50 protein-coding genes and 1 pseudogene (2 of these 51 running past the window's edge) are annotated in these 57671 nt (G+C 42.9%); 35 read left to right on the top strand and 16 right to left on the bottom strand.

Going from position 1 to position 57671, the window contains the following annotated elements:
- The 7 genes from infB to HGG78_RS00510 form a co-directional block, all read left to right on the top strand.
- Positions 1 to 636: the final stretch of a translation initiation factor IF-2 gene (gene infB / locus HGG78_RS00480; RefSeq protein WP_053311264.1), read on the top strand. The gene continues 2076 nt to the left of window position 1, outside the view; only the last 636 of its 2712 coding nucleotides appear in the window; its start codon lies off the left edge, out of view; it ends in the stop codon at positions 634 to 636.
- Positions 637 to 741: 105 nt separating this feature from the next.
- The gene (gene rbfA / locus HGG78_RS00485) at positions 742 to 1158 is read left to right on the top strand and encodes a 30S ribosome-binding factor RbfA (protein ID WP_053311263.1); all 417 of its coding nucleotides are present in this window, start codon (positions 742 to 744) and stop codon (positions 1156 to 1158) included.
- Positions 1159 to 2109: a tRNA pseudouridine(55) synthase TruB gene (truB, locus tag HGG78_RS00490; RefSeq protein WP_053311262.1), complete on the top strand. Its 951-nt coding sequence runs from the start codon at positions 1159 to 1161 to the stop codon at positions 2107 to 2109. It begins immediately after the preceding gene.
- A 109-nt stretch (positions 2110 to 2218) separates the two neighbouring features.
- The gene (rpsO, locus tag HGG78_RS00495) at positions 2219 to 2488 is read left to right on the top strand and encodes a 30S ribosomal protein S15 (RefSeq protein ID WP_053311261.1); all 270 of its coding nucleotides are present in this window, start codon (positions 2219 to 2221) and stop codon (positions 2486 to 2488) included.
- Positions 2489 to 2804: 316 nt separating this feature from the next.
- The gene (gene pnp, locus HGG78_RS00500) at positions 2805 to 4940 is read left to right on the top strand and encodes a polyribonucleotide nucleotidyltransferase (protein ID WP_171979548.1); all 2136 of its coding nucleotides are present in this window, start codon (positions 2805 to 2807) and stop codon (positions 4938 to 4940) included.
- Positions 4941 to 5095: 155 nt separating this feature from the next.
- The gene (gene nlpI / locus HGG78_RS00505; RefSeq protein ID WP_053311397.1) at positions 5096 to 6022 is read left to right on the top strand and encodes a lipoprotein NlpI; all 927 of its coding nucleotides are present in this window, start codon (positions 5096 to 5098) and stop codon (positions 6020 to 6022) included.
- 90 nt (positions 6023 to 6112) lie between these two features.
- A complete protein-coding gene (locus tag HGG78_RS00510; RefSeq protein WP_172531795.1) occupies positions 6113 to 7456 on the top strand; it encodes an MATE family efflux transporter in 1344 nt (447 codons plus the stop codon).
- A gap of 189 nt (positions 7457 to 7645) precedes the next feature.
- Here the strand turns inward: HGG78_RS00510 and HGG78_RS00515 are convergent, their stop codons facing one another.
- The 3 genes from HGG78_RS00515 to HGG78_RS00525 all read right to left on the bottom strand — a co-directional run bounded on the left by HGG78_RS00515 (position 7646) and on the right by HGG78_RS00525 (position 11704).
- Positions 7646 to 8524, bottom strand: a complete 879-nt coding sequence (locus tag HGG78_RS00515; protein WP_422108871.1) for a U32 family peptidase — start codon at positions 8522 to 8524, stop codon at positions 7646 to 7648.
- 16 nt (positions 8525 to 8540) lie between these two features.
- A complete protein-coding gene (gene ubiU, locus HGG78_RS00520) occupies positions 8541 to 9554 on the bottom strand; it encodes a ubiquinone anaerobic biosynthesis protein UbiU (protein ID WP_172531796.1) in 1014 nt (337 codons plus the stop codon).
- Positions 9555 to 9652: 98 nt separating this feature from the next.
- Positions 9653 to 11704: a sensor domain-containing protein gene (locus HGG78_RS00525; RefSeq protein ID WP_172531797.1), complete on the bottom strand. Its 2052-nt coding sequence runs from the start codon at positions 11702 to 11704 to the stop codon at positions 9653 to 9655.
- Positions 11705 to 11901: 197 nt separating this feature from the next.
- On the opposite strand from HGG78_RS00525, the gene ubiT reads away from it, so the two are divergent.
- The 4 genes from ubiT to rimI all read left to right on the top strand — a co-directional run bounded on the left by ubiT (position 11902) and on the right by rimI (position 13931).
- Positions 11902 to 12429 (top strand): ubiquinone anaerobic biosynthesis accessory factor UbiT, encoded by a 528-nt coding sequence (gene ubiT / locus HGG78_RS00530; RefSeq protein ID WP_172531798.1) that lies wholly within the window; start codon positions 11902 to 11904, stop codon positions 12427 to 12429.
- On the top strand, positions 12413 to 12916 hold the full coding sequence (locus HGG78_RS00535) for a GNAT family N-acetyltransferase (protein ID WP_168523195.1): 504 nt from the start codon (positions 12413 to 12415) through the stop codon (positions 12914 to 12916). The genes ubiT and HGG78_RS00535 overlap by 17 nt, the downstream gene beginning before the upstream one ends.
- A gap of 159 nt (positions 12917 to 13075) precedes the next feature.
- The gene (locus HGG78_RS00540) at positions 13076 to 13477 is read left to right on the top strand and encodes a DNA polymerase III subunit psi (protein ID WP_172531799.1); all 402 of its coding nucleotides are present in this window, start codon (positions 13076 to 13078) and stop codon (positions 13475 to 13477) included.
- Between the two features lie 7 nt (positions 13478 to 13484).
- Complete coding sequence (rimI, locus tag HGG78_RS00545) at positions 13485 to 13931, top strand: ribosomal protein S18-alanine N-acetyltransferase (protein WP_172531824.1); 447 nt, start codon at positions 13485 to 13487, stop codon at positions 13929 to 13931.
- On the opposite strand, the gene HGG78_RS00550 is transcribed toward rimI, so the two are convergent.
- Positions 13919 to 15988 (bottom strand): putative bifunctional diguanylate cyclase/phosphodiesterase, encoded by a 2070-nt coding sequence (locus tag HGG78_RS00550; RefSeq protein ID WP_172531800.1) that lies wholly within the window; start codon positions 15986 to 15988, stop codon positions 13919 to 13921. The genes rimI and HGG78_RS00550 overlap by 13 nt on opposite strands.
- A gap of 243 nt (positions 15989 to 16231) precedes the next feature.
- Between HGG78_RS00550 and prfC the strand changes: the two genes are divergently transcribed.
- Positions 16232 to 17821 (top strand): peptide chain release factor 3, encoded by a 1590-nt coding sequence (prfC, locus tag HGG78_RS00555; protein WP_172531801.1) that lies wholly within the window; start codon positions 16232 to 16234, stop codon positions 17819 to 17821.
- 106 nt (positions 17822 to 17927) lie between these two features.
- Here the strand turns inward: prfC and srmB are convergent, their stop codons facing one another.
- Both srmB and HGG78_RS00565 read right to left on the bottom strand, forming a co-directional pair.
- Positions 17928 to 19166, bottom strand: a complete 1239-nt coding sequence (gene srmB / locus HGG78_RS00560) for an ATP-dependent RNA helicase SrmB (protein ID WP_053311249.1) — start codon at positions 19164 to 19166, stop codon at positions 17928 to 17930.
- A 92-nt stretch (positions 19167 to 19258) separates the two neighbouring features.
- Positions 19259 to 19978 carry a tRNA1(Val) (adenine(37)-N6)-methyltransferase gene (locus tag HGG78_RS00565; protein ID WP_172531802.1) on the bottom strand — a complete coding sequence of 240 codons (720 nt, stop codon included), beginning with the start codon at positions 19976 to 19978 and terminating at the stop codon, positions 19259 to 19261.
- Positions 19979 to 20286: 308 nt separating this feature from the next.
- Between HGG78_RS00565 and brnQ the strand changes: the two genes are divergently transcribed.
- The 5 genes from brnQ to HGG78_RS00590 all read left to right on the top strand — a co-directional run bounded on the left by brnQ (position 20287) and on the right by HGG78_RS00590 (position 26787).
- The gene (gene brnQ, locus HGG78_RS00570; RefSeq protein ID WP_172531803.1) at positions 20287 to 21600 is read left to right on the top strand and encodes a branched-chain amino acid transport system II carrier protein; all 1314 of its coding nucleotides are present in this window, start codon (positions 20287 to 20289) and stop codon (positions 21598 to 21600) included.
- Between the two features lie 172 nt (positions 21601 to 21772).
- Positions 21773 to 22871 (top strand): peptide chain release factor 2 gene (gene prfB / locus HGG78_RS00575; RefSeq protein ID WP_172531804.1). Its coding sequence is split into 2 segments (ribosomal slippage): positions 21773 to 21847 and positions 21849 to 22871, totalling 1098 coding nucleotides; the frame shifts between segments, so codons are not numbered across the junction.
- Positions 22872 to 22901: 30 nt separating this feature from the next.
- The gene (gene lysS, locus HGG78_RS00580; RefSeq protein WP_172531805.1) at positions 22902 to 24434 is read left to right on the top strand and encodes a lysine--tRNA ligase; all 1533 of its coding nucleotides are present in this window, start codon (positions 22902 to 22904) and stop codon (positions 24432 to 24434) included.
- A gap of 269 nt (positions 24435 to 24703) precedes the next feature.
- On the top strand, positions 24704 to 26038 hold the full coding sequence (gene vpsR, locus HGG78_RS00585; RefSeq protein WP_172531806.1) for a cyclic-di-GMP-binding transcriptional regulator VpsR: 1335 nt from the start codon (positions 24704 to 24706) through the stop codon (positions 26036 to 26038).
- 497 nt (positions 26039 to 26535) lie between these two features.
- Entirely contained in the window at positions 26536 to 26787 is a 252-nt protein-coding gene (locus HGG78_RS00590) for a hypothetical protein (RefSeq protein WP_053311244.1), read from the top strand.
- Between the two features lie 38 nt (positions 26788 to 26825).
- Here the strand turns inward: HGG78_RS00590 and HGG78_RS00595 are convergent, their stop codons facing one another.
- Positions 26826 to 27860: an NADP(H)-dependent aldo-keto reductase gene (locus tag HGG78_RS00595; protein WP_171979537.1), complete on the bottom strand. Its 1035-nt coding sequence runs from the start codon at positions 27858 to 27860 to the stop codon at positions 26826 to 26828.
- Between the two features lie 135 nt (positions 27861 to 27995).
- Complete coding sequence (mutH, locus tag HGG78_RS00600) at positions 27996 to 28661, bottom strand: DNA mismatch repair endonuclease MutH (RefSeq protein WP_053311242.1); 666 nt, start codon at positions 28659 to 28661, stop codon at positions 27996 to 27998.
- Positions 28662 to 29279: 618 nt separating this feature from the next.
- Between mutH and rppH the strand changes: the two genes are divergently transcribed.
- From rppH to HGG78_RS00625, 5 genes are read left to right on the top strand one after another with little or no spacing between them, the layout of a single operon-like run.
- On the top strand, positions 29280 to 29792 hold the full coding sequence (gene rppH / locus HGG78_RS00605) for an RNA pyrophosphohydrolase (RefSeq protein ID WP_172531807.1): 513 nt from the start codon (positions 29280 to 29282) through the stop codon (positions 29790 to 29792).
- A gap of 2 nt (positions 29793 to 29794) precedes the next feature.
- The gene (ptsP, locus tag HGG78_RS00610; protein WP_172531808.1) at positions 29795 to 32041 is read left to right on the top strand and encodes a phosphoenolpyruvate--protein phosphotransferase; all 2247 of its coding nucleotides are present in this window, start codon (positions 29795 to 29797) and stop codon (positions 32039 to 32041) included.
- An 8-nt stretch (positions 32042 to 32049) separates the two neighbouring features.
- Positions 32050 to 32841 carry a TSUP family transporter gene (locus HGG78_RS00615; protein ID WP_172531809.1) on the top strand — a complete coding sequence of 264 codons (792 nt, stop codon included), beginning with the start codon at positions 32050 to 32052 and terminating at the stop codon, positions 32839 to 32841.
- Between the two features lie 45 nt (positions 32842 to 32886).
- Complete coding sequence (gene lgt / locus HGG78_RS00620) at positions 32887 to 33699, top strand: prolipoprotein diacylglyceryl transferase (RefSeq protein WP_172531810.1); 813 nt, start codon at positions 32887 to 32889, stop codon at positions 33697 to 33699.
- Positions 33700 to 33708: 9 nt separating this feature from the next.
- The gene (locus tag HGG78_RS00625; RefSeq protein ID WP_172531811.1) at positions 33709 to 34560 is read left to right on the top strand and encodes a thymidylate synthase; all 852 of its coding nucleotides are present in this window, start codon (positions 33709 to 33711) and stop codon (positions 34558 to 34560) included.
- A gap of 72 nt (positions 34561 to 34632) precedes the next feature.
- On the opposite strand, the gene HGG78_RS00630 is transcribed toward HGG78_RS00625, so the two are convergent.
- Positions 34633 to 35781 carry a Na/Pi symporter gene (locus tag HGG78_RS00630; RefSeq protein ID WP_053311236.1) on the bottom strand — a complete coding sequence of 383 codons (1149 nt, stop codon included), beginning with the start codon at positions 35779 to 35781 and terminating at the stop codon, positions 34633 to 34635.
- Positions 35782 to 36168: 387 nt separating this feature from the next.
- On the opposite strand from HGG78_RS00630, the gene nhaR reads away from it, so the two are divergent.
- Entirely contained in the window at positions 36169 to 37059 is an 891-nt protein-coding gene (gene nhaR, locus HGG78_RS00635; RefSeq protein ID WP_172531812.1) for a transcriptional activator NhaR, read from the top strand.
- A 273-nt stretch (positions 37060 to 37332) separates the two neighbouring features.
- The gene (locus HGG78_RS00640; protein WP_172531813.1) at positions 37333 to 37626 is read left to right on the top strand and encodes an ArsR/SmtB family transcription factor; all 294 of its coding nucleotides are present in this window, start codon (positions 37333 to 37335) and stop codon (positions 37624 to 37626) included.
- A 164-nt stretch (positions 37627 to 37790) separates the two neighbouring features.
- Here HGG78_RS00640 and rpsT read toward each other — a convergent pair whose 3' ends face one another.
- Positions 37791 to 38051, bottom strand: coding sequence for a 30S ribosomal protein S20 (gene rpsT / locus HGG78_RS00645; RefSeq protein ID WP_053311233.1), 261 nt, complete (start codon positions 38049 to 38051; stop codon positions 37791 to 37793).
- Between the two features lie 257 nt (positions 38052 to 38308).
- On the opposite strand from rpsT, the gene murJ reads away from it, so the two are divergent.
- The 6 genes from murJ to ispH all read left to right on the top strand — a co-directional run bounded on the left by murJ (position 38309) and on the right by ispH (position 46055).
- Complete coding sequence (murJ, locus tag HGG78_RS00650) at positions 38309 to 39871, top strand: murein biosynthesis integral membrane protein MurJ (RefSeq protein ID WP_168523170.1); 1563 nt, start codon at positions 38309 to 38311, stop codon at positions 39869 to 39871.
- Positions 39872 to 39942: 71 nt separating this feature from the next.
- Positions 39943 to 40878, top strand: a complete 936-nt coding sequence (ribF, locus tag HGG78_RS00655) for a bifunctional riboflavin kinase/FAD synthetase (protein WP_172531814.1) — start codon at positions 39943 to 39945, stop codon at positions 40876 to 40878.
- Positions 40879 to 40940: 62 nt separating this feature from the next.
- Entirely contained in the window at positions 40941 to 43781 is a 2841-nt protein-coding gene (gene ileS / locus HGG78_RS00660; RefSeq protein ID WP_172531815.1) for an isoleucine--tRNA ligase, read from the top strand.
- Positions 43782 to 43798: 17 nt separating this feature from the next.
- Entirely contained in the window at positions 43799 to 44305 is a 507-nt protein-coding gene (lspA, locus tag HGG78_RS00665) for a signal peptidase II (RefSeq protein ID WP_172531816.1), read from the top strand.
- Positions 44306 to 44472: 167 nt separating this feature from the next.
- Positions 44473 to 44904, top strand: coding sequence for an FKBP-type peptidyl-prolyl cis-trans isomerase (gene fkpB, locus HGG78_RS00670; protein ID WP_053311395.1), 432 nt, complete (start codon positions 44473 to 44475; stop codon positions 44902 to 44904).
- Positions 44905 to 45092: 188 nt separating this feature from the next.
- Positions 45093 to 46055, top strand: coding sequence for a 4-hydroxy-3-methylbut-2-enyl diphosphate reductase (gene ispH, locus HGG78_RS00675; RefSeq protein ID WP_171980860.1), 963 nt, complete (start codon positions 45093 to 45095; stop codon positions 46053 to 46055).
- An 83-nt stretch (positions 46056 to 46138) separates the two neighbouring features.
- On the opposite strand, the gene HGG78_RS00680 is transcribed toward ispH, so the two are convergent.
- Positions 46139 to 47626 carry a carbon starvation CstA family protein gene (locus tag HGG78_RS00680; protein ID WP_053311227.1) on the bottom strand — a complete coding sequence of 496 codons (1488 nt, stop codon included), beginning with the start codon at positions 47624 to 47626 and terminating at the stop codon, positions 46139 to 46141.
- A gap of 270 nt (positions 47627 to 47896) precedes the next feature.
- On the opposite strand from HGG78_RS00680, the gene HGG78_RS00685 reads away from it, so the two are divergent.
- Both HGG78_RS00685 and HGG78_RS00690 read left to right on the top strand, forming a co-directional pair.
- Positions 47897 to 48238, top strand: a complete 342-nt coding sequence (locus HGG78_RS00685; protein ID WP_053311226.1) for a DUF2799 domain-containing protein — start codon at positions 47897 to 47899, stop codon at positions 48236 to 48238.
- Positions 48239 to 48279: 41 nt separating this feature from the next.
- A complete protein-coding gene (locus tag HGG78_RS00690; protein ID WP_172531817.1) occupies positions 48280 to 50076 on the top strand; it encodes a cation:proton antiporter in 1797 nt (598 codons plus the stop codon).
- Between the two features lie 173 nt (positions 50077 to 50249).
- Here the strand turns inward: HGG78_RS00690 and murQ are convergent.
- Together murQ and HGG78_RS00700 are read right to left on the bottom strand one after the other, a co-directional pair.
- Positions 50250 to 50399: pseudogene (gene murQ, locus HGG78_RS19270) on the bottom strand (N-acetylmuramic acid 6-phosphate etherase); the annotation flags it as partial.
- Positions 50400 to 50414: 15 nt separating this feature from the next.
- The gene (locus HGG78_RS00700; protein WP_172531818.1) at positions 50415 to 51527 is read right to left on the bottom strand and encodes an anhydro-N-acetylmuramic acid kinase; all 1113 of its coding nucleotides are present in this window, start codon (positions 51525 to 51527) and stop codon (positions 50415 to 50417) included.
- Between the two features lie 109 nt (positions 51528 to 51636).
- On the opposite strand from HGG78_RS00700, the gene nagZ reads away from it, so the two are divergent.
- Entirely contained in the window at positions 51637 to 52620 is a 984-nt protein-coding gene (gene nagZ, locus HGG78_RS00705; protein WP_172531819.1) for a beta-N-acetylhexosaminidase, read from the top strand.
- A 51-nt stretch (positions 52621 to 52671) separates the two neighbouring features.
- Here the strand turns inward: nagZ and btsR are convergent, their stop codons facing one another.
- Positions 52672 to 53388 (bottom strand): two-component system response regulator BtsR, encoded by a 717-nt coding sequence (gene btsR / locus HGG78_RS00710; RefSeq protein ID WP_053311221.1) that lies wholly within the window; start codon positions 53386 to 53388, stop codon positions 52672 to 52674.
- 9 nt (positions 53389 to 53397) lie between these two features.
- Positions 53398 to 55074, bottom strand: coding sequence for a sensor histidine kinase (locus HGG78_RS00715; RefSeq protein WP_053311220.1), 1677 nt, complete (start codon positions 55072 to 55074; stop codon positions 53398 to 53400).
- Positions 55075 to 55324: 250 nt separating this feature from the next.
- On the opposite strand from HGG78_RS00715, the gene HGG78_RS00720 reads away from it, so the two are divergent.
- Both HGG78_RS00720 and tyrA read left to right on the top strand, forming a co-directional pair.
- Positions 55325 to 56401, top strand: coding sequence for a 3-deoxy-7-phosphoheptulonate synthase (locus HGG78_RS00720; RefSeq protein WP_053311219.1), 1077 nt, complete (start codon positions 55325 to 55327; stop codon positions 56399 to 56401).
- Between the two features lie 11 nt (positions 56402 to 56412).
- A complete protein-coding gene (gene tyrA, locus HGG78_RS00725) occupies positions 56413 to 57540 on the top strand; it encodes a bifunctional chorismate mutase/prephenate dehydrogenase (RefSeq protein ID WP_171980863.1) in 1128 nt (375 codons plus the stop codon).
- 98 nt (positions 57541 to 57638) lie between these two features.
- Here tyrA and HGG78_RS00730 read toward each other — a convergent pair whose 3' ends face one another.
- Positions 57639 to 57671 carry the end of a PilZ domain-containing protein gene (locus tag HGG78_RS00730; protein WP_171980864.1) on the bottom strand. The gene runs 345 nt beyond the window's last position, so the window shows 33 of its 378 coding nt (coding positions 346-378); its start codon lies beyond the right edge, outside the window; the stop codon is at positions 57639 to 57641.

Genomic DNA, 57671 nt, shown 5'->3' on the forward strand with positions numbered 1-57671 from the left:
AACATGACTGCTGGTGAAGTTGCTGAATTGAACGTTGTTCTGAAAGCAGACGTACAAGGTTCAGTTGAAGCGATTGCCGATTCATTACGTAAGCTTTCTACTGATGAAGTGAAAGTTAACATCGTAGGTTCTGGTGTTGGTGGTATTACGGAAACTGATGCAGTACTTGCCGCAGCTTCTAACGCTATCGTACTTGGCTTTAACGTTCGTGCTGATGCTTCGGCTCGTCGTACTATTGAATCTGAAAACTTAGACCTACGTTACTACTCAATCATTTACCAATTGATTGACGAAGTAAAAGCGGCAATGAGCGGCATGCTAGCTCCAGAATTCAAGCAAGAGATCATTGGTCTTGCGCAGGTTCGTGACGTATTTAAGTCACCGAAACTGGGTGCAATCGCAGGTTGTATGGTGACTGAAGGTGTTATCAAACGTAGTAACCCAATTCGCGTACTACGTGATAACGTGGTTATCTACGAAGGTGAGCTAGAATCACTACGTCGCTTTAAAGATGACGTACAAGAAGTTAAGAATGGCTACGAGTGTGGTATCGGCGTTAAGAACTACAATGATGTTCGCGTTGGTGACCAAATCGAAGTCTTCGAAACAGTGGAAATTAAACGTACACTGGATTAATTGACTAACGTTGCTGTATTTAAATAGACAGTAATCGGTTGTTGAATACACCATGGGGGGCTGGGTTGAACCATCCCCCCATTCTTTCTATATGTGAGAAAAGATATGTCAAAAGAATTTAGCCGCACGCAGCGTGTATCGCAACAGCTGCAAAAAGAACTTGCCATGATCCTACAACGTGAAGTTCGTGACTCACGTTTGGGTATGGTTACCATCTCTGAAGTTGAAGTGTCTCGTGACCTTGCTTATGCAAAAGTGTTTGTCACTTTTCTATGTGTGGGTGAGCAAACTCCAGAAAGTTGTTTAGCGGCATTAAAAGAGCATGAAGTTCATATTCGTATGATGCTTGGTAAGCGCATCCGTCTGCGTTTGACGCCTGAAATCCGTTTTACTTATGACAATACTTTGGTTGAAGGTATGCGTATGTCAAACCTTGTAAGTGAAGTGGTCAGTAACGATAAGCGCAAACAAAAAGATGCTGGTCGTGAAGATGAACAAGCTGCAGAAGAAGGAAATGAATAGATGGCACGTCGTCGTAAAGGTCGCCCAATTAACGGGGTAATTTTACTTGATAAGCCAACGGGCATTTCTTCTAACGATGCACTGCAAAAAGTAAAGCGTATCTATTTTGCAGAAAAAGCGGGTCACACTGGAGCTTTAGATCCTCTCGCGACAGGCATGCTGCCTATCTGCTTAGGTGAAGCGACCAAGTTTTCCCAATTTCTGTTAGATTCTGATAAAAAGTATCGAGTGATCGCTAAACTCGGTGAGCGTACCAATACATCAGACTCTGATGGTGAAGTGGTTGAAACGCGTCCAGTTAATGTCGAATTAGACAATTTACATGCTTGCATTGAGAAGTTTCGTGGCGAAACAGACCAAATTCCTTCAATGTTTTCAGCATTGAAGTACCAAGGTCGCCCACTTTATGAGTATGCTCGTGAAGGTATTGATGTTCCGCGCGAATCTCGCAAAATCACGGTATACGAAATTACACTGATTCGCTTTGAAGGCGATGAAGTGGAAATGGAAGTGCACTGCTCAAAAGGGACTTACATTCGTACGATTGTTGATGATTTGGGTGAAATGCTTGGATGTGGCGCGCATGTCACTATGCTACGTCGTACTGCGGTCGCTAAATACCCGTATGAAAAAATGGTGACACTAGAGCAGCTTAATGAGTTACTTGAGCAAGCGCGCGAGCAAGATATTGCACCAAAAGAGTTACTTGATCCGCTACTGATGGCTATGGATACCGCAGTAGAAGATCTCCCTGAGGTGAATTTGATTCCTGAATTGGCAGACATGGTTCAACATGGGCAGCCTGTTCAAGTATTTGGTGTACCAGCCGAAGGTAGCGTTCGCATGACAATGGGAGAAGAAAAACTCTTTATTGGCGTGGGTGAAATCGATAACGATGGTCGCGTGGCACCGAAGCGTTTAGTGGTTTTTAGAGACGAAGAGTCACTATAAATAGCTATTGCTTAACGTGAGTGATTTCCCTATAATCCTCGCTTCGCGTAGCGGCTGAATCAGAGATTGGCTGCTACACCTTTAAACTTACTCTTATTAGGAGAGAATTATGTCTCTGAATGCAGAAACTAAAGCAGCTATCGTAGCAGAATACGCACGTGGCGAAGGCGACACAGGTTCACCAGAAGTACAAGTAGCACTACTAACTGCTTCTATCAACCACCTACAAGGTCACTTCAAAGCTCACAAAGGCGATCACCACAGCCGTCGCGGTCTACTACGCATGGTTTCTAGCCGTCGTAAGCTTCTTGATTACCTAAAAGGTAAAGATCTTGGTCGTTACCAAGACCTAATCAAACGTCTTGAGCTTCGTCGCTAAGATCGGTTTGTTCAGAAAAGGGGCTTTTAGCCCCTTTTTTGTTATCTAAATTTGGTACAACCTTCTCTAAGTAGTTTATACTACCCGCCGTAAAAGTGTGTTTTACACATTAGCAACCATACTTAAAGCATTACAGTCACCGAAGTCGGCCAGCAGGTCGCGGCTATTAAAAGTAGCGTTCAGATACAAGAGTGAGCCAAAGCATCATTCTTGCTTTCAAGAGTTAGAGCCTATTTTTACTAGTCGCGATTCGTAATGTCTTGAGTGTAATTTCATTTAATCTAGAGGTAACTCTAGAGCAAGGATACAAAGATACATGTTTGATAAACCAGTAGTGAAAACATTCCAGTACGGTAACCATACCGTGACTATCGAAACCGGCGTTATCGCGCGTCAAGCTACAGCAGCCGTAATGGTAACTATGGACGATACTGCAGTATTCGTTTCTGTAGTCGGTAAAAAAGAAGCGGTTGAAGGTCAAGACTTCTTCCCTCTTACCGTAAACTACCAAGAGCGTACTTACGCTGCAGGTAAAATTCCAGGTGGCTTCTTCAAGCGTGAAGGTCGCCCATCTGAAGGCGAAACACTAACGGCTCGTTTGATCGACCGTCCAATTCGCCCACTGTTCCCAGACGCATTCAAAAACGAAGTACAAGTTATCGCTACGGTTATGTCAGTAAACCCTGACGTTCAACCGGATATGGTAACAATGATCGGTACTTCTGCAGCACTTGCTATTTCAGGCATCCCGTTCAACGGTCCTATCGGTGCAGCACGTGTTGGCCACATTGATGGTCAACTTGTACTTAACCCAAGCATGACAGAGCTAGCTACTTCTAAGCTTGACCTTGTTGTTGCGGGTACTAATAACGCCGTTCTTATGGTTGAATCTGAAGCTGACAACCTAACTGAAGAAGAGATGCTTGCTGCAGTTGTGTTTGGTCACGATCAACAACAAGTTGTGATCAATGCGATCAACGAATTTGCTGCTGAAGTTGCCACTCCAGCTTGGGATTGGGTTGCTCCTGAAGAGAACACAGCACTTAATAATAAGATCGCTGAACTAGCAGAAGCTAAGCTTGTTGAAGCTTACCAAATCACTGAGAAGATGGCTCGCTACGACCGTATTCATGAAATTGCTGCTGAAGTAAACAGTGTGATTCTTGCTGAAGATCCTGAAGCAAATACGAAAGAAATCCACACTATTTTCCACGATCTAGAGAAGACAGTTGTACGTCGCAGCATCATTGCAGGCAACCCACGTATCGACGGCCGTGAGAAAGACATGGTTCGTGCGCTAGACGTACGCACAGGCATTCTTCCTCGCACTCACGGTTCTGCACTATTTACTCGTGGTGAAACTCAGGCAATCGTAACTGCAACTCTTGGTACTCAACGTGATGCTCAAATCATCGATGAGCTAACAGGTGAGCGTAAAGATAATTTCCTACTACACTACAACTTCCCTCCATACTGTGTGGGCGAAACTGGTTTTGTAGGTTCTCCTAAGCGTCGTGAAATTGGCCACGGTAAACTGGCTAAGCGTGGTATTGCAGCGGTAATGCCTTCAGTAGAAGAGTTCCCATATACTGTTCGTGTGGTTTCAGAAATCACTGAATCTAACGGTTCATCTTCAATGGCTTCTGTATGTGGTACTTCTCTTGCTCTTATGGATGCAGGTGTACCAATCAAGTCTTCTGTTGCAGGTATTGCAATGGGTCTTGTTAAAGAAGGTGACGATTTCGTTGTTCTTTCTGACATCCTAGGCGACGAAGATCACCTTGGTGACATGGACTTTAAAGTAGCAGGTACTAACCAAGGTATTACTGCGCTTCAAATGGACATTAAGATCGAAGGTATTACTAAAGAAATCATGCAAATTGCTCTTAACCAAGCGCAAGGTGCACGTAAACACATTCTTTCTGTAATGGACCAAGCTATCTCTGGCGCTCGTGAAGAGATTTCTGAATTTGCTCCACGTATCTACACCATGAAGATCAGCTCTGAGAAAATCAAAGATGTGATCGGTAAGGGTGGCGCTGTTATCCGTGCTCTAACGGAAGAAACAGGCACAACGATTGAAATCGAAGATGATGGCACAATCAAGATTGCGGCAACCGATGGCGCTCAAGCGAAAGAAGCTATCCGTCGCATCGAAGAGATCACGGCTGAAGTTGAAGTCGGCGCTATCTATACAGGTAAGGTTGCTCGTCTAGCTGATTTCGGTGCATTTGTTAACATTCTTCCTGGTAAAGATGGTTTAGTACACATTTCTCAAATTGCTGATCAACGCATTGAGAAAGTGTCTGACTACTTGAAAGAAGGTCAAGAAGTTCAAGTTAAAGTACTTGAAATTGACCGCCAAGGCCGCGTTCGTCTAAGCATGAAAGAAGCGGTAGAAAAACCTGCTGAAGAAGCGGCTCAAGAAAAATCTGCACCAGAAGCTGAGTAATATAGTTTTAGGCAGAGAAGCTTAGGGCTTTAGTCGCCTTTTCGGCATAAAGCATGATATAAAGGGAGCGTTATTCGCTCCCTTTTTTATGCCTAAATTATCGCAATATAATGGATTTATTCGGTATTGGCTTGGGGTATACAGGAGTCTTATTTGTGAAATGGTTTCAAACACTAGCGCTGAGTATTTTGATATTTACGGTATCAGGCTGTGCTTCAACTCAAGATGAAAATCAGAGACAGTGGCTATATCCACCTATGGCGGTGCCTTTGCAGTCGACTGTGCAACAGGAAGTACAAATTGCACGTCTCACGCAATTGCTACAACGTGCAGACTTAGCTGACGATGTGCGCGCCAAAATGTTTTATGAGCGCGGCAACAGCTATGACAGCGTTGGACTACGTGATTTGGCTCGTGTCGACTTTAATCAGTCACTTGCGATTAACCCAGCTCAACCTGATATTTTTAATTTATTAGGCGTGTATTACACGCAAGTCGGGGAGTTTGATGCCGCTTATGAAGCGTTTGATTCAACACTCGAATTAGACCCTGATAACTTCTATGCCGAACGAAATCGCGCGATCGCCTTATATTATGGAGATCGCATTGATTTAGCGTTACAAGAGATGACTCATCACTATCAGCAAGATCCAAGTGATCCGTTTCGTGCATTATGGTTGTATATCATTCAAAGCGAAGTTGACTCAGCTACCGCTCGCTCTGACCTGCTTAATCGTTATCAAGAACGTGACGAGCAGTGGGGGTGGGTATTGGTTGCTTTAACTTTAGATGAAATCTCTGAAGAGCAAGCTTTTAAAGCGATTTTAAATGGTTCTCGCGATAACACCTTATTGGCACAGCGTTTAACGGAAACCTATTTCTATCTGGCAAAACGTTACCAACAAGAAGGGGATTATGCTCATGCGATCTCATTGTATAAATTAGCCCTCTCTTTCAATGTGTATGAATATGTTGAGCATCGTTACTCCTTCCTTGAGTTGGGTAAAATATTTCAACAAGTGCGAGCTGAGTACCTGACAAAAGTACAGGCTGAAGCTAAAACGCAGGCGACTTCAGAGTAACTGGAAAGATCTTATCTAAGCCGCTGCGTAATGCCGCGGCTTTTTTATTGCTCATCATGCCAAAAAAATAGATAGCTTATGGAGTGTCGTATGAAAAATTCGATTTATCGTCAGTTTTGGCGTTATACCATTCCAACGGTAGCGGCTATGTTGGTGAATGGCTTATATCAAGTGGTCGATGGTATTTTCATTGGTCACTATATAGGGGCCGATGGCTTAGCTGGGATCAACATTGCTTGGCCTGTGATCGGTTCTATTTTAGGAATTGGTATGTTGGTTGGGGTTGGTACTGGGGCGTTAGCGTCGATTAAACAAGGTGAGCAAGACATAACAGCCGCCAAACAGGTACTTTCAACGGGTTTATTATTAATACTGCTACTGACGCCAATTGTTGCCGCTATTCTCTGGTTTTATGCCGATGATTTTCTATTATGGCAAGGTGCACAAGGACGAGTATACGAGCTAGGTTTACAATACTTAGAGGTATTGATTATCGCTTGTGCTTTTACACTCGGTTCTATCGCAATACCGTTTTTACTGCGCAATGATGATAGCCCCAGTTTAGCAACGCTACTGATGGTATGCGGTGCGATCATTAATATTGTGTTTGATTATATCTTGATCGCTTACTTAGGCTGGGAATTAATGGGCGCCGCGATCGCTACCGCTATTGCGCAGTTCAGTGTCACTTTACTCGGTATTGGCTATTTTTTTTCGTCACGTGCGAAGTTACGACTTTCACTTGCTGTGATGACTTTTCAATGGTCATTATTACCTAAAATTGTTGCGATCGGCTTATCCAGTTTCTTTATGTACGCTTATGGTTCAATGATGGTCGCGGTACACAACACTCTGTTCACTCATTATGGCAGTGCGACGCTCGTTGGAGCTTATGCTATTTTGGGCTATATCGTGACGGTTTACTACTTAACGGTCGAAGGTATAGCTAATGGAATGCAGCCGCTAGCAAGCTTTAACTATGGCGCTAAGCATTACCACAATATTCGCAAGTTACTTCGATTATCAATGAGTATTGCGCTGCTCGGTGGTATCGGTTTTATTGTGTTACTTAACTTGTTTGCGCATCAAGTGGTCTCGGTGTTTAACTCGACTGACTCACAGCTTATGGTAGATGCGGTTCGTGGGCTGAGACTGCATATGTTTGCGCTGTTTTTGGATGGATTTTTGGTGGTGACGGCAGCGTATTATCAATCAACTAATCATGGTAGTAAGGCTCTATTTATCACCATAGGTAATATGCTGATTCAACTTCCATTTTTATACTTATTACCAAAATTTTACGGTGTTACTGGTGTGTGGATTGCTTTTCCAATCTCAAACATTGCTTTGAGTGTATTGGTGGGGGCTATGCTGTGGCGAGATTTACGTTTACTGCCAAATGATCAATCGAAGCCGCAGCCAGTATTGGTATAAATTATAGTTGCCAGTTTATTGAAAACCGCCTCCTGAATTGAAGGCGGTTATCTTTCCTACTTGAAGTTGCAGCGGTATTGGCTACGTTTGCTCACCCCAATTACATAGTTTATCTATGATCATGAGGATTCACTCACTTGCCGCTTACCTGCAACTTCAAGTAGTTTGGGGATATATACTTGCAGAGCATCAGCTCTGTTGGATCTCTAAACCAGCGAGTTGATGCCAATAACCGTTACATTGATGATCGACTAGCGGTGAAAAATGCGTGCCCTTCTCATTCGCTTTGAATTGTTCAAGCAGTGACAAGCTCTCTATACCGAGTGGGCTGAGACGAACCACATCAACCAACCCATCCATACTTGCTAAGTCATTAATCAAGTTATAACAATAGCCAGATTGCGTCTGAATACCATTGAGATTAAACACCGCTTGTCCTTCTTGGCTATGTACTTGAATGCCAGTTGGGTATTTGACGCAGCAAGTTTCGCACTCATCTTTTGCTCGGTTTTCCGCGCGAGCGGTAAAGCAACGTGCGGAGTAGGCTAATGGTAGATAGCCATGGCTAAAGACTTCCACTTCAAATTTATTTTTGATACCCAGTTCATCACATTGAATTAATACGTTTTTTAACCAGTCTCGAGATAGCTCAACTGGCATGCACCAACGAGTCATTCCTTGTTTTAGAAATAGCTGTAGCGTGTGCGCATTGTAGGTATTGACCGCAGGACCAACCACAAAAGGGACTCTTTTTTCACTGGCTAATTGAATCGCGGAAACATCATTGGCTTCAATCGCAAAATCACCGTTATCAATGTATTTCTTCATGATGGTGATTTCGCTAGGTGCCTCTAATAGTGCCATGGTGGATAACACCACTTGTTTACCAGTTTGAGAAAGCTCTTTAGCGATATCGAGCCAATGTTGTGTTTTCATCTCTCGCCGTTTTGAGCAGACAGACTCACCCAAATAGATAATATCTGCAGCACTTTGCTGTGCCTGCTGATAGAAGTGTTCAACCTCTTGTTTTGGCCAGAAATAGAGTAAAGGACCCAGCGCGTATTTCATTGTATTTTCCATTCAATTACTGCCATTGACGGTGGTATGCACCCAGTGTGGTTTGCGTGCCTTCGGACACGTTGGCCAAGGCGGCATTCCACGCGGCTTCAACTTGGTATGCTTGTGGGTTAGCTTGGTAGCGATCTATTGCTGCACGCCAAGTACGAGTAACTTGCTCGACATAAGCGGGGCTACGTTGGCGTCCTTCAATTTTTACTGAGGTCACATTGGCCGCAAATAGTTCAGGAAGCAGTGACAATGTATTAAGGCTGGTTGGCTCTTCTAGAGCATGATAGCGTTTGTTTTCGCCATCAATTACAGCTTCAAATCGACCTTTGCACAGCGTTGGGTAACCGGCATTTTCACCAGCAGCATATTTATCAATTAAAATCTCGTTTAAGCGAGATTCAAGCCCAGAATCGGTTTCTTGCCAGCGAACATATTTGGCAGGAGAGCAAGCGCCTACCGTATTGGGTGATTCTCCCGTCATGTACGAAGAGAGATAACAGCGCCCTTCAGACATAATGCACAAGCTACCAAAAGCAAACACTTCAAGCTCGACATCGGAAGTGATATTACGTGAAAGCTGTTTGACTTGGTGGATAGACAACACTCGTGGCAGGACCACGCGTTTAATGTTGAAGTTTTGTTTATAGAAATCGACTGCAGCGACATTGGTCGCTGATGCTTGCACCGAAAGGTGTAGCTCAAGGTCTGGATATTTTTTTGCGGCGTAATCGAGCACTGCAATATCTGCGACGATCAAAGCATCAATGCCTAAGTCTGCCGCATTATCGACAGCGTTTGTCCAACGTTCAAATCCATTAGGATGAGCAAAGGTGTTTAAAGCAACGTGAATTTTTTTCTTGCTGTCGTGAACGTATTGCACGGCTTTCTCTAATTTCTTGCCTGCGAAGTTTAAGCCTGCAAAGTGACGCGCATTAGTGTCATCTCGAAAGCCGATGTACACTGCGTCAGCACCGCAATCAATCGCAGTTTTTAGCGCAGGTAGATTACCTGCAGGACATAAAAGTTCCATTGCTCTGTAAGATATTTTGAGGAAAAGTGGCTGTATTTTATGAAGAATTATTAATGGCAAATTTGATGTAAGGCAGGTTTGCGGTGAATAAGTAAGATTTACTTGGCGAGACTCGTGCGGTGGCGGCGGTTTTGTACAAATAACTCTTCGACTTCTTGCCTTGGTTGAGGGCGATAAAAATGAAATCCTTGAATTGAATTGCAGTTTAAGTTCGAGAGTAAAGTCGCTTGTTGTTGTGTTTCTACACCTTCTGCAACAACCGTGAGGTTTAATGATTTACCTAAATTAATGATATTTTCAATCACCGTCACTTGTTTGGGTAAGGTATCAATATCGGTGATGAAAGCTCGGTCAATTTTAAGCTCATCAATTGGGAATCTAGCAAGGTAAGAGAGTGACGAGTAACCAGTGCCAAAGTCATCAATCGAAAGCGAGAAACCAAGTTTTTTAATCGCATTTAGCATTTGCAGTGTGTGTTCACTGTCGCTCATGACTGCACTTTCGGTTAATTCGAAGGTAATACAGTTTGGATCCAACTCGGTGGTGCGCAGTAGCTTTTCCATGTAATCGATTAGCTTAGGATTACCAAATTGTTCAGGAGATAGGTTTATCGCCACACGCCCAGGCAAAATACCTTGTAGCTTCCAACGTTTAACGGTAGCAAAAACGTCACGCATCACAACGCGACCTAAGTGCTCAATTAATCCCGCCTTTTCCGCGACTGGAATAAAGGCCCCAGGGCTAATATAGCCTTCAACAGGGTGTTTCCAGCGTACTAATGCCTCAGCACCATTAATGCTAAAGTCGCGTGCATTGACCTTAGGCTGATACCACACTTCAAGCCCGTTTTGCTGCAATGCTTTTTGCAGTTCAATTTCTAACCATAAGCGCATCCGCGCTTCTTTGTTCATTTGATCATTAAATTTAATTAAGCGATTACGGCCACGATCTTTAGCTTCATACATGGCGGTGTCGGCATTCTGGAGTAGCATTCGTGCATCGTTACCATCACCTGGGTAGGTAACGCTACCAATAGAACAAGCGAGGCGCTTGCTGAAATGGTGAAGATCAAAAGGTTGATTAATTAGTGCAATAATACGTTCAGCAAGCATCTCTGCTGCGCGGTTATTTTCAGGCTCTGGCAGAATTAAACCGAATTCATCTCCACCGAGATGCCCAACAACCGCTTGTTGAGGCAGCAAGCGTTTAAGGCGCATCGAGACTTCTTTGATCACCTTATCACCGATATGGTGACCTAAAGAGTCATTGATATTTTTGAAGTTATCAATGTCGAGATAAAGCATGACCAGCGATGTTTCATTTTGAATAAATTGCTCTAAACGTTTGGTAAATCCAAAGCGGTTATATAAACCAGTCAGTGAATCAATATGAATATCGGCTTGAGCGGTTGCAGATAGCTGTTTGGGTGAATCTTCAGCATCTTGGATCAACACCAATTGCGAGTTGTTACCTAACACAACGGTTTCACTGGCGTGTAATTGCACTTGTCTTTCAAAACCACACCTAGGGCCAGTTAGACAGACTAGAGGTGCCTTTGCTATCAATGAACTCAGTTGTGAACTGAAAACGGTTTTAGCCTTGTCATCAATAAACAGACTAGATAGGTCTTCACCGAGTAGTTCTGCGGTGCTTTCAAAGCCAAGTAGACGAGCGGAGGCTGGGTTTGCTGAGATAATGCAGTCGTTGTCGACCAATAATAGTCCGTCAGGAAGCAAACAGGTAAGTGTTGAAAATTTACTTTCAGATTCTTCTAGAGAGCGAATCAGTATCTGTTTTTCAGATGTGTCAATGGCATGAAAAACAATCTGTTTTACTTCCTTGTTAATCAATATAGGTGAGATAGAAAAATGCAAGCTAGTTTCTAAATCTACTTCGTGGAGAGTTAATTCCGTTTCTAGAGTTTCACCTTGAAATGCACGTTCATAATAGGGTTTGAGATGATGATAGAAATACTCACCGAGAATTTGGCAGTCATTCATCCCAACCAATTCGGTTGAGCTCAGTCCAGCGATGTCGCAATAACGTTCGTTGACCATAACATAATTATGTTGGTCATCTAAGATCGCAAAAAAGAACGAGTTGTTCTCGGTTATTTTTGCAAACCAATGTTGTAAATGTTGCGAAGGCATCAAGGTACTACCAACTCTCCAGAGCACTTATATTCATGAGGATGTTACAACGTAAGTAACACATTAACTATAACTTTGATTGCAGCGATGGAAAAGGTTCACAAACAATGTACGTTTTTTGATGCATAACAGGAATCAGCACTATCACATCCATTATGATTAGCCACTACTACATTACAAGGTAACGGATAAAGCGCGTGATTAACAAGATTCGTACTCAACTAGTTCAAAACGCCGCATCAATTTTGCGATCTCCACTCCACTTATTACCGCAAACTGTACAAAAAAAAGCCTTGCTAGAAGGGCTTGAAACCATATTCCATGAGGCCTTAGAGGATGGTGACTTTGATTTTCTTGAAGGAAAATGGCTAAAAGTTTCCATACGAGATTTGAATCTGAGTTGGTACATTAGTTATGAAATGCAGCGGCTTGTTGTGGCAGACAAAGCACAACAAGAAGACGTTAGCTTTAGCGGGAATTTGAATGATTTAGTTCTAATTGCGGGACGCAAAGAAGATCCTGACACGCTCTTTTTTCAGCGTCGTCTTTCGATTGAAGGTGATACCGAACTTGGTTTGGAAGTGAAAAATCTAATGGATAGCGTTGATTTAGATCTTTTGCCTAAATCGTTACAGATGTTAATAAATCAGCTAGCAGATTTTGTGTATAAAGGCGTACAATCGTCGGCGACACAAAATGAGGTAATCAATGCTTATTCGAACTGAAGCCCCTGCAGACATCTTAGCAATCGACCGTTTATTGAAGTCTGCATTTGAAACCGATGCTGAAGCCAAGCTCGTGATGTCATTAAGAGAAAATAGTCACCTGACGTTAGCGCTTGTTGCGTGTGATGATGAAGGCGAAGTTGTCGGTTACGCAATGTTTAGCCCGGTATTCCTCAATGGTGAAGACTTAAATTGGCAAGGGCTTGCACCGTTAGCGGTCAAAAAAGAGTGGCGCAGACAAGGCATCGCAGCGCAATTAGTCACTGAAGGGCTGATCTCTTTAGCTGAATTTGGTTATCCTGCTTGTGTGGTGCTTGGCAATCCAGAGTACTACCAACGGTTTGCTTTTGAAGATGCAGCGCAACTGGAGTTTCATTGCGCTTGGGACGTACCCGCTGGCGCTTTCCGTATTGCAGAGTTAGCTGATGGAGAATTGTCTGGACGCTCTGGTTTGATTGAGTACTGCTCAGAGTTCTCTGAACTGTAATTGTCTCACTACATTATTGTGAATTGGGAGCCAATGTGCTCCCAATTTTTATAGCGCTAAGCGTAGTTGATTCTCTTATTAGCCAAGATAAAGCGATTAACAGTTTCTGTATCGGCACTGATTTGCTAGCATTACGGCGTTCAATAAGGTCATAAACAGATGTCAAATCACGAATATCAATATTTACAAGAAATGGGCATTCAGTATTGGGAGTTAGTGCATCCTGAGCGTTTATTAGGGGTGTCGTTACCTACGATTGATTTGCCAGACTCTTGTCGGTTACTACTGGTTTCACCCAACTGCCCACAGCAAAGCAGCGCACTGTTATTTTCTCGTGTGCTGAAAAGTATCGGGATTGAGCTTAATGATGCGCGTCATCTTGAACCTCAGCATATTGAACAATTAAGTGGTTCGTTTCCCGAATGGGTTTGGTTTGCAGGCTGTGAGCCAGCAAACTGCGAATTGTCAGCTAAGGTTTTAGTCTCGCCAGATCTTGGCGATATTGATGGCAATAACGAACATCGCCGCGCTTTGTGGCAACAAATTTGTTCTTATGAGTAATACATTGATGAATATTGATATTGTTCCATTATCTCTGCCTTATCTTGATGCTGTTTGGCGTATTGAGCAGAAAGCACACAGTCACCCTTGGGCTGAGTCCTTAGTGCGTGATCTCACTAACCGTGGCGCTTGTCATTATGTGATGCTGAAAGATGAAGAGGTTGTGGGTTATTTTTACGCTCAGAATATTGTTGGAGAAGTGACGTTATTGAACATAGCGGTTGATCCCAAGTGGCAAGGCAAGGGCTATGGTAAAATGCTCACCGAGTTTTTCTTAGCAATGTGTGAGAAAGCAAAAGCTGAAAGCGCATGGCTTGAGGTACGTGAAAGCAATGTCCGCGCTTATTCTTTGTATGAGTCATTAGGGTTTAATGAACTGGATCGCCGAGTGAATTACTACCCAACCGACAAAGGTTCAGAGGACGCGATTATCATGAGTTACTATTTTTTGTAAGCACATGAATGGTCGTGAATGTTATCTGGGATGTTTGTCTCAATATGATAACAAGCAGTCTCAAAACGTTTCACTATCTCGCTTGCCGGTAATGGTTTATCGAACAAATAGCCTTGAAATTGAGTGCATCCAAGCTGCTTGAGCGCATAAAGCTCTTCACCATCTTCGACCCCTTCGGCAATCACCTCTAAATTCAGGCGTCGAGCAATCATCAAAATTGTATCAACAATCGCTTGATCGCTTTCGTCTAAATGCAGCTGTGTGACAAACGAACGATCGATTTTTAGCACATCAACAGACAGTAGCTTTAGGTAGCGCAATGATGAATAGCCCGTGCCAAAATCATCAATCGAAATACTTAAGTTGCTCTCTTTTAGTTGAACCATTTTTTGGATGGCGCTTTCAACATTCTCAAGCAATAAACCTTCTGTAATTTCTAATTCGATATGTTCACCGGTTATTCCTGCATGTTGTAGCGCTTGATCTATGTGCTCAACGAATGAGTCTTGAGAAAATTGGAGTGGGCTGATGTTGATCGCAAGGCGACGAAAATGTGCAGGCAATACGCCTTGCTTTTTCCATGCGGCGTACTGGTAACATGCCTGTTCAATGATCCATTGACCAATCGGAATGATTTGCCCTGTTTCTTCTGCGATGGGCATGAACACGCCAGGAGGTAGAACGCCTTTCGTTGGGTGATTCCAACGAATTAATGCTTCGACTCCAATAATGTTATGCTTTTCATCTACCTGAGGTTGGTAGTAAAGTTCAAGCTGCTGCATGTTTAATGCTTCGTGCAGCCCTTTTTCTATTTCTAAGAACGACTCAACCTGAGCCTGCATTTCTGGCTCATAAAATATGTATTTATTGCGCCCGTTTACTTTGGCTCGGTATAGCGCAGTATCGGCTTGTCTGAGCACGTCGATATTTGTTTTGCCAACCGAAGGGAAAATAGAAATGCCTACGCTGACGGTACAATACAGTTGGTGCTCATCAATGGAATATGGGTTTGAAACTAAAGCCAACAGTTGCTGTGCCAGTACTTCGGCCTGGCTTCTGTTTAAATTGGGTATCAATATCGCAAATTCGTCGCCACCGATCCTTGCGGCTAAATGGCTACTTTTAAGCCATGCATCCATCCGCATCGCGATGGCTTTTATCAGCTTATCGCCAATAGTGTGACCTAATGAATCATTAATAGTTTTGAAGCGATCTAGATCGAGATAAAACAAAACGCCAGAGGTTTTAGTTTGAATACTTTCGTCAATGGCTTTGGTTAGCATTTGCAATAACAAGCTACGGTTAGCAAGCCCGGTTAAGGTATCGTAATAGGCTAATTGATTGAGTTTGGCATCAGCAATTTCTCTTTCCTTCCAGAGTAAATGAAAAGTAGAGGCAAGCTCACTGAGCTCATTATTCTGCTTTTGTAGCGGTGGTACATTGGCACGTTCATTATCTTGTAATGAGCGCACCCAAGAGGTGAGCGTCGTTAAAGGTCTTGATAATTTATAGTAAAAGAAAAACAGTAAAATAGAGGTTAGAAGTACGTTTCTAAATAGGTCAAACAGCAATACACGAGTAGTTTTAGCAATAAAACTTTCAGCGATTGAAGAACCGTTAACCGAAAAGCTTAATCTTCCCACCACCACATCAGAGCTCGGCTGATGTAAGTCTGTTTTGAAAACAGGAATCTCTGGCGTCAAGTAATTGGATAGCAGTTGCATGAAGGTGGTCTGAGGGTTTACCTCTCTGGTTTTACTGGCAAGCGTATCACCAAAATCATCAATAATTTCGACATGATAAATAGCGCTATCGACCATTAAGCTTGAAGCGACTTGCTCAGCGAGCATATTGTTTAAATGGTAAGCTGCTTGGCTTGCGTTAGCGTAGTTTTGTAATAGCTTAAAACGATAATGGTCTTCAATTCTGGTCTGTTCTTGGTGCAGATCAACCAAAATATGATACAAACTAAACCCTATCCCAAGGATCACAGAAACTAGGAACACGGTTTTGGCTTGTTTAAACGCTAGTGAATTTCGTTGTTTGGTTATTCGCATAATGCCCGCTTATCCCTTCTACCTTGTTAAGTTATAGCTCATATTTCTTGATAACTTAATTTGAATGAGCAAAGTAGTGAGTTTCTTTTCACCTTTAATTGAGCTTGTAAGCGGTAAGTACTGAGACGGAAGTTGCTCCTAGATCAAATATAGGGGAGAATACCGCGCAAAATTGAATCGAATCGCTGATGAGCAAAAGCACTTCTGCTTCCTTTAATACAGCACATTGAGAAGACCTGTTTCATGTCAAATACTCCTTTTTTAAGTGAAGTTTCTAAACGCAGAACCTTTGCTATTATTTCTCACCCGGATGCGGGTAAAACCACCATTACCGAAAAAGTACTTTTATTCGGAAATGCCATTCAGAAAGCTGGAACAGTAAAAGGCCGTGGCTCTAACCAGCATGCCAAATCAGACTGGATGGAGATGGAAAAAGAACGTGGTATCTCGGTGACAACATCGGTGATGCAGTTTCCTTATCACCAGTGCTTGGTTAACCTACTTGATACTCCGGGGCACGAAGACTTCTCTGAAGATACCTACCGTACGCTCACTGCTGTCGACTCTTGTTTGATGGTGATTGATGCCGCTAAAGGTGTCGAAGATCGTACACGTAAACTGATGGAAGTAACGCGTCTGCGTGATACGCCTATTGTGACCTTCATGAACAAATTGGACCGTGATATTCGCGACCCAATGGAATTGCTTGATGAAGTTGAAAACGAGCTCAATATCGCCTGTGCACCTGTTTCATGGCCTATCGGTTGTGGTAAAGAGTTCAAAGGCGTGTATCACATTCATCGTGATGAAACGATTTTATATGCAACAGGCCAAGGCCATACCATTCAAGAAGAGCGTATTGTTAAAGGGTTAGATAACCCTGAGCTAGATACAGCTGTCGGCGAAGAGCTAGCGTCACAATTGCGTGATGAGCTGGAACTTGTGCTTGGAGCTTCACACGAATTTGATCGTGAGCTGTTCTTGAAGGGGGAGTTAACGCCAGTTTTCTTTGGTACTGCTTTAGGTAACTTTGGTGTCGATCACGTGCTTGATGGATTGACTGACTGGGCTCCGGCACCCATGCCGCGTCAAGCCAATGAACGTATTGTGGAAGCAACTGAAGAGAAATTTTCTGGTTTCGTATTTAAGATCCAGGCAAACATGGATCCAAAACACCGTGACCGTATTGCTTTTATGCGCATCGTGTCGGGCACTTATAGCCAAGGCATGAAAATGAACCACGTGCGTAGCGGCAAGCAAGTGAGCATTTCTGATGCTGTTACGTTTATGGCGGGTGATCGCTCTCGTGCTGATCATGCGTATGCTGGTGATATTATCGGTTTACACAACCATGGTACGATTCAGATTGGTGATACTTTTACTCAAGGTGAATCACTGAAGTTCTCTGGTATTCCCAACTTTGCCCCAGAACTTTTCCGTCGCATTCGTCTGCGCGATCCTCTGAAACAAAAGCAATTGCTTAAAGGGTTAGTACAGTTATCTGAAGAGGGGGCTGTACAAGTTTTCCGTCCGCTACAAAACAACGACTTAATTGTTGGTGCGGTTGGTGTGCTGCAGTTTGATGTGGTGGTTTCTCGCTTGAAATCAGAATACAACGTTGAAGCGATTTACGAAGGTGTCAATGTAGCGACAGCACGTTGGATTGAATGCGCCGATGAGAAAAAACTCGAAGAGTTTAAGCGTAAAAATCAAAGTAATATTGCCCTCGATGGTGGTGATAACCTTGCGTATGTTGCGCCAACGATGGTCAACTTGAACTTAGCGAAAGAGCGTTTCCCTGAGATAGATTTCCGCGCGACTCGCGAACACTAATTCGTACTTTTCTGGTGGAAGTCATTTTCACTTAAAAAGTGGAAATAGAAAAAATGCCGATGTGAAAACATCGGCATTTTTGATCAGTCAGTTTTACAAACGAAGATTATTTCTTCTTTGGTTTCACTTTCTTTTTCTTGGCAATGGTTTTTGTTTTTTTGTCATCGGTCTTTTTCTTTTTCTTCTTAAATACCGATTTTTTGTGCTGAGGGCGCATATCTTTTATAAAGCGCTCTTTGATTTCCTCATCAACATAGCGTGCTACACGATCCATCATTTGTTGATCATGTGCTTCAACTAGAGATATTGCGTTGCCTTTTTTGCCTGCACGAGCTGTGCGGCCAATACGGTGCAGATAAACATCCGCAGAGCGAGGTAAATCGAAGTTGATTACGTGGCTCACATCAGGAAGGTCGATACCGCGAGCCGCAACATCCGTCGCTAGCAACACATTTACGTCACCTTCACGGAAACGAGTAATGGCATTGTTGCGGCGATCTTGTGGCATTTCACCTTGGATCCACGCACATGGAATTTGCGCTTTTTCCAATTCGGTACGTAAGTCGGCAAGGCGCTCACGTGTTTTAAGAAAGACGATAGAGCGTTCCGCTTGCTCGGTGAGGATCTTCTTCAGTAGCTCGACTTTATGTTCCATGGTGTCAGCACGGTGATACCACTGAGTGATTTTCTTGCGCTCACGACGAGAAGGATCGGCATTGATTTCAGCTGGTTCTTTTAATAGATCTGCTGTAAATCCTTCGACGCCGCGGCCTTCTAGGGTTGCCGAGAAAAGGTGTGTTTGTTTACGCCAGCGACATTCTGCTGAAAGACGGTCAACGACTGGGCCAAAGCCCATATCCAACATGCGGTCAGCTTCATCCAAAATGAGCCATTCAATAGCGCGGCAATCAAAACGCTCACCTTCGATGTATTCCATCAAACGGCCAGGCGTTGCAACCACAATATCTTGAGTGGTTGCAAGAATATCTGCGTGTTCTTGGTATTGAACACCACCGGTAATCGTAAAGATATTCAAGCGAGTATTTTTAGCCAGTGCGCGAGCTTGATCAGCGACTTGCATCGCTAATTCACGAGTTGGTGTCAAAATCAGTACGCGTGCAGGACCTGATTTTTTACGAGGAAAATCTAAAAGATACTGAAGTGCTGGTAAAACGAATGCGGCGGTTTTACCGGTTCCCGTTGGCGCTGAGGCAAGAATATCTCGTCCATCTAGGGCTTGTGGGATCGCTTCTGCTTGAACTTGGGTGGGACGTTCAAAGCCCATATCTTCAATGGCCGCAATAATGCTAGGGTCAAGATCGAGGTCAGCAAAGGTTTTGATCACAGTGAGTACTCCACAAGCCGAGGGGCTTATTTGGCAAAAAAATTAAGGTCGAACATTATAGTGGGATTGGTGATTAGGATCACATGTTATTTCTACATCTTGAGATAAAAATCTTTTGTTAAGGCGATAAACTCTTCGCTGTAACCATCTTGAGAATGAATAACTAGATGTGATTGCACGGTATCCGCCGCTGTGAAATTGAGCTCAATCAGAAGGCGGTGTACGGGTTTATTGACGGTTGGTTGCACAGTACACAGTCGGCTGATATGCCATCCCAATGCTTTCGCTAAACTAATAAATAGCTCCCCTTCATATTTGGGTAAGACAAAACAGGCATTTCCGTTGGGATGAAGCAGTTTTTTTGCTTTTAGCAATAAGTCTTGGTGACTAAGGCTTGTAGTGTGCCTTGCGGTAGCGCGTTGTTGATGCTGAGACCGCTCGCCATCATTGAAATAAGGCGGGTTACAGATAATAGCATCAAATTGTTTCACGAATGGCGTATGTAGAATATCACTATGTATGACTTGAATACGACTTGACCATGGTGAAGCTGTGCTGTTGTGACTGGCTGTTGCAAAAGCAAGGTCATCAATTTCGACAGCAGTAATATACGCATCGGGAAAGCGTTGAGCTGACATTAGCGCAAGCAGGCCCGTTCCTGTCCCAATATCTAAGATGGAATTGGGGGAATGAGTGAAGGCCCATGCACCGAGCAGTACACCATCGGTACTAACTGGCATACCAGAATGACCGCCTTCAACGGAAAACTGTTTAAATTTGAAGTCTTTAGTCTTTAACGTGCTACTTTTCATGATTATTTCAAAACTTGATTCATTTTAAGTGAATACCACTATTGTTACTGGTTTGTTTGGTTTTTTGTTCTAACTGTTGTTATTTTGTATAATAAGATGATCGGCATATCATTCTATCTATTTTTTAACATTTAGATTTTTTCACTGCTTTTTTGCTATGTATATAAATTAATGTAGCGTTTTTTGCTTTGCCCTTGCGAAATATTAAGTGTTTCGTCATTATTCGCCCCTAATTTTAAAAATTAGATGTGGTTATATACCCATCAATGCATACACAACATTTATCAAATAATAATTAAGGGCTATCTGTGAAGCAGACGTTAAAACTAACAGATATTATCGCGATCGGCTTTATGCTTTTCGCGTTTTTCTTGGGTGCTGGTAACATCATCTTTCCGCCAATTGCAGGCCAACTTGCCGGGGATCACCTCTTTCCAGCAATGACAGGTTTCTTGTTTACAGCGGTTGGTTTACCGTTGATTACCATTATCGCAATTGCGATCGCTGGTGGCACATGGGATCACCTCACTAAAGATCTACCAAAACAAGCGGCAACGCTTATGGCGGTAATGATCTTTATCATTATTGGTCCTGCATTTGCAGCGCCACGAACTGGTCTTGTTGCCTACGAGATGGCGATTAAGCCATTTTTCATTGATGCTCAGCAATCACATTTGACACTTTTTTCCATTCTATTTTTTACTGTAGCGATGTTTTTTGCCTGGTCTCAAGGCAAGTTAATTGATGTGATTGGTAAGGTGCTAACACCTGCATTATTTATTGCGCTGATCGTTCTTGCTGTGGCCGTTTTTATCGACCCTCAAGGTGAAATGCTGAGCGCACACGGTGAATATTTAACCCAACCATTTACGAAAGGCTTCCTTGAAGGCTACAACACAATGGATACGTTTGGTTCACTAATGTTTGGTATGTTGATGGTTGATGCTCTACGTAGCAAAGGTATCACTGAGCGTTCTGCAACCACTAAATATCTAATCAGTGCGGCATGTATTGCAGCGGCCGGTTTAGCATTTGTTTATATTTCGCTGTTCTACTTGGGAGCTACGAGCTCTGTGGTTGCAGCTGGCGCTGAAAACGGTGGTGTTGTGCTTAGCCAATACGTTCAGGCATTATTTGGTCCTTATGGTCAAATTGTGCTGTCAGTTATCGTTCTATTGGCTTGTTTAACAACGGCGATTGGTTTGATTTCTGCATGTTCTGATTACTTTAGTTCATTGACTTCTATTACTTATAAAAAGTGGGTATTAATCATTGGTACTATTTGCGCTATTGTCGCTAATGTTGGCTTATCGCAGCTTATTTCGCTATCAGTGCCTGCACTGTTTGCACTTTACCCAGTGGCGATTGCTTTAGTAGCCCTTACGTTTGTTCGTAGTAAACTGCCTAATCCTCGAGTGGCATACCGCGTAGTATTATTAATTTCATTGCTATTTGCTTTGATTGATGCCGCCAAGGTTGCTGGAGTTGATGTTTCTGCATTCAACATGCTACCACTGTTTGAAATTGGTATGGGATGGTTGTTACCAACTACTGTTGCGATCGTCTGTATGTTTTTTGTGGCAGGTTCTGTACAAGAAACACTGGTTAAAGAAACCGCTTAGTTCAAAAATAAAGTGAGAGACTGGTCATTTATGATCAGTCTCTTTTTTTGTCTAAAAATGAAAGTAAATACTCGTTTCCCTTCTATCTCATCAAACTAATTTTTCCTGTATCTTCGTCACATTTTTAAGTAGAATTCTTCGGTTATTTTCTACTCATAAATGCTGAGCAAACATGTTTGAAATCAATCCTATTAAAAACCGTCTTCAGGATGTGTCAGAGCGCACAAATATCCTGAGGGGGTATCTTTGACTACGATGCTAAGAAAGAGCGTTTAGAAGAAGTTAATGCCGAACTAGAACAACCCGATGTGTGGAACGAACCTGAGCGCGCCCAAGCGTTAGGTAAAGAGCGCGCATCACTTGAAGCCGTTGTTGATACTATTGATCAGCTTGATCAAGGTGTTGATGACGTTGAAGGGTTGCTTGAGCTTGCTATTGAAGCTGAAGATCAAGAAACGTTTGACGAAATTGGCCCTGAACTTGAAGAATTAGAAGTAAAATTAGGCCAACTTGAATTTCGTCGTATGTTTTCTGGTGATCACGATGGCTCTGATTGCTATATCGACTTGCAGTCTGGCTCTGGCGGTACTGAAGCGCAAGATTGGACTTCGATGTTACTGCGTATGTACCTTCGTTGGGCTGAAGCCAAAGGTTTCAAAACTGAAGTTATTGAAGTCTCAGAAGGTGATGTTGCGGGTTTGAAAGGTGCGACAGTGCGTATTTCTGGCGATTACGCTTACGGGTGGCTGCGCACGGAAACTGGGGTTCATCGCTTGGTTCGTAAATCTCCATTTGACTCTAGTGGCCGTCGTCATACTTCGTTTGCTTCTGCATTCATATATCCTGAGATTGATGAAAACATCGCTATTGATATTAATCCCTCGGATCTACGTATCGATGTATACCGCGCGTCAGGTGCGGGTGGTCAGCACGTAAACACCACAGAATCTGCGGTGCGTATTACTCACTTACCAACCAATACCGTTGTTCAATGCCAAAATGATCGTTCGCAACATAAGAATAAAGATCAGGCGATGAAGCAATTGCGTGCAAAATTGTTTGAACTTGAGTTACAAAAGCAAAATGCAGAAAAACAAGCCAACGAAGACGCGAAGTCAGACATTGGTTGGGGTAGCCAGATCCGCTCTTACGTATTAGATGACTCTCGAATTAAAGATCTACGTACAGGTGTTGAGAACCGTAATACTCAAGCAGTATTAGATGGCGACTTAGACAAATTTATCGAAGCTAGCCTGAAATCAGGTATTTAAGCTTTTTCCGACATATAAGGTACATGTAAAATGACTGATGCTGTTCAAAACGAAATGAATCAAGAGCAAATAGCGCAAGAAGAGAACAAACTGATTGCAGAACGTCGCAGCAAGTTGGATCACATCCGTAAGAGCTGTAAAGCAAATGGCCACCCTAACGATTTTCGTCGTGATAGCCTAGCGGGCGACCTTCAAAAACAATTCGCTGAAAAAAGCAAAGAAGAGCTAGAACAGCTAAATCATGTCGTTGCTATTGCTGGTCGTGTAATGGCTAAACGCGGTCCTTTTCTTGTGATTCAAGAGACGTCTGGTCGCATTCAAGCATACGCCGATAAAGCAGTACAAAAAGCATTGAAAGAGCAATACCAAGGTTTAGACATTGGTGACATCATCGGTGTAAAAGGTGCTTTGCATAAATCTGGCAAAGGCGATTTATACGTGAATATGGAAGAGTTCGAGTTGCTGACTAAAGCGCTGCGTCCCCTTCCTGAAAAGTTCCACGGCTTGACTGACCAAGAGATGCGTTATCGTCAACGTTACGTTGATTTAATCGTTAACGAAGATTCACGTAATGCATTTATTATTCGTTCTAAGCTTGTTGCTGCCATTCGCAGTTTCATGACCTCTAAAGGTTACCTAGAAGTTGAAACACCAATGATGCATGTTATCCCTGGTGGCGCTTCTGCTCGTCCATTTGTTACTCACCACAATGCATTAGATATTGATATGTATCTGCGTATTGCGCCTGAGTTATACCTAAAACGTTTAGTTGTCGGTGGTTTTGATCGCGTATTTGAAATCAACCGTAATTTCCGTAACGAAGGTCTTTCACCACGTCATAACCCAGAATTCACCATGATGGAATTCTACCAAGCTTATGCCGATTACAAAGATTTGATGGATCTAACGGAAGAGATGCTCAGCACGGTCGCATTGTCTGTTCTTGGCTCAACTTCAATGCCATATGGTGATCAAGTAGTTGAATTTGGTGGTAAATATGCACGTATGAGCATGTTAGAAGCCATTAAACATTACAACCCAGAGCATAAAGAGATCCAAGCGCTTGATAATGAAGGCGTACAAGATCGTGAGTTGATGGTCAAGATCGCCAAATCAGTACATGTAGAAGTGGAACCATTTTGGACTTGTGGCCAACTGTTAGAAGAAATCTTTGGTGAAACGGCTGAACCTAAGCTTATCCAACCAACGTTCATTACTGGTTATCCTGCAGATATCTCACCATTGGCGCGTCGTAGCGATGACAACCCATTCTTTACTGACCGCTTTGAGTTTTTCATTGGTGGTCGTGAAGTGGCCAATGGTTTCTCTGAGCTAAACGATGCTCAAGATCAAGATCAACGTTTCCTAGCACAAGTTAACGCGAAAGATGCGGGTGATGATGAAGCGATGTTCTATGATGCAGACTACGTTGTGGCACTAGAGCACGGTTTACCACCAACAGCAGGCCAAGGGATTGGTATTGACCGTTTAGCTATGCTATTCACCAATACACATACCATACGTGACGTAATCTTATTCCCTGCGATGCGTCCACAGCAATAATTGCTACTTTAGTTGATGTTAGCCGCCTTAATTGGCGGTTTTTTTGTATCAGTGCTATGAAATAATTCCGTCATTTATATGAAAGAGGAAGCAAAACTTTCATCATAACTATGAAATACTTCTCTATATCGATTGGTAGATCGCTTATATAGCATCTAGTCTTAAAAGTAAGACAGACTACATCGATAAGTCTCGTTAATGTATCGTTCGTTTGATGTGCCTAAAGTAGCACTGCATAGAAATATAAATCAAAAGATAAGGAATAGCTGATGGGAACTCAATTCCGAATGGATTCTGTCCCTGGTTCGCTTGTCGTGGTTGGTGGAACATACGAGCCTTGGTTATCTGTCCTTGAACAGGTAGGCTGGCGCTGCACACAGTGTGCAGATTTACGTAAAGCGGATGTTCTGTTTTCTGAAACAGGTCCGTGTATCGGTATTGTTGATTTAAGCCACGATGAATTTAGCCTCAATGGTATTGCGAATTTAGTAAGTAATCATAAGCAAGTTCGCTGGCTTGCATTTATTCGTGAATCGCAATTGAGTTCTGATACGATTTGCCAGTTTATCGTGAACTTTTGCATCGACTTTTTTACCGCCCCGATTCCTGATGCGCAGCTCCTGAGCACGATAGGCCATCAGTTAGGGATGTTGAAACTCGAGAAAAAAGTGTGGCCACATTATGGCGCGACTGGTGACATCGGGTTGATTGGTGATTCAACACCAGTCAAACGCCTGCGTGATCAAATCAAGCGTATTGGTCCAACTGATGTCAGTATTCTTATTTATGGTGAAAGCGGTACTGGTAAGGAGACGGTAGCTAAAGCGATCCATAAAACCTCCGCTCGTTCGCAAAAACCTTTTATTTCAGTAAATTGTCGAGCAATGTCTGAGAGCCGTTTTGAATGTGAGCTATTTGGTATTGGTTGTGACGATCCCGCGCAAACTCCACTGTTAGAGAAAGCTGATGGTGGTACTCTTTTACTCAATGACATTCTGACTTTACCAAAGAGCCAGCAAGTTAACCTGTTACGTTTCATGCAGGAAGGTACCATTGAGACTCCAGAAGGAGTAAAAGAAGTTGATGTCAGGATACTGGCGGCAAACTCTTCGGATATTGAAAAAGCGTTGATTGATGGAAACTTTAATGAAGAACTTTACCATTACATCAATGTGTTGCGTATTAATGTGCCTAGCTTAAAGGAACGGGCCGGTGATATTGCACTGTTGGCTCGTCATTTCTTACAAGAGTATTCTAAAGAATTTAACGCACAAGCTCGTAGTTTCACTGAAGAAGCAACACGTTCACTGACTCGTTATCACTGGCCGGGTAATGTTCGTGAGTTAATGAATCAGATCAAGCGGGTTGTTTTGATGTCAGACTCGGTAATGTTGGATGAAGTCCACTTAGATTTGCCGAAGCGAAGTGATGGTAAACGAAGTCTTAAAAGTATACGTGAGCGCTCTGAACGAGACGCACTGTTGCTGGTACTGGAATCTAACGCCGGTCAAGTCTCAATGGCCGCAAAAGAACTTGGTATTTCTAGAGCAACCATGTATCGATTGCTCAATAAACATAATTTAATTACTGAAAATACGTTTTAACACCATGATGTTAATAATAAAAATGGTCACTTCGTAAGAAGTGGCCATTTTTTTGTAATCATATCTTTTGTGAATAAGATATTCTTTAGGTGAATATATTATCTTTTTCTATTGATTTGCTGTGATTATAGGTTAATACGTTGTTTTTAAATCAGTTGAATATTAATGGTTGAATAATAAGCTCAGTTGCTTAGAATTTAACCGTGAGATTAACTCACGTACATCTCTTATTGGATTAACTTACTTGCTTGGAGGCGCAACATGACACATTACGTATTTGTTCACACTGTTCGCGTTTCTGATGATATCACTATGCCCAAAGCGATTAAGCGTTCTGACGCTATTCGTATCTGTGATCATATCAAAGGCACTGATTTTTAGTTAATCCGTAACCTCTAATAGGCTGCGGAAAAATGGCAGCTTATGAGAGTGTTCTATATACCTTTCCTTTGGCTTTCATTTTTCCCCAGTAAACATTTTAAAACTGGAGAATACCCATGCGTCATTCAATTTATCTACAACTTGCTACTCTACTTGTTCGTGCTGATTTGCGTCGTGAAGAACGCGAATGGAAACGAAAATTTCGTCGTAGTGCGTTTGACTTACCTGTGCATAACGTCCATCTGTTGAAAGATATTGGTCTAGAGAGTGATGGCCGTCCAATTGGTCAATCAGAGCCAGATGCCGTTAAAGCCGAGCGTCGTGTGCGTCATCTGCGTCGAGTTTTAAGTGCGCGAATACCGACGTAATCAATAGGGGCTGGTTGCTTCACCAGCCCCGACGTTATTTATGGACAAGGATTGGAGTAAGTCGTCCCAATTTCTTGAATCTTAAGAAGCAGTTCTTCATCTAACACGACATCTAAACTATCTATGTTACTTTTCAATTGCTCCAAGTTTGTCGCTCCAATAATATTGGCAGCGACAAATGGACGTTGGTTGACAAATGCGAGAGCCATTTGGGCCGGGTCTATGCCATATTGATTGGCAAGTTCGACATAGGCTTGGGTGGCTTTCATTCCCTGTGCAGTAAAGTAACGAGAGAAACGTTCATGCAAACTACAACGAGCTCCTTGCGGGCGAGCACCGTTGAGATACTTGCCACTCAAACAACCAAAAGCTAATGGTGAATAGGCTAACAGCTTAACCCCTTCAAAGTGACTGATTTCTGATAGCCCCACTTCAAAGCTTCTGTTTAGGAGGTTGTAGGGGTTTTGGATTGAGACTATTCGTGTCAAATCGTGCTTTTCAGCCAATTTTAACAGAGTCATTACTCCCCAAGGGGTATCATTAGACACTCCTACATACCGTACTTTACCCACTTTAACCAAGTCATTTAGTGCTTCAAGTGTCTCGATAAGCGTCACTTCTTCTTGCTCATCTGGATAAGGATAGTTGAGCTGGCCAAACATATTAGTTTGACGCTGTGGCCAATGCAGTTGGTATAGGTCGACATAGTCCGTTTTTAGACGACTAAGACTGTCATCAATAGCAAGGTGGACATTACGTCGGTCGAGTGACATGTTGTCGCGAATGTAAGGAACATTACGAGGTCCTGCTACTTTTGTCGCTAATACGATTTTTTCTCGTTTACCTGATTTTTCAAGCCAATTACCAATGTAACTCTCGGTTAATCCTTGAGTTTTTCCGGTTGGAGGAACGGGGTACATCTCTGCGGTATCAATGAAATTAACCCCTCGTTCAAATGCGTAATCGAGTTGTTGAAAGGCTTCTTGTTGACTGTTTTGCTCACCAAAAGTCATTGTGCCTAAACAGATTTTACTCACTTCCAGTGTTGAATGCGGCAGTTTGGTATATTGCATAATCCTTCCTTGCTGAATATCGCGGATGAGTGCGTGATGTTTTTCACTATAAGCGAAGAATATTGAGAAACGGAAATGAAATTTGTGACTAGAGATCAAACTGTTAACTATTTTACAACCACTGGCTTTACTTGCTTAAACAAAATATCGCTCAAGAATTGTAGCAGTAAATTGAGTTCTTAAATAAAAGCCACGAGGCAAGGTTCTAATGGGTTTGCCATTAGCGCCATAGGCTTCGGTTAATGCTCGGCCATTAGCCGCTTTTGGGCGTAGCTGTAACACTTCACCATGCCTTGCAGTGATCTGTTCTACATTGCCTAGCACAATAAATTCCATTAACTCTTCCCAGTCATTTTTGAGCTGTTGCTCTTCTTCTATTGAAGGGCTCCAAAGTAATGGCGATCCAACGTGGCGTTCGGCAAGTGGAATTTCTCTTTCTCCTTCGATAGGAACCCACAAAACTCGTGATAGCTTGTTGCGTACATGACTTTGTTCCCAGGTTAATCCTTGAACACCGGTTAAGGGAGCGACGCAAACAAACGTCGTTTCAAGAGGTTTGCCTGAGTAACCTATTGGAATACTTTTTAGTTCAATGCCAAGTTGTTCGAAGTCTTGCTGAGGTTTACTGCCTGCGGTAGCCCCTAAATGCCACTCTAACAGCTGTCCAACCCAGCCCTTGTCTTTCTTAAGGTTAGGAGGAATCGGCATCTGAGCTTCTTCGGCCAGCTCACGAAAGCTTAGCCCGGCGATATCTTGCGCCCTAAGCAGCAGTTCATGTTCGGTTTTAGGTGCTGGTTTCATGATAGTTGGACTTGTAAAAGTCGGATTGTAGCAAATCTAACAGCTAATGTAGTGTTGTGTCGTGTTTGGATCTTTTGTCTAAAAGATCATCGAAAAGTGAGTTATCCACATGTTGACCTCAAAAATATTATACAGTTGGTAGATATGTATGTATTTACAGGGGTTTTAGAAGGGGGATATGACCATTAATTACGCTCATCTCTATAATTTCCGTTTTGTTGTGTGGATAACGAATAAAGTGGTGGATCTTTGAGCACCTTGCTAGAAGATCAATATTTATACGTTTCATAAGCAGGCTTGTATCGTTTTTTTTCATTTTAACCTGTTGTTTTTGTTTGTTATTATTTTTGTTTTGCATGTTGATTTTTAATGGTCTGGATCGTGAATTATGCGGTTTTTATGCTTTGGAGCGATATTCTTCACATAGTTACTCACAGAAAACGTGAATAAATGTGGCAGTGCTCTCATTATTTTGTTGATAAGTTCATTTTAGATTAAAAGTTATCCAATCTTCTGTTGGGAGCACATAAATCTCGTGTTAATCACATTAGTAAGTTTGCTCCGATTGGGGATATGTGGAAAAATCAAAGTAATTAAGATTTTATTAGAGGTTGGCCAGTGATCGATGGCGATGGTTACCGACTCAATGTTGGTATTGTGATTTGTAACAACCATGGTCAGGTATTCTGGGCGAAACGATACGGACAACATTCTTGGCAATTTCCACAAGGTGGAATTGATGAAGACGAAACTCCTGAACAAGCCATGTTTCGTGAGCTTTATGAAGAGGTTGGTCTCACCAAGAAAGATGTGAGAATCATAGCAACAAGTCGTCATTGGTTAAGATACAAATTACCCAAACGATTAGTTCGCTGGGATTCACAACCGGTTTGTATCGGACAAAAACAGAAATGGTTCCTTCTGCGTATGGAATGTGATGAATCAAGAATCAACATGCAACGTGGAAATACCCCTGAATTTGATGGTTGGCGCTGGGTAAGTTTTTGGTATCCAGTTAGACAAGTGGTTTCTTTTAAGCGCGATGTTTATCGCCGGGCGATGAAAGAGTTTGCATCAGTAGCGATGCCATTTAAAGAACGTAAAGGTAAACGCAAAAACCGAAGAGGATAGACATGCTCTCTCAGCTAAGGGAAATAGTTGAACAAGTATCTAAGCTAGAAAACGTTTATCAAGCGTTGGATATTTTGGTTAAGCAAACGTGCAATGCAATGAGTACTGAGTGTTGCACTGTCTATCTTGCTAATGAAGAAAAGCAGCGCTTAGAATTGATGGCCACACAAGGCTTAAAATTCAAAGGCGATAAAATTCATCTCGGTTTTGATGAGGGGTTGGTTGGCTTCGTTAAGCGCTCTGCTGAGCTAATCAACCTTGCTGAAGCGTCGAAACATCCTAATTTCAAATATGTCAAAGAGTTGGGAGAAGAGGTTTATCACAGCTTTCTTGGTACGCCTATTATTCATCGTAAGCGAGTGCTTGGCGTGCTGGTGGTTCAGCAGAAGTCCCCCCGTTTATTTAGTGAAATGGAAGAGTCTTTTATTGTGACTCTGGCCGCCCAAGTGGCGGTTATTATTGCTCATGCCCAAACACAAGGGCAGTGGTTACTTTCAAAGAATCAACTAGCAACGATGGGTGTTGCTGCGTCTTCTGGTGTCGCGATAGGTGAGTTTTGGTGGGATAACACTCAACCTCAGTTATCCGAGGTTTATCCGGCTTCTACGTTGGATATTGACCGTGAACAAGAATGGCTTTTACTAGCGATAGAAAATGCGCTTAGTGATTTTCGTCGGCTGAGAAAAAAATTAGATAGCGAAATCAATAAAGATGCTTTAGCTATCTTTGATCTTTTTACCCACTTATTAAACGATCCGATGTTACGCAGTGACCTTAAAGGTCAGATCCAAAAAGGTGATCGCGCCGATTGGGCGTTAAGACAAGTGGTCGAAACCTATTCAAACCGATTTGCCAGAATGTCGGACGTGTACTTGCGCGAAAGGGCGCAAGATATTCGTGAACTTGGGCAGCGCCTGTTATTCTTCTTGCATAATAGTGAACATGATCAACAGCAGTTGGATAAGCCAATTATTTTGGTGGTACGAGAACTAACCGCCTCAATTTTAGCTTCCATTCCCAAAGATAAACTTCTCGCAGTGGTTTCTATCGAAGGGGCCGCTAACTCACATGCGGCGATTCTGTCACGTGCACTGGGTATTCCTGCCGTGATGGGAGTATCGCTTAGTCTTAAAGAAATTAATGGTAAGCAAGGGATCGTTGATGGCTATAGTGGCAAAATATTCATTGCGCCTAATCGACAACTGTTAGCTGAATATCGTGCCTTAGCAGATGAAGAAACAGAGCTTTCTAAGATGGTTAATGAAACCATTGCTGAAGCTCCTGTGACTTTAGATGGTCAACGTATCGAATTGTTGCTCAATTCAGGGTTGAGCGCTGATACTAATATTGCTATCAATCAAGGTGTTGATGGTGTCGGCTTATATCGTACTGAGATCTCCTTTTTATTGCAGCATCGTTTTCCTTCTGAAGAGGAGCAGTTGCAACAGTATCGTACGGTTCTTAATGCGTACCCAGATAAACGAGTCGTGATGCGAACCTTAGATATCGGTGGCGATAAACCATTACCATACTTGCCGATCGAAGAAGACAACCCATTTTTAGGGTGGCGCGGTATTCGTTTTACTTTAGATCATCCCGACATTTTCTTAATTCAACTGCGCGCGATGATGCGCGCCAGTATTGATCATCAAAACTTAAGCATTTTGTTACCCATGGTCTCGGGAGCAAAAGAGCTAGATGATGCACTGCACCTTATCCATCAGGCGTACCGAGAAGTCTCTGCTGTTGATGAGAAAATTGTAATGCCACAGATTGGCATTATGATTGAAGTACCATCGATGATCTATCTACTCCCATTAATCGCGAATAAGATCGATTTTGTCTCGGTTGGAACCAACGATTTAACACAATATTTATTAGCTGTGGATCGGAACAATGCCCATGTTGCTGATGTCTATGAATCGATGCATCCCGCAGTTGTGCTAGCACTGAAGCAAATTCATGATACCTGTAAGCTACATAATATTCCTGTTTGTGTGTGTGGTGAATTGGCTGGGGATCCTATTGGATCGCTACTGCTGATTGGTTTGGGGTATGAGACGCTAAGTATGAATACGTCTAATGTGGCTAAAGTGAAGTATCTGGTACGTCATTCTCAATCTAAACATTTAAAAGCACTTGCTGACAAAGCGCTGATGCAACCTTATGGTAATGATATCTATAATATGATGCATTCATATTTTGAAAATAAAGGTTTTGCTGGCTTTATCCGTGCTGGTAAAAAATAGGAACCGATGTGAATTTTGAGTTGTTGTCTTTGCTCTTGTTGTTGGGCTCTGTTGTCGGTTTTATGGCTGGGTTACTAGGCATCGGTGGTGGGTTAATTGTTGTTCCTGCGCTGCTGTTTTTGCTTCCTATAGCGGGCATTGCTCCTGAATTGAGCATGCACCTTGCTTTGGCTACATCACTCGCGACCATCATTGTTACTTCAGGATCATCCGCCCTAAACCACCTTAAACTGGGCAACGTAGATATGTTTGTCGTGAAATGGTTGATGCCTGGTGTCATTGTTGGTGGCTTTCTGGGCTCAATTGTCGCTGAACTTATTCCGACTCAATATCTTCCTAAAGTGTTTGGTGTGATTGTTTTTTTCCTCGCTATACAAATGTTTTTATCGATCAAAGCGACCACCTCACGTAGCATGCCTAATGCGTGGGTGACGATGCTATGCGGTGGCGCTATTGGTGTTGTATCTAGCTTGGCTGGTATTGGTGGGGGGTCTTTATCTGTGCCATTTTTAAACCGCCATGGTGTTGAAATGCGTAAAGCGGTTGGTTCGTCTTCGGTGTGTGGCTGTGTTATTGCTATCTCTGGGATGATAGGTTTTATCTTACATGGTTACCAAGTTGAAAATCTTCCTCAGTACAGTCTGGGGTATGTTTATTTGCCAGCATTGGTCGCTATTGCCTCAACCTCTATTTTTACGACCAGAATAGGTGCCCGTTATGCGAGTCAATTGCCTACAGTGGTCTTGAAAAAAATATTCTCCATTTTCCTTATGTGCATAGCGGTAACCATGCTGCTGTAATCAGTCATCATTTATCTATTACTTGCTTAATAAGAGAGCGCATTTATGTCTCAGGGTTTTATTCAATTTCCTAATATTGACCCCGTTTTAATTGCCATTGGGCCAATCTCCATTCGTTGGTATGGCTTGATGTATTTAGTCGGTTTTGTGTTTGCTATGTGGTTAGCGAATCGTCGCGCGGACAAACCAAACAGCGGCTGGACTCGAGAACAAGTCTCTGATCTGCTTTTTGCAGGTTTTCTAGGAGTAGTTGTCGGTGGTCGTATTGGCTACGTACTTTTCTATAACTTTGAATTGTTCCTCGATGATCCACTTTATCTTTTTAAAGTTTGGACAGGAGGTATGTCTTTTCACGGTGGTCTATTAGGTGTGATTAGTGCGATGTTCTGGTATGCGAAGAAAAATGGTCGCACTTTCTTTGGGGTTGCTGATTTTATTGCACCATTAGTGCCATTTGGGCTTGGTATGGGGCGATTAGGTAATTTTATGAACAGTGAATTGTGGGGCAGAGTTACGGATGTGCCTTGGGCGATAGTCTTCCCAAATGGTGGGCCAGTGCCACGTCACCCATCTCAGTTGTATGAAATGGCCCTAGAAGGGATTGTCTTATTCTTTATCCTTAACTGGTTTATCAAGAAGCCACGGCCACTAGGGTCGGTTTCCGGACTATTTTTAGCTGGATATGGTACATTTCGCTTTCTTGTTGAATATGTACGTGAGCCGGACGCGCAATTAGGTTTATTTGGTGGGTTTATATCCATGGGGCAAATTCTATCTCTACCTATGGTAATTCTGGGAGTGTTGATGATGGTTTGGGCTTACAAGCGTGGCCACTACAAAGATGCAATCGCTAAGTAAGGAATTAGAGTGAAACAGTATTTAGATCTTTGTCATCGAATCGTAGACGACGGAATTTGGATTGAAAATGAGCGTACCGGAAAACGGTGTTTAACGGTGGTTAATGCAGATCTTACTTATGATGTTGGTAGTAACCATTTTCCTTTGGTGACAACCCGTAAAAGTTTTTGGAAAGCGGCGGTTGCAGAGTTACTTGGTTATATTCGTGGCTATGATAACGCTGAGGATTTCCGTAAATTGGGTACCAAAACTTGGGATGCAAATGCAAACCTTAACGAAGCCTGGTTGAACAACCCATACCGCAAAGGGCAAGACGATATGGGGCGAGTGTATGGAGTTCAAGGTCGAGCATGGGCAAAGCCTGATGGCGGGCATGTGGATCAACTGCGTAAAATTGTTGATGACTTAACTCGTGGTGTTGATGACCGGGGCGAAATTCTCAATTTTTATAACCCTGGTGAGTTTCATATGGGGTGTTTGCGTCCTTGCATGTATAACCACCATTTTTCACTTCTAGGCGATACTCTGTATCTCAACAGCACTCAACGCTCTTGTGATGTTCCGTTAGGTTTGAACTTCAATATGGTGCAGGTCTACGTTTTTCTTGCGATTATGGCGCAAATTACGGGGAAAAAGGCGGGGGTGGCATATCACAAAATAGTGAATGCTCATATTTACGAAGATCAACTAGAGTTAATGCGTGATGTTCAGTTGAAGCGTGAACCACTTGCTCCTGCCCAGTTTCATATCAACCCCAAAATCACTTCATTGCAAGACTTAGAAACGTGGGTGACATTGGATGACTTCTGGGTGGAAGGGTACCAATGCCATGAAGCGATACAATATCCGTTCTCTGTGTAATCATTTCAGCTAATAAAAAAATCCCCGCAACGGATGGCGTTGCGGGGATTTTTTACTTCACTAATTTTTCGTTTAAGCGGTCAGTGCCAGTATTGATCCAGGCATAACGATGAAGACCGAAATTAAGTAACCCGCCACAACTGCTTTATTCTTAGTTGCCATCTCCGCGATTTTTTCAGCGCCTTTAATCGGCAGTTCACGTAAGAATGGAATACCGTAAATTACTACGGTGGCCAGAATATTAAAGGTTAAGTGTACCAGTGCAATTTGTAAGGCAAACACGGCGAACTCACCAGATACCGCAGTAGCCGCGAGTAGCGCTGTAATACAAGTACCAATATTTGCACCTAACGTGAATGGGTATACATCACGAACTTTTAGTACACCAGTTCCGACTAAAGGTACCATTAGGCTTGTTGTTGTGGATGAAGATTGCACTAATACGGTTACAATTGAACCTGAAAGAATACCGTGTAGTGGCCCACGGCCGATCGCATTCTTTAGCAATTCTTTAGCTCGACCGACCATTAAGCTTTTCATTAGTTTGCCCATGGCAGTGATAGCAACAAAGATCGTTGCGATACCAAGTACAATAAGTGCGATACCACCAATGGTGTCACCAAACACAGATAGCTGAGATTGTAAGCCGCTGACGACTGGTTTTGTTATTGGCTTAATGAAGTCAAGGCCTTTCATACTCATATCACCAGTTGCCAGTAACGGTGAAACTAACCAGTGTGAAATTTTCTCTAAAATACCAAACATCATTTCTAACGGTAGGAAAATGAGTACGGCTAATAGGTTAAAGAAGTCATGAATGGTTGCGCTAGCAAAAGCACGTTTGAATTCTTGTTGGCAGCGAACATGGCCAAGGCTAACAAGCGTGTTAGTCACTGTCGTACCAATGTTTGCACCCATGACCATTGGAATGGCTGTCTCGACAGGCAAGCCACCAGCCACAAGACCGACAATTATAGAGGTTACTGTGCTTGAAGATTGAATCAGCGCTGTTGCAACTAAGCCTATCATCAACCCCGCGATTGGATGCGAAGCAAATTCAAAAAGAACCTTTGCTTGATCTCCTGTTGCCCATTTGAAGCCACTACCCACCATTGCTACGGCAAGTAACAGTAAGTAAAGCATGAATGCCAAGTTCGCCCAACGCAACCAACGAGTGGTACTCGAAATCGGTGCGGCAGTAGTAGTCGCTTGGTTAATCATCATTTTCTCCATTGACCTATTTATTACATCATGCGGTCTGTTGTTGAATCTGAAAGCGATAGTAGAGCGGAAATATTTCATTAATATGACAGAAATATTGATATTGATTATTTTAATACTTATATCGGCAGTAGCTTGTGTTTTGATGATGTTTTATTTATCTAACTAATTGAAAGTATTGCTTTATTTAGAGTTGTAAACGTGTGTGATTAGCATCATAAATAGTGATTTTTTTCAGTATGTTGATTGCGTTATTGTCATCTTAAAATTGAAATTGATCGGTTATGCTATAACTAATTGTGTTTATATTTCGGTTTTTTCGAGTTTATTGAACATCAATGCTGAGTTTGATATAAACGCTGCATTAATCGTATCGAGTACCTAGTCATGTCTCACCTCAATTACAATCATCTTTACTATTTTTGGATGGTATGCAAACAAGGCTCAGTAACTAAAGCAGCAGAGGCTTTGTTCCTTACACCTCAAACGGTAACCGGGCAAATAAAAGCATTTGAAGAGCGTATGGATGGCAAGCTTACTAAGCGTAATGGAAGAAGCATTGAACCAACCGAGTTAGGCCAGTTGGTGTTTAAGTATGCAGATCGGATGTTTGGCTTGAGCTATGAAATGCTCGATATTGTAAATTATAGCCAACGTTCTAATTTATTATTTGATGTTGGCGTTGCAGATGCGTTATCTAAACGTTTAGTGAGTAAGATATTACTGACGACAGTGCCGGAGGATAATAGTATCCACTTACGCTGTTTTGAGTCGACTCATGAAATGTTACTAGAGCAACTTTCACAACATAAGCTGGATATGATCCTCTCGGATTGTCCGGTTAATTCAAGTCAAAGCCCTGGGCTGTTTAGTAAGAAGCTGGGAGAAAGCCCCATGAGTTTTTTCTGCTCTGGTCATTTAGGTAATGCCTCTTTTCCTGCGATTTTAGAGCAAAGAAAGCTATTGATCCCCGGTAGCCGAACCGCAATGGGGCGCAATGTTCTACAGTGGTTTGATCGTCAAGGCTTGCAGCCGAATATTCTTGGTGAATTTGATGATGTCGCACTAATGAAAGCTTTTGCTCGTTATCACCATGATGCTATTTTCCTCGCGCCTTCACTGTATATGAATGAAGTTGGTGATGATCTTCCGCTGCAATTAATTGGCCAAATTGATGATTTGAAAGAAGAGTACTACGTTATTTTTGCCGAAAGGATGATACAACATCCAGCGGTGAAAAATGTTTGTGACGCAGATTTTAGTAAATTGTTTGCATGACCATTTTATTACTGATGATAAATAGATTACTATCACACCATCCACCAAAACTATTAGTTATCGCTTGCCAAGCAATACCAAACTAAACAGGTTAGACGCCTCTATTGCTTTTATGAAAATTTTAATTGAATGATCGCAGTCGTAAGCGGAATAAAAACTAATACTATATAGTGAGTGCTTGCCTCACCTATGTAACCAATAGCCTGTTAGGTTTGGAGATATGCAAACTTGTGATGTGTTTGATGTAAGAAGTTGTTCCAAGGGGGCTTACTCATGAACCTACAAGAAATGGAAAAAAATTCCGCCAAAGCCGTTGTGTTGTTAAAAGCCATGGCTAATGAAAGACGTTTACAGATTTTGTGCCTACTACATAATCAAGAATTATCTGTTGGTGAACTGTGTGGCAAATTAGAGCTGAGTCAATCAGCACTTTCTCAACATTTAGCTTGGCTCCGAAGAGATGGTCTTGTTGACACGAGAAAAGAAGCACAGACAGTCTACTACACATTGAGTAGTGACGAGGTTAAAGCAATGATTGAACTATTACACGGTTTATATTGTAACTAACTATTAAATAAATAATGGCCGAATCCGATACGATGCATTGGCGTTGTTCGGATTTTTTTATGTTTATTTTAGAGTAAATACTTTATTTTTGGGGCGGTGTATTTTGTACAGATATAAAAAAACCGGCGTTAGCCGGTTTTTATTCGCTTGGAATCAAGTCTAAATTATAGAGCTTTGATTGCTGCTGCGAAACGAGACTTATGACGTGCAGCTTTGTTCTTGTGAACAAGGCCTTTAGTCGCCATACGGTCTAGGATTGGTGTAACTGCAGCAAATGCAGCAGTTGCAGCTTCTTTATCGCCAGCTGCGATAGCTGCGATGGTTTTCTTCATGTAAGTGCGCATCATAGAACGACGGCTAGCATTGTGCTGACGACGTTTCTCAGCTTGGATAGCGCGCTTCTTAGCAGATTTACTATTTGCCAAGGGTCTAACTCCCAAAAACTTAGTTCGGTGACAATTTAAGGGCAGGGAATATCCCGCATTTGCTCTCAATTGTCAAATGATTTGTGCAAAAACCGTTCTAGGCCAAACAAATTTTGGTATAGGAAGGTCATCGCGGTTAAGATGCGTGGATTCTAACAGTATTTTTTTTCCAATGCTAATACTTATCTGCTCTCTCGCTGACATTCCTTATGTCTGGTGAAGGATAATGATGTTTTGGTGTGTTTTCCGAGGTAACAGTGAGCAAACGCCTACTTAAATCTGGCATGATTGTCAGTGCTATGACGTTGATTTCTCGTGTGTTGGGCCTAGTTCGTGATGTGGTTGTTGCGAATTTAATGGGGGCTGGTGCGAGTGCCGATGTATTTTTCTTTGCTAATAAAATTCCTAATTTTTTACGTCGATTGTTTGCCGAGGGCGCATTCTCGCAAGCTTTTGTCCCGGTATTAACGGAGTATCATGCCTCTGGTGATATCAATAAGACCCGCGAATTGATTGCCAAAGCATCAGGAACGCTAGGAGTTATCGTCACTCTAGTGACCTTAGTGGGCATCCTATGTTCTGGCGCAGTGACGGCATTGTTTGGCGCAGGGTGGTTTTTAGATTGGCTAAATGATGGACCTGATGCTCATAAATTTGAGTTAGCTAGCCTGCTGCTCAAAATTACTTTCCCATATTTGTGGTTTATTACCTTTGTTGCCTTGTCTGGGGCGATCCTGAATACGCTAGGTAAATTTGCAGTTTCGTCTTTTACACCTGTTTTTTTGAACGTAATGATCATCGGTTCTGCTTGGTTTATTTCACCGCAATTGCAGCAGCCTGAAATCGGATTAGCGATCGGTGTTTTTCTTGGTGGTCTGGTTCAGTTTCTATTCCAAATTCCATTTTTGGTTAAAGCGGGTTTATTTGTACGACCAAAATGGGGATGGAATGAACCCGGTGTCGTAAAAATTCGCACCTTAATGCTACCTGCGCTGTTTGGTGTGTCGGTCAGCCAAATTAACTTATTGCTTGATACTTTCATTGCCAGCTTTTTACAGACAGGCTCAATTAGTTGGCTTTACTATTCTGACCGCTTACTTGAATTCCCGTTAGGTCTTTTCGGTATTGCTATTGCAACGGTGATTTTACCTGCGTTGTCGCGTAAGCATGTTGATTCACACCGTGAAGGCTTTTCTCAAACGATGGATTGGGGGGTGCGCATGGTCTGTTTACTTGGTATCCCTGCCATGCTTGGGTTGATCGTACTGGCTAAGCCAATGCTGATGGTGCTGTTTATGCGGGGTGAATTCTCGCCAAATGATGTCAATCAAACGGCGCTATCGCTATATGCATTTGGTTTGGGCTTGATTAGTTTTATGTTGATCAAAGTACTCGCGCCAGGCTATTACTCGCGTCAAGATACGAAAACACCAGTGCGGTATGGCATTATCGCTATGGTGTCGAACATGGTATTTAATGCGATGTTAGCATGGCATTTAAGCTATGTTGGCTTAGCGTTAGCGACTTCGCTCTCTGCTTTTATCAATATGGCACTGCTATACCGAGGATTGCACCAGCAGGGGGTTTACCAAGTGACGATGAAAACGATCAGTTTTATTATCCGTTTAGTGATAGCTGGTGCGGTAATGGTGGCGGTAATTATTTGGCAACTTGATGAAATGAGCCAATGGTTAGAGTGGGATTTAACCCAACGAGCTATGACATTAATGATGTTAATTATCATGGGCGCCATGAGTTACTTGGTCAGTCTATTCGTACTTGGCATAAGGCCAAAAGATTTAAAAGCGGCGACAGATTAACGATGATTAGTATATAATCCGTCGGTTTCGCACCTTGTTAATCGAGAATTATAGGTTTTAAGCATTTTCCAATGGAATTGATCCGCGGCATTCATAATATTAAATCACAGCATAATGGTTGTGTATTAACCATCGGCAACTTTGATGGTGTTCATTTAGGGCATCAGCAAGTGTTGAACCAAGTATCTGAAAAAGCTCAGCTATTAGGTTTTCCCTCGGTGGTAATGACGTTTGAACCTCAACCGTTGGAATTATTTGCTAAGCAAAATGCCCCCGCTCGGTTAACACGACTACGTGACAAGTTTGTACAATTGGGTAAATTGTCTATTGATCGCTTATTGTGTGTGAATTTTAACCATCATTTTGCTAACTTGGATGCGGAAGTCTTTATTCGTGACTTGTTGGTTGCTCAGTTGGGTGTTAAGTTTCTGGTGGTTGGTGACGATTTTTGCTTTGGTAAAAACCGTCAGGGAAATTTTGTGATGCTGCAACAAGCCGGACTTAAATTTGGCTTTGAAGTTGTCAGTACGCAAAGTTTTTGTTTACAGCAATTTCGTGTGAGCAGTACCGCTATCCGAGATGCTCTAGCAGGTGATGATCTTAAATCGGCCGCTCAAATGCTAGGTCGAGATTATAGTATCAGCGGCCGTGTTTCTCATGGCCGAAAGTTGGGAAGAACCATTGGTTTTCCCACAGCGAATATTCCATTAAAACGTTGCGTTTCACCAGTCTCTGGTGTTTATGTCGTTAAGGCTTTTGGTCTTGGTGAACAGCCAATTGGCGGTGTCGCTAATATTGGTCAAAGGCCGACAGTCAATGGGGTTCGTCAGCAACTTGAAGTGCACTTATTTGACTTTCATGCCAATTTATATGGTAAACAGTTAGAAGTGGCACTTTTACATAAGCTTCGAGATGAAAAGAAATTTGAATCGTTCGAAGCGTTAAAGCAACAAATTGAATTGGATGCTGATGCTGCAAGGGTGTGGTTGCATCAGCTAAAGAATTAATCGGATTATTCCACCGATTAAATAATGTCTAACTTCGCCCAATATAACGGAATTAAGAATCGATGAGTGATTATAAAGATACCCTGAACTTACCTGAAACAGGGTTTCCAATGCGTGGCAATCTGGCAAATCGTGAGCCAGAAATGCTTGAGCGTTGGTACAAAGAAGATCTTTACGGTGAAATCCGTAAAGCTAAGAAAGGTAAAAAATCTTTCGTACTGCACGACGGCCCTCCTTATGCGAATGGCGATATTCACATTGGTCACGCACTAAATAAGATTCTTAAAGACATTATTATTAAATCAAAAACCCTTTCTGGTTTTGATGCGCCATATGTTCCTGGCTGGGACTGTCATGGTCTGCCGATTGAATTAATGGTCGAAAAGAAGAAAGGGAAACCTGGTCAGAAAATTTCTGCTTCTGAATTTCGGGACGAATGTCGTAAGTATGCGGCCGGTCAAGTTGAAGGTCAGAAAGAAAGCTTCAAGCGACTAGGAATCATGGGTGAGTGGGACAAACCGTACCGCACCATGGATTTCGGCACAGAAGCGAATATCATCCGCGCATTAGGTAAAATTGCTGACAACGGGCACTTATTTAAAGGTTTTAAACCTGTTCACTGGTGTACGGACTGTGGTTCGGCATTGGCTGAAGCGGAAGTTGAATACAAAGATAAAGTATCGCCTTCTATCGATGTGAAATTTACTGCCGCTGATGAATCCGCTTTGCTAGAAAAATTCACGTTAGCAAATGGTCATGCTGGTCAGGGTGATATTTCTATTGTTATTTGGACGACAACACCTTGGACACTGCCTGCGAACCGCGCTGTGTGTCTACGTGATGATCTCGAATACGTATTGATCCAAGTTGAAGCGAAAGGTGAACAGCAGCAACAGCGTCTTATCGTTGCTTCCGAACTCGCGAAAAGTGTAATGGACCGTGCTGGTATTGAGCATTTCCATAACCTTGGGTTTGCCAAAGGTGCAGATCTTGAACTTATTCAGTTCAATCACCCATTTTATAACTTCACAGTTCCTGCGATCCTTGGTGATCACGTTACTACCGATTCAGGTACAGGTGTGGTTCACACAGCACCAGGCCACGGTCAAGAAGACTTTATTGTTGGTAAACAGTATAACCTTGAAGTAGCAAACCCTGTTGGTTCTAATGGTGTTTATTTGCCAGACACTGAGCTGTTTGCCGGTCAACATGTATTCAAAGCCAACGAGTCTGTTTTAGAGGTTTTAAAAGAGAAAGGGGCGTTGTTGCATCATCACGCTTATGAGCACAGCTACCCACATTGTTGGAGACACAAAACGCCAATCATCTTCCGTGCAACACCGCAATGGTTCATCTCAATGGATCAAGCTGGCTTGCGTGCAAAAGCACTTGAGTCAATCAAAGGTGTTCAATGGATGCCAGAATGGGGTCAAAGCCGCATTGAAGGTATGATTGAAGGTCGCCCTGAATGGTGTATTTCTCGCCAACGTACTTGGGGTGTACCTATCGCTCTGTTTGTACATAAAGAAACCGCAGAACTACATCCAGATAGCCCAGCGCTTATCGAAAAAGTAGCGAAGTTGGTAGAAGAGAAAGGTATTCAAGCATGGTGGGATCTTGATGCCGCTGATCTTATGGGCGCAGAAGATGCAGCTAAATATGAAAAAGTGTTAGATACCTTAGACGTATGGTTTGACTCTGGTGTGACTCACTACTCGGTGGTCGATTCTCGCGAAGAGTTCAACGGTCATTCTGCTGATTTGTACCTCGAAGGCTCTGACCAACACCGTGGTTGGTTCCAATCGTCGTTAATTTCATCGATTGCGATGAAAGATGAAGCGCCATACAAGCAAGTGTTAACTCATGGTTTCGTGGTTGATGGCAACGGCCGTAAGATGTCGAAATCTATTGGTAACGTGGTTTCACCAAAAGATGTGACTAATAAATTGGGCGCTGATATTTTGCGTCTATGGGTTGCTTCTACTGATTACACCGGTGAAGTTGCGGTTTCTGATGAAATCCTAAAACGCTCTGCGGATGCCTATCGTCGTATCCGTAACACAGCGCGTTTCTTCCTGGCGAACTTGAACGGTTTCAACCCAGAAACCGATTTGGTTCCAGCAGAAGAAATGGTAGCGCTCGATCGCTGGGCTGTTGGTCGTGCATTTGCAGCTCAACAAGAAATCGTAAAAGCCTACGAAGAATATAATACGCATGGTGTGACTCAGCGCTTAATGCATTTCTGCTCTATCGAAATGGGTTCATTCTACCTTGACGTCATTAAAGACCGTCAGTACACAGCGAAATTGGGTGGTCATGCTCAACGTAGTTGCCAAACGGCGCTTTACTACATTGTAGAAGCTTTGGTTCGTTGGATGGCTCCAATCATGTCATTCACCGCTGATGAAATCTGGAATGAAATGCCAGGCGCACGTGATAAGTTTGTATTCACGGGTGAATGGTATCAAGGTCTGTTTGATCTTGCCGAAGGTGAAGAGTTGAATAACGAATTTTGGGCTGAAATCCAAAACGTTCGTGGTGCAGTAAACAAATTACTTGAAGATGCTCGTAAAGAGAAAATCATCGGTGGTGCGCTGCAAGCGGAAGTGACACTTTATGCTGATGACACTCTGGCGGCGAAAATCAACAAATTGGAAGATGAGTTGCGCTTTGTGTTGCTGACTTCAAAAGCTGAAGTTAAGCCTGTTAGTGAAAAAACAGCAGCGGCTCATGCGGCTGATATCGAAGGTTTGTTTGTTCAAGTCAACGCTACTGAAGCTGAAAAGTGTGATCGTTGTTGGCACCACACTCCAGATGTTGGCACTATTGCTGGCCATGAAACTATTTGTGGTCGCTGCGTGTCGAACCTTGATGGTGACGGCGAAGTACGTAAGTTCGCTTAATAATATCGGGATTCAATATGACTGAGCAGACGCTTACATTAAAACAATCGGGCGTGCGCTGGCTATGGCTAGCGCTGCTGGTGTTTACCGTTGACGTTGGCGTTAAGTTGCTGGTGATGGAAAACATGGGTTACGGTTGGGAGAATCGCATTGAGGTTCTACCATTCTTTAACCTTCTGTATGTGCATAATTATGGCGCTGCATTTAGTTTTTTAAGTGACCAAGCTGGTTGGCAACGTTGGTTATTTTCAGGTATTGCCTTTGTAGTCACTGCTTTACTGACGTACTGGATGAGTAAACTACCGGCGCGAGAAAAGTGGAATAACATCGCATATGCGATGATTATTGGCGGTGCAGTCGGTAATGTCTTTGACCGAGTGGTGCATGGTTTTGTTGTTGATTATCTTGATTTTTTCTGGGGTAATCATCACTGGCCAGCATTTAACATAGCAGACAGTACTATCTGCATTGGTGCTGCGATGATCATCTTGGATGGTTTTCGTAAAAAAGACGATGCAAAGTAAGTATCGACAGAAAATTGAATAACCCTAAGCGCTGTCTGTTGATTCAGGTGGCGCTTTTTGTTTACTCTTCGTATCTAAAATAATATCGGTATGGAATGAGCGTATCTTAGTGTATTCGATACTTGAGTATGACGCTGATTTCTTCCATCAATAATAAGAGACGTAACGTGACGACGATAAAGCAAGATAGTGCGGTGACCCTACATTTCACCATTAAATTAAAAGATGGCTCTGTCGCTGATAGTACTCATAATATGGGGAAACCAGCTAAATTAGTGATTGGTGATGGCAGTTTGAGTGAAAACTTTGAACAGTGCTTATTTAACCTTAGTGCTGGCGAATCAAAGTCAATTGAGCTTCGTGCGGAAGACGCATTTGGTCTGCCAAATCCAGACAATATTCACTACATGGATCGCGCTAAATTTGTTGGTGATGCCGAAGTTGAAGTAGGCACCATCATGGCATTCAGCGGCCGCGATGGGATGGAAATTCCCGGTATTATTACGGCGATTGCGGGTGACTCTGTGACGGTTGATTTTAACCACCCACTGGCTGGGCAAGATGTCATTTTTGATGTTGAAATCTTGTCTGTAGAATAACTATACCAATCGTAGTAAATAACGGGTCATTCTAGCTTGTTAAAACACTCGATAACGGCGTTAGAATTTTTGATTGTAGAATCACTACTTATCGAAAAATCCCGCCTTGTTATCAAGCATTTTTCCTACGCTATTTCTGAACACTTATTTACTGTGATTAGTATTCGTTACCAGTGATAACCCATTCAATGAGCAATGAAATGAAAATATTGTTAGCAAACCCTCGTGGTTTTTGTGCCGGTGTTGATCGTGCAATCAGCATTGTTGAGCGAGCACTTGAGTTATATCAACCACCTATTTATGTTAGACATGAAGTGGTTCACAACCGTTTTGTTGTTGAGGGGCTAAAGCAACGTGGTGCGATTTTTGTTGAAGATTTACACGAAGTACCCGATGACAATATCGTCATTTTTTCGGCTCATGGTGTGTCACAAGCGGTGAGAAAGGAAGCTCAAGAGCGCGCTTTAACTGTGTTTGATGCAACTTGCCCTCTGGTTACTAAAGTGCATATGGAAGTGGCTCGTGCAAGTCGCAGAAGTATGGAAGTGGTACTGATTGGTCACGCTGGACACCCTGAAGTTGAAGGCACCATGGGGCAATACGCTAGCCAAGAAGGTGGCATGTATTTGGTGGAAACCCCACAAGATGTCGATGCACTTAAGGCGCTAGTAAAAGACCCAAGCCATTTGCACTATGTTAGCCAAACAACCTTGTCTGTTGATGAAACGGCCGATGTCATTGATAAGCTGCGTGAAGTCTTTCCTGATATCCAAGGTCCTCGTAAAGATGACATTTGTTACGCAACGCAAAATCGTCAAGATGCAGTACGTCAGCTTGCTCAAGAGGTGGATATAGTGGTTGTGGTTGGGTCGAAAAATTCATCTAACTCCACTCGTTTGAAAGAGCTGGCGGAAAAACTTGGGACACCAGGTTATTTGACCGATTGCCCTGAAGATATTGACCCTAAATGGTTTGATGGAAAGCAAAAGGTTGGCGTAACAGCCGGAGCCTCTGCACCTGAAGAGTTAGTCGACCAAATTCTGCAAAGAATTAAAGATCTTGGTGCAAAGAGTGTTGAAGAGGTTCTAGGACGTGAAGAAAATATGTTTTTTGAAGTACCGAAAGAGCTGCAAATTAAACAAATTGAATAAAACCAGCGATTAATTTTTGTCTTGATTGAGAAAAGGGGTTCCAGCAACGGAACCCCTTTTCTATTTGTGAAATACAGTATGTATTACGCGGTTTTTGTTACGGCTTTAGCTTGTTCTTCATCATCGGCTAAGTCGCTATCACCTTTGCCTTTTGAAATTTTAATCACATAGCCGGTAACGGCTAGAGTGAATAGAATCCCTGCAATGGTTGAGATTTGCATTGGTAAACCAAAACCTAATGTGCTGTTACTTAAAATGAAAGTTGCACAGACGGTTGTCATAAACATGGCTGGAACGGTTGCAATCCAGTGCAGTTTATTATGGCGTAATAGATAGGCTGAAGCTGTCCAAAGCATCATCACGGCAGTGGTTTGGTTGGCAAAACCGAAATAGCGCCAAATAATGCCGAAATCTACTTGAGTCAATACCCCACCAAGAACAAACAGAGGCAATGCCATCATCAGGCGGTTACGCAGCGTTTTTTGCTCCATGTTAAAGTATTCAGCAAGAATTAAGCGACTTGAACGGAAAGCGGTATCGCCAGAGGTGATTGGCAGAATGACCACTCCTAGGAAAGCAATGATGCCACCGAATACGCCAAGTAAGCCAAATGATGCACTGTAGACTACGTTGCCTGGGCCGCCATTTTTCACCGCTTCAGATAATGCGTCTAAAGAACCAAAGAAGGATAGGGCAATAGCACACCAAATAAGCGCGATAATGCCTTCGCCAATCATGGCACCGTAGAACACAAAGCGCCCATTCTTCTCGTTTTCCATACAGCGAGCCATCAAGGGTGATTGCGTTGCGTGGAAACCTGAAATAGCACCACAAGCAATAGTGATAAACAGTGCAGGCCAAAGTGGAAGATCATTCGGGTTCATGTTGGTGAACATGTCGCTCATCTCAAAGCCACCCATTACCGTATGTTCGCTAGATAGTGCAATTGCGGTCATTAATCCAACTGACATAAAAATCAGTAGTGCACCGAACAGTGGGTAGAAGCGACCAATGATTTTATCAACTGGTACAATCGTCGCCAGAATGTAGTAAGCGAAAATGATCACAACCATAGAAGTCATGCTAACTGTTAGGCTAGTTTGTTCATTGATAAGATTAGTGATCATGCCGGCAGGAGCAGATACGAAAACAACACCGACCAGTAAAAGTAGCACAATGGCAAAGATGTTCATAAAGTGTTTTGCGCCATTGCCTAGGTAACGACCTGTAATGGTTGGTACAGAAGCACCACCGTTGCGGATGGATAACATTCCAGAGAAGTAGTCATGTACCGCACCCGCAAAGATACAGCCAACAACAATCCACAGCATAGCCGCAGGGCCGTATAATGCGCCCATGATCGGGCCAAAAATAGGGCCGACACCAGCGATGTTCAACAGTTGTACTAAGTAAACTTTTTTGGTCGACATCGGAACATAGTCGACGCCATCTGATTTTGTATGGGCAGGGGTTTTACGGTTTTCGTTAATTCCAAATACTTTTTCTACGAAAGCACCGTAGATGAAATATCCAGCAAGTAGCGCTGCGACACAGGTTAGAAACCACATCATAGCAATTGTCCTTTATTAATGAATTAAGCTCACTGTCGATAATAAAGGCTCCATTAACAATAAACCTGCCCTTTTCAGGTCAGTGGCAATATAGCCACTTTAATGGTTATTTTACTCAATAAGTGGTTTTCAGTATTTATCATCCCCTCACTTGATAATAGATTGGTGTTGTCCTTCAATTAGTGGCATTTTGTGCGACGATGTGGCAATGAGTCGTCATTTTTTACGTTAACTGCTAGGCTGAATAAAAAGCATAAATTAAGGAAAATAATGAAAAAGTTAAATGTAGTGTTGGTTGTAATGGCTTTAACGGGTTGTGTTGCCTCTGAGGCTGAGCTTGCTCAGCAAGGCAACTGGCAGCAAATTGGTTATCAAGACGGTGTGGCAGGTCACAGCCAACGCAGTTATAAATTGTTATCAGAACTAGGCTCGGTCAAACAAGCGGATTACGAGTTAGGTTATACGCAAGGTGTTAAAGAGTATTGCAATCCTAATTTTGCCTATCAAATGGGGTTGTCTGGCCAATTTTATGAAGGGGTGTGTGAAGGCACTGATGAGGCGCAGAAATTTCGTATGGAATGGCAACGCGGTTGGAATGAATTCACAAACTAGTTTGCTATCACCACTACAACACTCCTTTTTAGAGAAAGTATATGCATGAAGAGTTTATCGCTTTGGCCATTGCGGCTATTGGCGTTCTTGGTTTAGCGTGTCAATGGCTGGCATGGCGCTTGCGACTGCCAGCTATTTTATTTCTATTGATCGCAGGGCTAGTTGTTGGTCCCTTAACGGGGTGGTTGCAGCCTCAAGCTTTACTCGGTGAATTGCTATTTCCTCTTATCTCTCTTGCTGTTGCTGTTATTTTGTTTGAAGGTAGTTTAACGCTTAACTTTAAAGAAATTCGCGGTGTGAATCATACAGTGTGGAGCATCGTCTCGCTCGGTGCGCTTGTTTCATGGGGAGTAACCAGCGCGGTTGCACATTTCCTGCTGGGCTTTGATTGGTCGTTGGCATTACTGTTTGGTAGCTTAACGGTTGTTACTGGACCTACCGTTATTGTCCCGCTATTGCGTACTGTTAGGCCAAATGTTCGGCTTTCCAATATATTACGTTGGGAAGGGATACTGATCGATCCTCTGGGCGCGTTGTTTGTGGTGATGGTGTATGAATTTATTGTTTCTAGCAGTGAAGTGCATAGCTTGTATGTCTTTGCTTTAATTCTCGCCGTGGGTTTAGCAATAGGCGCAGCCGCGGGACAAGCCGTCGCGGTGATATTAAGGCGAGGTATGTTGCCTGAATATTTACAACCTTTCGCTGTATTAGCTGTGGTGCTTGGGGTCTTCTCTGCATCTAACGCTATTGAATCAGAATCTGGTTTGCTGACTGTGACGGTTATGGGGATGTGGCTCGCTAATGCTAAAAATGTCAATATTCAGCACATCTTGCACTTTAAAGAGAACCTGACTATTTTGCTGATCACTGGCCTCTTTATTCTTTTGGCGGCACGTATAGAGATTGCAGATTTCCAAGCATTAGGTTGGAGCGCTCTATTATTGTTTGTGTTAATGCAGTTAGTTTCTCGCCCTTTGTCCATTTTTATAGCCACGGCTCGCAGCTCGTTATCGCTGAAAGAGAAGACATTTTTAGCTTGGGTTGCTCCGCGAGGAATTGTCGCAGCCTCAATTTCGTCACTGTTTGCAATAAAACTGACGTCGGCAGGTGTAGAGGGTGCGACGCTACTGGTGCCATTAACGTTTATGGTCATTATTGGTACCGTTATCTTACAAAGTGCGACAGCACGTCCTATCGCCATAGCTTTGCAAGTTGCAGAACCTGCCCCGCGAGGCTTTTTGGTTATTGGTGCGAATGATGTAGCAAGAGAGCTTGGAAAAGCGTTTGCGAAGTACGATTGTCGAGTCGTATTGACGGATTCAAACTGGGACTATATTAGTCAAGCTCGAATGGCTGGGCTTGCTAATTATTATGGTAACCCCATCTCCAGCCATGCCGATGAATATTTGGATTTGATCGGTATTGGACATGTGGTCGCACTCACACCAGATAAGCATTTCAATATTATGGCGTGCATGCATTTTCTCAGTGATTTTGGTGAAAAGCGGGTTTTTTGTCTGAACGATCACGTTAATAGCAGCAGTAGCGATAAGCATAAAGTGGCTCAGGAATATCATGGTTTGTCATTGTTTAATGGTGACGTGAGCTACAAAAAACTGGCCAGTTTGATCAACCAAGGTGCGGAAGTTAAACATACCAAACTGAGCGGAAACTTTACTTATCAAGATTATCTACAGCGACATAAAGAAAGTTTTGTGCTGCCTTTGTTTGTTGTGAATCTAAAAGGTCGAATTCAGATGTACCACGATACACAGGTATTTGAACCTGTAGAGGGCGAAACGGTTGTCTCTTTGATTAAAATCAACGAGAGCCACTAGTGGCTCTCACCTTTTTCCATCGAACGACCTAAAAAAGCGTCGGATTCAGCCAACTTTTCCATTGCCTGCTGGTAGTTCAGCTCAGTTAGGCTCATCAAAATGGCGACTTTTGTATTGTTGTGAGTTTGTTCTAAAAGCGTCTCTGCTTCTGCTCTTTCGCAATCTGTTGCTTGCATTACAATTCGTACTGCTCGGGCGAGTAACTTCTGATTACTACTTTCAGCAATTTTTGAAGTAGGTAGCTGGTCGATATCCCTTGTTTCTGGGTTGCCAGCATCAGACACCAGATGAGAAAGTGCAGCAATAAGCGCATCGTTAGTCATAACATTCCTTACTGATTAATGAGCAGAATAAATTACCCCAAGCGAAGCGAGGCCGCGTGCACCGGTAACTTCAGGTAAATTACTTGGCAGGTTGTGCATTCTTCGTTGAGCGAGCCAAGCAAACGCCATCGCTTCCATGTAGTCACTATCCACGCCTTTGCTACTGGTTGGTGCAATACGCCAGTTAGGTAAATGGGTTTGTAAGCATTCAACAAGCAAGGGGTTGCGAGCTCCGCCACCACACAATAAGAGTTCTGGATGTGGACCGAATTGGTATTGATTCACTTCAGTGGCAATGGTTAGTGCCGTGTATTCGCATAAGGTACGTTGAACGTCCTGCGCCGCTACAGATAACCCCGCGATTTTTTGTTGTAACCATGGCCGATTAAATAGCTCTCTTCCGGTACTTTTAGGCGCGCTCAAGGCAAGATAAGGCTCTTGGCATAAAAGGGTTAGCAGTGGTTGATTTAGTTGTCCTGTTCTTGCCCAAGCACCATCGAGATCAAACGAACGCCCGGTGTGTTCGAAACACCACGCATCCATCAACATATTGCCAGGGCCAGTATCATAACCGAGTACTTTTTGCTGTGGTCGAAGTACTGAAATATTAGCAATACCACCGATGTTGAGTACCACAACCGCTGAGTCTGTCGATTTGAAAATGGTATCGTGGAAAGCCGGAACTAGTGGGGCACCTTGTCCACCGAGCGCCATGTCTTTGCGGCGAAAATCGGCGACGGTATCAATACCCGTTTGAGTACTAATGATGTTGGCATCACCGATTTGCATGGTAAATGGGTAATCACCAGTCGGTTGATGGAACACGGTTTGGCCATGACAACCAATCGCTCGAATATCACTTGCTTGATAGCCGGATTTATCCAATAGCGCATGGACTGCTTCGGCAAAGAGATGGCCGAGCTGGTGGTCAAGTTCCCCGATCATTTTTAAATTGGTTGGCTGGCCGATGCAGATTTCAAGTAACCGCTGTTTTAACGCATCAGGCATCGGGAAATCATCATGAGCCAGTAAGCGGATGTGCTGATCATTAATTTCGACTAAGGCGGTATCGACCCCATCCATGCTAGTACCTGACATGACACCGATGTAACGTTCACAAGTTGTCATTGGCTGCTCCTATTTCCATTGCTGTTGGCTCAAACAAAAGCATTGTAATAGAAATTCAAAGCGAATAATCTCGTCAAATTAACTATTTAACCAAATTATTGGAGTAAGCATGGGACCGTTATGGCTAGATGTGGCTGGTTGTGAACTGAGCGCTGAAGACAAAGATATTCTTGAGCACCCAACGGTAGGTGGCGTGATCTTATTTGCTCGTAATTACCATGATAACCAGCAACTTTTGGCTCTTAATAAAGCCATTCGTCAAGCGGCGAAACGTCCCATTTTGATTGGTGTTGATCAAGAAGGTGGTCGTGTTCAGCGTTTTCGAGAGGGCTTTTCGCTGATCCCTGCCGCACAAGATTATGCACAGCACAGCAATGGTGAAGCGCTTGCTCGACAAGGTGGTTGGCTGATGGCTGCGGAATTGATCGCCCATGATATCGATCTCAGTTTTGCGCCAGTACTGGATAAAGGCCATGAGTGTAAAGCTATTGGGAGTCGCGCATTTGGCCATGATGTCGATACCATCATTCGTTATAGCTCCGCTTATATGCAGGGAATGAAAGAGATTGGTATGGCAACGACTGGAAAGCATTTCCCAGGGCACGGTGGTGTTATTGCCGATTCACATTTAGAAACGCCTTATGACCAGCGAGACACTATTTTTGATGTCGATATGGCGATTTTTAAAGCTCAAATTGAAGCGGGATTATTAGATGCGATGATGCCCGCACATGTTATTTACCCTCAGTATGACGCGCAGCCAGCAAGTGGATCACAATACTGGTTAAAACAGATTTTACGTCAGCAATTAGGGTTTAAAGGGCTGGTTTTCTCTGATGATCTTACTATGGAAGGGGCGTCTGTCATGGGCGGACCTGCAGAGCGGGCTCATCAATCATTGGTGGCGGGGTGCGACATGCTTTTAGTGTGTAACCAACGCGATGCTCAGGTTGAAGTCTTGGACAATTTACCGATATTAAACGTCCCCGCCGCAGAGGGTTTGCTTAAGCGCGAGTCATTCACGTTATCGCAGTTGCACAGCTCGACTCAGTGGAAACAAGCTTCGGAAGCGATCAAGCGCATGTTGGGTTAGAAACCAATAAAACGCCACACTATCAATTATTGTGGCGTTTTGGTCAGTGGTTTAATGGAAGCCCAATACTTCTTTCAAACTTTTGAGATAACGGCGGCTAACGGGCACCTGATGTTCGCTCCGAGTGACGATGGTTGCCAACCCATTTTCTAACAACTTGATCTCTTTAATGGCTTTGGTGTTAATTAAATATTGGCGATGACAGCGCACCAAGGGCGTTTTTTCTTCTAAAACTTTGAGCGTTAATTGGCTGGTGGCTCGCTGTTGATCTGTTTGCACATGTACACCACTAATATCGCTATAAGCAAACTCAACATCTTTGGTGGCAAGGATCACAATCCGATTTAGGCCGATGCATGGTACTTGGTCTAAGCAGGTTGGTGCTAAGATGGAAGCATCGCTTTTTTTCTTATCACTGCGCACTAAACGCTGGATAGTCTTTTTCAAACGTTCGGTATCTACTGGTTTGAGTAGGTAATCAAAGGCGTTATCTTCAAAAGCTTGGATTGCATATTGATCATAAGCGGTCACAAAAACAACATTTGGCATGGTTTCTGGGTCAAGCATACCCAGTAATTCAATACCTGTTATTTGTGGCATTTGAATATCAAGAAAAACCACATCGGGTTTTAATTGATTAATTTTCTTTAGCCCTTCAATGGCATTGCTTGCCTGACCAATAACGTTAATTTGTCCTGTTTCTTCTAGTAGTTCTATCAGCTCTTCCCGAGCGAATAACTCATCATCAATGACCAGTACCGTAAGCATGTGATTACCTTAATAAGATCCTTTATAAGGAATGAGAAAGCTCATTCGTGTGTATTGATTTGCCAATACTTCTGTTTTAAGTGTAGATTGCGGTCCAAATTTATTGGTTAATCGTTTATCGACGATTTGCATGCCCAGTCCATCGTAGTCTTCACTTGGCGCTTGGTAACTGCCCGCATTATCCTCAACAACGATTCGATATCCTTCGGTTTGCTGTTGGCTAAAAATGCGGACTTTCCCTCCAGCTAATAAATTTGAAGTGCCGTGTTTAATGGCATTTTCCACCAAGGGTTGTAACGTAAAGCTAGGAACATTGCGTTCAAGTAATGAATCTTCAATTTCAATTTCAACTTCTAAACGATCAGCAAAGCGAGCTTGCTCGATGGTTAAGTAAGCTTTTACGTGAGCAATTTCTTCTTTGAGTGTGACGGTTTCAATATTTTGTTTGAGATTACTGCGAAAGAAATGTGATAAATGCTGAATCAAATCTCGTGCTTTATTGGGATCTCGACGAATAACAGCACTGATGGTGTTGAGTGCATTAAATAGAAAGTGAGGGTTTACTTGAGCGTGCAATAGCTTGATTTCAGCCCGCGAAAGTAGCATCTGTTTTTGTTGATATTCACCATATAAGATCTGGCTTGATAGCAACTGAGCGATTCCTTCAGCCATCGACATATTAATGGTTGAAAATAACTTCCGTTTTGGTTCATACAGTTTGATGGTTCCAATCACTCGATCCCCTGCTCGTAGTGGAATAATGAGTGCAGACCCAAGTTTGCAGCTCTTCGACAAAGAACATTGATAAGGTGAATCTTTACCATCAAGGTAAATAATACTATTTCTAGTGATCGCATCGAGTGTGCTCTGGGAGGAGATAGGCGTATTTGGTTTATGGTGATCATCCCCAATACCAACGAAAGCGAGAATCTTTTCTCGGTCAGTAATGGATACTGCACCGACGTTGGTGAGTTCGTAAACAATGCGTGCCACTTTGCCTGCATTTTGTGGGTTAAAGCCGTTGGCTAACACTCCGACAGAGCGTTCGGCAATGTTGAGAGCACGCCGAGAAAATGTGGCTGAGTACTCTTCAAAAATGGTTTTCCTATCTTGCAGAATGCTCATAAACAGCGCAGCGCCAACTGAATTGGCGATGATCATGGGGGCTGCAATAGTCGAGACTAATGCATAAGCTTCATTAAAAGGTTTGGCGACTAACAAAATGAGTAGCATCTGCACAATTTCGGCAAATAGGGTAACAGCGAACACAATGCTAGGACTAAACAGTAAGCGTCCTTTGCCTTTACGTAGCAAGTAAGTGTGCAGCAAGCCACCAATAAGCCCTTCTGCTGTGGTTGAAATCGCGCAGGCGACATCGGTGAAACCACCTAAAGTATAACGATGCATACCTCCTGTAAAACCGACAGCAAAGCCAACCACAGGACCACCAAATAAACCGCCCATCACTGCGCCAATCGCGCGTGTATTGGCTATAGCGTCATTGATTTGTAAACCAAAGTAGGTTCCCATGATGCAAAACAGCGAAAATAGCACATAGATGCTGATTTTATGGCTAATCCGGTTTGAAATGCTCAGCAGCGGTAGAAAAATCGGCGTTTTACTCAGCATGTAAGCCAGCACTAGGTAAACGCACATCTGTTGCAGCAGTGAAAGGATTAAATCCATGGTAAATCCTAGTAAGTCTGACTCAGTAAGTGGTAATAATGGACATTTTAGGGGAGATAGACGGAATAAAACACGCGTCATCTTATACTTTTTGTCTTAAAGCACGATAAAAATAAGTGTAAAATTATATTTACATTAAATGTTTTTTATAATTTACACTTGCAATGTTTTTTAAGCCTGATAATTTGTCCTTTATCGGTTTTTAAGCGCAAATTTATTTTTGTGTAAATAAAAGAATACAGGTGATGAGATGCAGAAAAGTGAACTAAGTAATATTAATATCAGTGATGAGCAAGTGTTGATCACGCCCGATGAACTAAAAGCAAAGTTACCGCTGAGTGATAAAGCTCGTCAGTTTATTCAGCATTCTCGTCAAACCATCGCCAATATCATTCATAAAAAAGATCATCGATTGTTAGTGGTATGTGGCCCTTGTTCTATCCACGATATAGATGCTGCGAAAGATTACGCCAAGCGCTTAAAAGCCCTTTCTGAACAGTTGAGTGATCAGCTTTACATTGTGATGCGTGTTTATTTCGAAAAACCACGTACTACAGTTGGTTGGAAAGGGTTAATTAACGATCCACATCTCGATGGCAGTTTTGATATTGAACATGGTTTGCATGTTGGGCGTCAGTTGTTAGTGGAGCTGGCCGAAATGGAGATCCCGCTTGCGACTGAAGCACTTGACCCGATCAGCCCTCAATACCTAGCCGACACTTTTAGCTGGGCTGCAATTGGTGCTCGTACCACTGAATCACAAACTCACCGTGAAATGGCCAGCGGTCTATCGATGCCGATTGGCTTTAAAAATGGCACTGATGGTAATTTAGCGACCGCAATCAATGCGATGCAAGCGGCTTCCTCTAGTCACCGTTTTATGGGGATCAGCACTGAAGGGCAAGTGGCTTTGCTTACTACTCAGGGTAATCCCAATGGACACGTTATTTTACGTGGTGGTAAACAGACGAACTACGACTCGGTCTCTGTTGCGGAATGTGAACAAGAGATGGCGAAACATAAGCTCGACGCTTCCCTAATGGTTGATTGCAGCCATGCTAATTCCCGTAAAGATTACCGTCGTCAACCTTTAGTCGCGGAAGATGTTATTCATCAAATTCGTGAGGGCAATCAATCTATTATTGGTTTGATGATTGAGAGCCATATCAATGAAGGCAGCCAATCATCTGATTTACCTCTCAGTGAAATGGCTTATGGTGTTTCGATTACGGATGCGTGTATCAATTGGCAATCAACTGAGGCACTATTACGCCATGCTCATCTAGAGCTCGTTCCGTTCTTAGAAAATCGACTAAAAGGTCAGTAGAAGGAAGTACCATGGCTGTTGAACTTAACGAATTACGTGATCAAATTGATGCTGTTGATAAACAAATGGTGGAGTTATTGGCTCGTCGTTTAGCTTTAGTCGAGAAAGTGGGGGAAGTGAAAAGCCTGCACGGTTTACCTATCTATGCGCCAGATAGAGAAGCAGCAATGCTTGCTTCTCGCCGCGCCGAAGCCGAGAAAAAAGGCGTCCCCCCTCAGTTAATCGAAGATATTTTGCGTCGCACCATGCGTGAGTCCTATGCCAGTGAAAAAGATTCAGGCTTTAAGTGTTTAAATCCTGAACTGCGTTCGGTGGTGATCATTGGTGGTAATGGACAGCTCGGTGGTTTATTTGGTCGTATGTTCAAACTATCCGGTTACCAAGTTAAAGTACTCGGCAGTCAAGATTGGCATAAAGCTGATGACATGTTGCACAATGCTGGCTTGGTCGTAGTTACTGTTCCTATTCACTTGACTGTTGGTGTGATCGAAAAACTGGGCAACTTACCGCCAGACTGCATCTTGTGTGATCTTACTTCGATCAAATCCAAACCGTTGCAAGCCATGATGTCGGTTCACCAAGGCCCTGTTGTTGGCTTACATCCTATGTTTGGACCTGATGTTCCTAGCCTAGCTAAACAAGTGATTGTTTATTGTGATGGTCGTGGAGAAGTGAACTACCAATGGCTTCTGAAGCAGTTCTCTATTTGGGGGGCAAGCCTATGCCAGATCGATGCGGCTGAGCATGATCACGGTATGACATTAATCCAAGCGCTACGTCACTTCACTTCATTTGTTTATGGGTTACATCTTTCAAAGGAAAATCCCAACATCCAAAAACTGCTCCAATTGAGCTCGCCAATTTATCGATTGGAATTAGCGATGGTCGGGCGTTTGTTTGGTCAAGATCCGAATCTGTATGGGGACATTATTTTGTCGTCAGAAGAGAATGTCGAGATGATTAAACGTTTCCATCAGTGCTTTGGAGAAGCAATGAAGGTGTTGGATGGCCATGATAAACAGGCATTTGTTGAAAACTTTTCTAAAGTTAGTGAATGGTTTGGCGATTACTCACAACAATTTATGCTAGAAAGCCAAAACTTACTCAAGCAAGCCAATGATGCGATTCACCGAGCTTAAGTGGATAGGCTGAACTCAGTTTATCAATTGCTTGAAAGCTAAAAACCCCCCATTATTGAGCAAAGTCGTTTCCATTGATAAAAATGGAAACGACGCTTTTACTCCGCATCAATATCCCCTAAATCTGATAA

This window comes from Vibrio aestuarianus (assembly GCF_012395185.1).
In the GTDB taxonomy this organism is placed as follows: domain Bacteria; phylum Pseudomonadota; class Gammaproteobacteria; order Enterobacterales; family Vibrionaceae; genus Vibrio; species Vibrio aestuarianus.

Excerpts from the sequence above, each read along its gene's own strand:
- HGG78_RS00515 (WP_422108871.1), bottom strand. The coding sequence starts at position 8,524 with ATGAAATACGCGCTGGGTCCTTTACTCTATTTCTGGCCAAAACAAGAG.
- ileS (WP_172531815.1), top strand. The coding sequence starts at position 40,941 with ATGAGTGATTATAAAGATACCCTGAACTTACCTGAAACAGGGTTTCCA.
- vpsR (WP_172531806.1), top strand. The coding sequence starts at position 24,704 with ATGGGAACTCAATTCCGAATGGATTCTGTCCCTGGTTCGCTTGTCGTG.
- HGG78_RS00690 (WP_172531817.1), top strand. The coding sequence starts at position 48,280 with ATGCATGAAGAGTTTATCGCTTTGGCCATTGCGGCTATTGGCGTTCTT.
- HGG78_RS00595 (WP_171979537.1), bottom strand. The coding sequence starts at position 27,860 with ATGCAATATACCAAACTGCCGCATTCAACACTGGAAGTGAGTAAAATC.
- truB (WP_053311262.1), top strand. The coding sequence starts at position 1,159 with ATGGCACGTCGTCGTAAAGGTCGCCCAATTAACGGGGTAATTTTACTT.
- lysS (WP_172531805.1), top strand. The coding sequence starts at position 22,902 with ATGACTGATGCTGTTCAAAACGAAATGAATCAAGAGCAAATAGCGCAA.
- prfC (WP_172531801.1), top strand. The coding sequence starts at position 16,232 with ATGTCAAATACTCCTTTTTTAAGTGAAGTTTCTAAACGCAGAACCTTT.
- rimI (WP_172531824.1), top strand. The coding sequence starts at position 13,485 with ATGAATATTGATATTGTTCCATTATCTCTGCCTTATCTTGATGCTGTT.
- HGG78_RS00630 (WP_053311236.1), bottom strand. The coding sequence starts at position 35,781 with ATGATTAACCAAGCGACTACTACTGCCGCACCGATTTCGAGTACCACT.
- pnp (WP_171979548.1), top strand. The coding sequence starts at position 2,805 with ATGTTTGATAAACCAGTAGTGAAAACATTCCAGTACGGTAACCATACC.
- HGG78_RS00700 (WP_172531818.1), bottom strand. The coding sequence starts at position 51,527 with ATGACAACTTGTGAACGTTACATCGGTGTCATGTCAGGTACTAGCATG.
- HGG78_RS00680 (WP_053311227.1), bottom strand. The coding sequence starts at position 47,626 with ATGATGTGGTTTCTAACCTGTGTCGCAGCGCTACTTGCTGGATATTTC.
- btsR (WP_053311221.1), bottom strand. The coding sequence starts at position 53,388 with ATGCTTACGGTACTGGTCATTGATGATGAGTTATTCGCTCGGGAAGAG.
- HGG78_RS00540 (WP_172531799.1), top strand. The coding sequence starts at position 13,076 with ATGTCAAATCACGAATATCAATATTTACAAGAAATGGGCATTCAGTAT.
- nagZ (WP_172531819.1), top strand. The coding sequence starts at position 51,637 with ATGGGACCGTTATGGCTAGATGTGGCTGGTTGTGAACTGAGCGCTGAA.
- HGG78_RS00525 (WP_172531797.1), bottom strand. The coding sequence starts at position 11,704 with ATGCCTTCGCAACATTTACAACATTGGTTTGCAAAAATAACCGAGAAC.
- HGG78_RS00590 (WP_053311244.1), top strand. The coding sequence starts at position 26,536 with ATGCGTCATTCAATTTATCTACAACTTGCTACTCTACTTGTTCGTGCT.
- ubiU (WP_172531796.1), bottom strand. The coding sequence starts at position 9,554 with ATGGAACTTTTATGTCCTGCAGGTAATCTACCTGCGCTAAAAACTGCG.
- HGG78_RS00565 (WP_172531802.1), bottom strand. The coding sequence starts at position 19,978 with ATGAAAAGTAGCACGTTAAAGACTAAAGACTTCAAATTTAAACAGTTT.
- HGG78_RS00550 (WP_172531800.1), bottom strand. The coding sequence starts at position 15,988 with ATGCGAATAACCAAACAACGAAATTCACTAGCGTTTAAACAAGCCAAA.
- HGG78_RS00720 (WP_053311219.1), top strand. The coding sequence starts at position 55,325 with ATGCAGAAAAGTGAACTAAGTAATATTAATATCAGTGATGAGCAAGTG.
- HGG78_RS00685 (WP_053311226.1), top strand. The coding sequence starts at position 47,897 with ATGAAAAAGTTAAATGTAGTGTTGGTTGTAATGGCTTTAACGGGTTGT.
- HGG78_RS00715 (WP_053311220.1), bottom strand. The coding sequence starts at position 55,074 with ATGGATTTAATCCTTTCACTGCTGCAACAGATGTGCGTTTACCTAGTG.
- HGG78_RS00535 (WP_168523195.1), top strand. The coding sequence starts at position 12,413 with ATGCTTATTCGAACTGAAGCCCCTGCAGACATCTTAGCAATCGACCGT.
- ribF (WP_172531814.1), top strand. The coding sequence starts at position 39,943 with ATGGAATTGATCCGCGGCATTCATAATATTAAATCACAGCATAATGGT.
- lspA (WP_172531816.1), top strand. The coding sequence starts at position 43,799 with ATGACTGAGCAGACGCTTACATTAAAACAATCGGGCGTGCGCTGGCTA.
- tyrA (WP_171980863.1), top strand. The coding sequence starts at position 56,413 with ATGGCTGTTGAACTTAACGAATTACGTGATCAAATTGATGCTGTTGAT.
- rpsO (WP_053311261.1), top strand. The coding sequence starts at position 2,219 with ATGTCTCTGAATGCAGAAACTAAAGCAGCTATCGTAGCAGAATACGCA.
- lgt (WP_172531810.1), top strand. The coding sequence starts at position 32,887 with ATGTCTCAGGGTTTTATTCAATTTCCTAATATTGACCCCGTTTTAATT.
- ptsP (WP_172531808.1), top strand. The coding sequence starts at position 29,795 with ATGCTCTCTCAGCTAAGGGAAATAGTTGAACAAGTATCTAAGCTAGAA.
- HGG78_RS00640 (WP_172531813.1), top strand. The coding sequence starts at position 37,333 with ATGAACCTACAAGAAATGGAAAAAAATTCCGCCAAAGCCGTTGTGTTG.
- mutH (WP_053311242.1), bottom strand. The coding sequence starts at position 28,661 with ATGAAACCAGCACCTAAAACCGAACATGAACTGCTGCTTAGGGCGCAA.
- rbfA (WP_053311263.1), top strand. The coding sequence starts at position 742 with ATGTCAAAAGAATTTAGCCGCACGCAGCGTGTATCGCAACAGCTGCAA.
- HGG78_RS00510 (WP_172531795.1), top strand. The coding sequence starts at position 6,113 with ATGAAAAATTCGATTTATCGTCAGTTTTGGCGTTATACCATTCCAACG.
- ispH (WP_171980860.1), top strand. The coding sequence starts at position 45,093 with ATGAGCAATGAAATGAAAATATTGTTAGCAAACCCTCGTGGTTTTTGT.
- nhaR (WP_172531812.1), top strand. The coding sequence starts at position 36,169 with ATGTCTCACCTCAATTACAATCATCTTTACTATTTTTGGATGGTATGC.